Below are 57,671 nucleotides of genomic sequence, written 5' to 3'. Positions count from 1 at the left end.
TTCCTAAAGAAACGCCTTCACCGTGAGCAATCACCCCGTAACCAGCTGTATTTTCTAATGCGTGGCCAATCGTATGCCCAAAATTCAGAATCAAACGTAAGCCCAAATCTAATTCATCTTCTTCGACGACATCACGTTTAATCTTGCAACAGGCCGTGATAATTTCTTCTGCATGTGCCACTAAATCTTGTTCATTTTCCAAAGAGGATAAACGGTGCCACAATTCAACATCAGCGATAGCTGCTGATTTTACAATTTCTGAAATTCCTTCACGCACACGTCTAGGTTCTAATGTTTTAAGTGTATTAGGATCAATTAAAACCCCATCTGGTTGGGCAAAAGTACCGACAAGATTTTTGGCTTTTTTAGTATTAACCGCTGTTTTACCTCCAATGCTACTATCTACTTGTGCCAGTAAGGTTGTTGGTACTTGCAAAAAGTGAATGCCGCGCATATAGGTTGAAGCGATAAATCCAGCTAGATCTCCCACAACGCCTCCACCTAAAGCAATTAGACCATCACTTCGAGTCAATTGCTGTTCCGCTAAAAAATCATAAAGCAGTTGAGCTGTTTCGAGGCTCTTACTTTGTTCACCTGCCGCTACAGCAATCAATGATGTTTCAAAACCAGCAGCTTGCAATTCTTTCTCAACAGCTGCGCCATATAATTTATTCACCGTTTCATCGGTAATAATCGCTACCCGTTGTGGCTGCCACAGGCTACGTACCCAGGTGCCAATTTTATCTAAGGCACCTGTTTCGATGGTTAAATCATATGAATGTGTAGGTAACGTTACGGTTAATTTCATGTCCTCTACTCCTCTGTCTTTACTAATCTTCTAAAGCATTAATTTCTTTCATTGCTTTTTCGATGATATGAACTTCTTTCATCATACGTAGGTAAGTTTTTTCATTCAAGGATTGTGGCCCATCTGACCACGCATTCGCTGGATCTGGGTGAATTTCTACAATCAAGCCGTCCGCACCTGAAGCAACACCTGCTCGGGCCATTGGCGGTACTAAATCCCAGATACCAACACCATGACTCGGATCAACAATAATTGGAAAATGACTTAATTTTTTAATTAAAGGCACCGCACTTAAATCAAGTGTATTGCGCGTAGCGGTTTCGTACGTACGAATCCCACGTTCAATGAAGATCACATTGAAATTTCCTTGCGCAGCAATGTATTCAGCTGCGTTTAGCCATTCATCAATCGTACCGGCAATCCCGCGTTTTAAGCCAATAGGTTTTCCAGTTTTACCAACCGCTTGTAATAACTTGAAATTTTGCATGTTGCGCGCACCGATTTGTAAAATGTCACTGTATTTTGCGACAAGTTCTAAATTCGCTTCATCCATCACTTCTGTAATGACTTGCATATCTAATTCATCAGCCGCTTGGCGAATGTATTTCAGTCCTTCTTCTTCTAGCCCTTGGAAAGCGTATGGCGACGTTCTAGGTTTAAATGCACCACCTCGTAAAATTGTTGCACCGCCAGCTTTAGCAATTCGCGCACATTCACGAATCTGATCTAAGCTTTCGATTGAACAAGGACCCGCCATCATGGTCATACTGCCGTCACCGATTTTAACACCGTTCACATCAACCACTGTATTCTCTGGATGAAATAAACGACTCGTTAGTTTGTAAGACAACGAAATGCGGACACTTTTCTCCACGCCTTCTAATGCTGTTAACTCTGCTTCAACTAATTTTTCTGTATCACCAATCAAGCCTATCACTGTTTTTCCATTATCTTGACTTGTTTGAGTAGTTAAGCCTGCACCTGTTACTAAATCAATGACTTGTTTCATTTGCTTTTCGGTTGCATTTTCTTTCATAATTACGATCATTATATTCTCTCCTCATGCCTTTAAACGGCGCTCTTTTTATCTATTTTCAATTTTACGTTTTACGACTGATACAGGCATTTTTTGTCCTGTCCATTGTTCAAAAGCAGCAGCTCCTTGATAAAGTAGCATGTCCAAGCCGTTGCTTGTTTCTGCGCCACGTAAACGGGCTTCTTTTAATAACTGTGTTTCTCTGGGATTATAAATAGCATCATACACGAATAACTTCGGCTGAATCATTGCATAATTTTCTATAGGACTACTATGTGCATGTGGATGCATACCCACACTCGTTGCATTAACTAACAAGACGCTTTCAGCAACATCTTTTGCTAGTTTTTCAGTATCCGCTAAATCGTTTAAATGAATTACACAGTTGGTTCGTTCAGTGAAATTTGCCAGTTTTTTTTGACTGTCGTTAAACCCCGCGCTTTTCCTGTTGTAAACGGCGATTTCTTTCACGCCATCTAAAGCAGCTTGGGCAATGATTGATAAGGCTGCACCACCTGTTCCTAAGATGGTCATTTTATTCTGAAAAACGTCAACCTTTTTCTCTTTCAAACTCCACATAAAACCAGTACCATCCGTGCTGTCTCCGTAAAGTTTTCCATCTTTGTTGACAATCGTATTAATCGCGCCAACCAGTTGGGCGGTAGGACTTAGTTCATCCATATAACTTACAGCCGCCACTTTATTGGGCATTGATAAGTTGGCCCCTAACATATGAAACGTTCGAATCGCTTCAATTGCTTGTGGCAATGTCTCTTGTCCAACGTCAAACGCCAGATACCGAGCATCAACTCCTAAATTTTGAAATGCTGTATTATGAATCAACGGTGAAATACTGTGTTGGCTGGGTTTCGCGAATAACCCAGCTAAACGAGTAGATCCAGTTATTTCTTTCATCCTGTGTGCTCCTTTACGAAATTTTTTTAGTAAGTTTCTGAAATCCTAATTTTTGGCCAAACAAAAAGGATATTCACAGTAAATTTTAAGAAAAATCTACAGTGAATACCCTACAAAAAAGCAATATAAAAGCCACTATAGATTTTCTTAAATCTACATGGCTGAAAGTCATCTTAAATTTCCCTAGCCATTATAGATACAAACGTTTGTTGTCTGTACCCATAATGTTATGAATACAAACCTATCTAAAATAGCTAAAGTAAAAGTTATTCAGTTGTGTATGGTTTTTCTTCGTTGTTGTCATAAGAATCACTCCAAAACTGATTTAATTAAGAATTGTTAACAGTATACCGCTAGAAAAAACATGTGTCAACACTTATTCGCTTATTTTTTTGACTATTCCATTAAAAACAATGTTATTTTATTCGCCAAAAGACTAAAAAAGCCACAGGAACCAGTCATTTCACTGATTCCTGTGGGGCAAAAATTATTTTAATTCTTCAGCGTATACATCATCAACTGTTTGTGTTGGGTCGATAACAATGTATAAGTTTTTAGTTTTTTCGCTGACTTTTGTAGATTGATAGATGTTATCCAAGCCCTCATCTGTTTTATCTTTGTAAGGGAAATAAACTAAATCTGGTGTGCCATTTTTGTAAAGAATTTCCATACGTTCGATATCTTCATATTTTAAAGCACGAGAGAACATCCCTAATTCTAAGCCACCTAAGTTAATATCGTGGGTTTGAACATGATCTCCTTCTTGGAAAATTTCAATTTTGAACCCTTCACATGGATGAATTTCAACAAATTCACTACCATGGATACGGCCAAAACTTGTTGTAATATGTTTAATCCATAAATCACCAATAAAACGACGATCAATCGTCCAAGTTTCACCATTTCTGAAATAAAATTTAAGTCCTGTCATTTCTCTAGCCATAGCACAAATCTCCTTACTTAAAAATAATTTCTTACATTATTAGTTTACCATACTTTTGATAAACGGTCACAAACTTTCGCTGTAGATTCTTAATCTTTTGTTATTCTTTTTAAAAAAGAATCAATCTCAACTACTGCACGTTGGTGAGAACCTTTGGCAATTTGTCGTTCTCCTTCATAAGCAACAAATTCATAGCGTATTTTGTGTGCAGTCTGTTCAATGCTGGTCATCGTAACAACGATTGTCGCCCCTACCGCGGATGGATATAAGTGGCACAATTCTAACACCGTTCCGACAGTTGTTTCCCCAACTGATAATTGGTCCTTCACAGCTTCTTTGGCTGTTTGTTCAATCATGGCAGCTAAAGCAGGGGTTCCTAAAACTTCTAAGTCACCAGAACCGAGCATTTTAGCCGTTTGTGATTCTTTCACCAAAAATTCTTTTGTAAACATTTCTGTTGGCATTATGCTTTCTCTCCTTTTGAACGTTGTTTTTTGGCAAACGAAAGCAGAACTTCTTGTTTATTCTCTAAGCTACCTTCAACAACGTGTTGCTCGATTTCAGCAATCAGTTCCCCTAACCATTTGCCTGGTGTTTCTTCTAAGACGGCTAAAAGGTCTTTTCCTGTTATGGCCAATTCATGTCTTTGATGGATGGGTAATGCCTTAACTAACTCTTTTGTTACTTGTACTTGACTCTCTTGTTGGTAATAATATAAAAGCCTTTCAACAAGTACTGCTGATTCTTCGCCTAATTCATAAAGCATCATTGGCTGCCAGTCGTTATTCAAACGAAAACGCAGACCACGTACTAATTGTGAAACGTTTTGAATTAATTGATTTGAAAGTTTCCAAGCCTTTAAGAAGGAGCGGATTTCTGCTTCTGGTAAATTCAATGATTGGATAAGTAACGTCCACGCTTCTGCTTCTGTTTCAATTTGACGAGCAGGCAAGTCCATTAAACGAAAAAGTCCAGCCCCTTGTTCTCGTAATTTGGGACAGTATTGATAGCATTCTGTTTCAATAAACGGAGCTAAGCCACCTTGTCGATTAACCCCTAAAAGCATTTTTACAAATTCAATCGTAATGCGTTCTACTGAAATTTTTTCTAATAAAGGATGAAATTCAGCGATAGCGGCTAAGGTTTTTTCTTCAATTTTAAAATCTAATTGGCTAGCAAAGCGTAAGCCCCGCATCATCCGCAGAGCATCTTCATGAAACCGCTCATGGGGATTGCCGACTGCACGAATGGTTTGATTAGTTAAATCTTCGATACCATCAAATAAATCAATGATTTCGCCTGTGCTGTCAAGCGCCAAGGCATTAATCGTAAAATCTCGCCGTTTTAAATCTTCTTTCAAGGAGCGAACAAAGGTGACTTCATCTGGTCGGCGAAAGTCTTGATAAGTTGACTCGGTACGAAAGGTTGTTACTTCATACTGTTGATCTTCCATCAATACAAGGACTGTGCCATGTTCGATGCCCACATCAACGGTTCGTTTAAAAATTTGCTTAATTTCTTCTGGATAGGCACTTGTCGCAATATCGACATCATGGATTGGTTTATTTAATAAAGCATCACGGACACTGCCCCCGACAAAATACGCTTCAAAGCCCTGTGCATTGATTTCACGAATAACGGGAGCGGCTTCTTTAAATTCGTTTGGAATAGTTGTCAATTTCATAGCATCTGTTCCAATCCGTAAAGTAGTTCTGTTCTCTGTACCACTTGCCGACAAGCTAACGCCACTCCTGTCATGAATGAACGCCGATCATAAGAATCATGCCGAATAGTGAGCCCTTCACCTACACTGCCAAATTGGACTTGTTGGTGTGCCACTAAACCAGGTAAGCGGACACTATGGATTCGCAGACCCTCGAAATCAGCCCCGCGTGCCCCTGGTATTGATTCTACCTCTTGCGGATTCCCTTGTTTTTTTGCTGGCCGAACTTCTTGAATCATTTCTGCAGTTTTTATAGCCGTTCCACTTGGTGCATCTAATTTGTTATCATGATGTAATTCAATGATTTCCACATCCGGAAAATACTGTGCCGCTTTTTGGGCAAATTGCATCATTAAAACTGCCCCAATTGCAAAATTTGGCGCAATTAAGCCGCCGATGGCTTTTTCTCGAGATAGGTTTGTCAATTCGTTGATTTGTTCCTCCGTAAAGCCTGTCGTCCCAACAACTGGCGCCATACCGTGTTCCAACGCAAAACGCGTATTTGGATAGGCGGCTTCAGGAACCGTAAAATCAATCCAAACATCTGGTTTGACAGCTAGGACTTCTTCTAAGCGCTGAAAAACGGGAATTGCTGTTTCATCATTGAAAGAAACAGTTTCTTGTGCTTCATGAGGATCATACACACCTACTAATTCAAAGTCTGCGGTTTCTAAGACCATTTGTGTAGCAGTACTGCCCATCCGTCCTTTAAACCCAGCGACAATTATTTTAATCATGTGTTTTCCCATCCTTTCTTTCAAAGCGATAGCGATCCCGCTTGTTAAATTTGGCCATATTTTCTTCAAAAACTTCGGTTAAATCAATCTCTAAAGAATTTGCCATGCTAATCAATACAAAAAAGACATCTCCAAGTTCCTCTGATACTGTCTTTGGTTTTTCGTCTGCTTTTTTCTGTTTTTCACCATAATAATGATTGACTTCACGGGCTAATTCTCCGACCTCTTCCGTCAAACGAGCCATTTGTCCTAATGGTGAAAAATAGCCTGTTTTAAACTGTTGAATATAATCATCAACTTCTGTTTGCATCGATTGCAAACTACGTTGTTCTGATTCTGACATTTTACCCCAACCTTTCTTACTCTACCTCCTACATCTTATCAAAAACTCGGCTATCTGGAAAGGTTCTACTTGTTGTTTTATATAGAGAATGATACAGTTTATACTGTAAAAGGACGTGATTAAATGGAAGAACAAAGATTTTATTTTAAAGATGTGTTATTTATTGTATTAGGAAGCTGTATCTATGCCTTTGGTTTGGTTACTTTCAATATTGCCAATGACCTGGCCGAAGGTGGTGTCACAGGGATTACTTTGATTTTAAGAGCCTTATTTCATTTTAACCCAGCATATACGACATTATTAATCAATATTCCGCTCTTATTAATTGGTGGTAAAATTTTAGGCAAACGTTCCCTCTATTATACGCTAATTGGTACCGTGTCGTTATCGGTATTTTTGTGGTTTTGGCAAAAATTTCCTGTTGAAATTAATTTAGATCATGATTTATTGATTGCTGCTCTCTTAGCTGGTTTGGCCGCAGGATTCGGGAGTGGCCTTGTTTACCGCGTAGGCGGAACCACTGGTGGGACCGACGTCATTGCCCGCATTTTCGAAAAATACTTTGGGATTAGCATGGGCCGCTCGTTGTTACTTTTTGATGTTGCAGTCTTACTCCTCTCGTTGACCTATATTGATGTCAAACGAATGATGTATACTTTAATTGTGTCCTTTGTTTTCAGTCGTGTTGTCGATTCTGTACTCGACGGAGCCTATGCTGCGAAAGGAATTTTAATTGTTTCCAATCATTCCGAAGAAATCGGTCAAAGTTTAATGGCTTCTTTAGAACGTGGGGTAACATATTTAAATGGTGAAGGTGCTTATTCACAAGTGGAAAAACGGGTTCTCTACACGGTAGTCAGCCCTCGAGAAATAATGGAAGTCAAACGGATTGCTAATGAAATAGATGAAAAAGCCTTTGTGTCCATCATTAACGTACATGAAGCAATTGGCGAAGGCTTTACTTATGCAAAACCTAGCAAACAACGGCGCTTTAAATTAAAACAATAAATAAAACCCAGCATTTTCAATAAATGCTGGGTTTTATTTATTGTTGTTTCAAACGATTTAATTCATCGGATAATTCTAAAAACGCTTCTTTGTTGCCTGTTTCTAAAGCATCATCAATTTGTGCTTTAAGTAATGCCATTCGCTGCGTTTGTTCTTCTTGCTTAAAATATTGATCAATCGCTCTGGCAACTTCCTGATCCACTTGTTCATTCCATGGCGCAAACGGATTATCTTCTAAAACAGATAAATACTGGCTCGTTTGCCATGCCTCTGGAAATACACATTCTAAATAAAGAGCTTTCCGCCAATTCATTCGAATCTCATGAAAAATTTGTTCCGGATCTGTAAATTCTTGTGCTTGGATAAAAAGCAATAACGGCTCCTTACCTAAACCATCTGCTACCACGCGGATCCCTCGATCAGTCTTCTCTACGTTCTCAACAAAATGAACATTATTTAAAATCGCATCGTGCGTTAATAAGTAATTTAAAATCCACAGTACTTCTCTTCTTCCAAAAGGCACTGTATTCACTAACCAAGTTAAAAATTTTTTCTTTTCTGATAAACTAACAAACATCGTCGTTTCCTATCTTTCTTCCATATCTGCTAGCACAGATTGCATGTCGACATCACCAGGTTCATGTTCCAAATAATGGTGCAACAAGTGTTTTGCTTTTTCAAGTTCGCCTTCTTCTCGTAAGAACAATGCGTATTCTTTTAGAAATTCTGGTTCGTGAGACAATTCTTGCGCTGCTTGTTCGTAATGAACTTTAGCGACGGCAAAGTCTTCTAATTCGTTGTACGCTTTTGCTAAGTTCCATTCAGCATAAGGATGATCCGTTTCCTCTAAATCATTTAAGATAGTAATTACTTCCTCAAAACGCTCTTCCGTGATGTAGAGATTACTTAAGGTCAAACGACTTTCATCTGTTTTCTCACCTAATTCCAAAGCTTTTAACAACCAGTTTTCAGCACCAGCAATGTCGTGTAAGCGATAGGCATTTTCAGAGGCAAATTGGTATAACTCTACTTGGAATGGGTTTTCCGCAATTCCTTCTTCGATCACCGCTTTTGCTTCCTCTAATTGCTCTTCTTCTTGGAGCGCTTCCGCTAAATATAGATAAAGTGATTGATAATGTGGGTTTAGTGTTTTTAATTGCTGGAACAACGCAATGGCTTTTTGATTCTCATGTAACTGTAAATAAGTGAAAGCTAACTGGAATAAACGATCGTCTGTTTGTTCTTCTTTGACCGCGGCTTCCAAATAAGGAACTGCTTCTTCAAAATCACCTAACATGCTGTAACTACTTCCTAAGCGTTCGTTCAAGGAAATAGCAGAGATTTGCGCTGTCCCACTTTCTACAATGCTTTGATAACGAGTAATAGCCTCGACAAATTGACCATTTGTAAAATATAGTTCTCCCAAAGCAAATTGAATTAACGGCTCTTCTGGCATAAGATTGGCTGCTTCTTTTAATTTCGCTTCACTGACTTCTGGAATCCCTAAAACTTGGTACAAATCCGCAGTGACTAAGAGACTTTGGACATAACTGTCACTAGTTTCTGGAATTTTTTCTAAATAGATGAATGCGTCATCTATTTCATTATTTTCAATGGCGATTTCTGCTAATGGAATGTTTAAGCCATCTGCATCGGGAAATTGTTCCAACAATTGTTGGAAAATTTGTTTGGCTTCTTCTAGAAAACCTAAAGATAATAACGTTTCCCCTAAATCAGCTAAGGTATTTTCATCATCTTTCTTTAATGCTTCTTCAAACATTAACTGTGCTTCTGCTAAATTTTCAGCTTGTAATGCTTGAACCATTTTTTCACTATATGACATAATTTCCCCTCAAATCTCTTTTAAAATTTCTTGGTATCTTTCAATCGTTGTTAACAGTTGATCGGGCGTTGGCTTTAAAGCTGCTCCTAGTTGACCGATTTTTTCCAACATCATAGGAGGACCTAGTGTTTCTGTGTGAGTCAAGACTTGTTCTGCGTAATCAGCACTTAAAATTTCTTTTGGAAACGCCACCGGAAAACCTAAGCGAATAAACCAAACGATAAAATTTTTAAATTGAAAGTCAAAGTGATTGACTTGCTGGCTCCATAAAACTTGTAACAATAATCCCAATAATCGTTTCATGGGACCTGATAACAAATGGCCGTTTTCGGTTGTAGCAAAGGCTGCTTCAAAAACTCGGCCAAATTGATCCACTTTTTCCCCTGCTTGTTCATAAAAAGATAACAACTCGTCTAAAATACCATTAAATGACGTTTGATTCAACCGTTTTTTATCTGGATACGTTTGGTATAGCATTTGTAAATAAGCATAATCACAGACAAGACCCGCTCGAATAAAAACGAGCAAATCAATTAAAGGGGCAGCACCTTTTTTATTGGTCAAGGTACTATCAAACAAAATTTCTTCTGAATGATTTTCTATATGCATAGTTGCATGCTGTGCTTGCTGAATTGTGACACTTGGTAAAAGTCCTTGCCGTAACGCTTGAACAGACACAGGCATCAGCCAACATTTGGAGGAACACTTACTTACTTGGTGCAAAAATGCGGTTAATTGTAGTACCCCTTCATTACCCAAACCAATCAATAAAACATCCTGATTTTCTGGCCAATCAGCTAAGAAACGTAACACACTTTCTAATTCTGATAAGTCATTGCAATGAACATCATTGCGACAAATATACCAGTTTAATCCCAACTGTTCCCCAAAGGCATAATTAATCTTCTCAGAAAAAAGATCATAGTAACGCTGATTCGCCAAAACAACGATTGACTCCGTCGTTACTGGTCGTTTTTTTAGGACGGAAGCAAATGTTTCTCCATAAATAATAGCGACCTTGTTTTCCCCTCTAGAATAGTTGTATTTCATTGATTCACCACCTTAAGACTGTTTCCTCTTCCTTCACCCCAAGTCTAGCATAACCACTAAAAAACAGCTACTGGCAACAACTTATTTTTGTCCTTCATTCATAAATCTTTCTCTTTTTATCAAAAAAGCAAGGAGCGAGTGTCGAACCGTTCCCGCTTGATTCTCGGAGCGAAGCACGTTTTTCTCACCCAAGGTTCGTTACAATTTAGCCTTTTAGCGTACTGTTTCGACCACCTCTTAAAATAACATTTTTTATGTATGATTCAAAAAAGAACCCTTGGAAACCAAGGGTTCTAATTGTCTGTCTTATTTCACTGCATCTTTCAATGCTTTACCTGGTTTGAATGCAGGTACTTTGCTTGCAGCGATTTGAATTTCTTGTCCAGTTTGTGGGTTACGTCCTTTACGAGCTGCGCGTTCGCGAACTTCAAAGTTACCAAAACCGATTAATTGAACTTTTTCACCTTTAGCAAGAGTTTCTTGAATTGTTGAAAAGACAGCGTCTACTGCTGCAGTAGCATCTTTTTTAGTTAAACCAGTTGAAGATGCAACGTTTTCGATTAATTCTGCTTTATTTGCCATGGATCATTTCACCTCCTCTATAAGAGATACGATGTTTTTACACACCTAAAGTTCCGTCTATTTTTGAGTGGTCCAAAAACAGACAGCAAATATTGATCTGGTTCAATATTCTGTTAACAAGATAGCATAAGAAAGTTGTAATAGCAAGGTTTTTAGTATATTTTAACCAGTTTTTTCAAAAAATAATCATTTTTTCTCAAAGTTGATAAATTTATTTGAATATCTAAAAAAAGTATGGTAGAATGCACTATTTTCGGCGTCGCGGAATGATTTTAATCGGTGTACCTTCAAACGTAAATGCTTTTCTGATTTGATTCTCTAAAAACCGGGCATAAGAAAAGTGCATTAGTTCTTCTTCGTTGACAAAAATAACAAATGTAGGTGGTTTGACTGCCACTTGTGTTGCATAAAAAATCTTCAAACGTTTTCCTTTATCGGTTGGTGTCGGATTAATTGCTACAGCATCCATTATAACGTCATTTAACAACGCTGAAGGAATCCGTAAGTTTTGATTCATACTTACTGTTTCAATTAGTTCAGGCAGTTTGTTTAAACGTTGTTTGGTTAATGCAGACACAAAAATAATAGGTGCATAATCTAAATATTGGAATTCATCACGAATTTCCGCTTCAAAATCACGCATTGTATTTGTATCTTTTTTAACTGTATCCCATTTGTTGACCACGATAATAATACCGCGACCTGCTTCATGGGCATAGCCCGCCACACGCTTGTCTTGCTCACGAATACCTTCTTCTGCATTCAAGACCATTAAAACAATGTCTGAGCGTTCAATCGCCCGCATTGCGCGCATGACGCTATATTTTTCAGTTGATTCGTATACTTTCCCACGTTTACGCATACCAGCTGTATCAATCATTAAGAACTTTTGACCTTCTTCAGATTCAAAATACGTATCGATTGCATCTCGCGTTGTTCCTTCAATATCTGAAACAATCACACGATCTTCACCAAGAATAGCATTAATCAATGATGATTTACCGACATTTGGACGCCCGATTAAACTAAATTTAATTGTATCTTCGTCCTCTTCTTCTGAAGTGTTAGGAAAATGTTTAACTGCTTCGTCTAACACATCGCCAATGCCTAAACCGTGACTACCAGAAACTGGGAAAGGATCCCCTAGTCCTAAAGCATAAAATTCATAAATATCATTACGCATTTCAGGATTGTCAACTTTATTAACAGCTAAGATCACTGGTTTATTACTACGATATAAAATTTTTGCTACTAACTCATCTGCATCAGTAATTCCTTCACGGCCACTAGCAACAAAGATAATCACATCTGCTTCATCAATCGCAATTTCTGCTTGGTGTTTGATTTGGTCCATAAATGGTTCGTCACCTAAATCAATCCCACCTGTATCAATAATACTAAATTCACGCCCTAACCATTCTCCAGTTGTATAAATACGGTCGCGTGTTACGCCAGGAGTATCTTCTACAATCGAGATACGCTCACCGGCAATGCGGTTAAAAATAGTCGATTTACCGACATTCGGTCTACCGACAATCGCAATAGTTGGATTTGCCATTTGATTCCCTCCTTGAGAATTTCAATCCTTACTAGTTTACCTAATCAAACCTTAAAGTGCAAGAAAAGTTTTAGTTTCTGCTGATTTTCTAACCAATTCAAGAAAAAATGAGTTTGACATAGCCGATCTGTTTACGGCTATGTCAAACTCATAAATTTCAAGAAAGTAACGTGTTATTCCTCTTCTTTCGCATCAGATAAAGCGTCACCTAAAATATCGCCCATGGTAAAGCCAGTATTTTCTTCAGGCAATTCATATTCCTGTTCTTCTTTTGGTTCTTCTTGAGACTCAGGTTTTGGTTCTAACGCTTTGATACTTAAAGCAATACGATGTTCCTCTGGATTAACTTCTAAAACTTTCACTTGTACTTGATCCCCTTCATGAAGAACTTCATGAGGCGTTGCAATATGCTTGTGAGAAATTTGAGAAATATGCACTAATCCTTCCACACCAGGGAAAACTTCCACAAAGGCACCGAAGCTTGTTAGGCGTTTTACTGTTCCATCTAAAACAGTCCCAGCGGCTGCTTTTGTTTCGATATCTGTCCATGGTCCAGGCAATGTTTCTTTAATAGATAAAGAAATACGTCCTTCTTCTGGATTAATTGAAAGAATTTTTACTTGAACGTCTTCGCCAACAGTTAACGCATCACTTGGTTTGCCCACATGCTGATGAGCAATTTCAGAAACATGAACTAAACCATCCACGCCACCTAAATCAATGAATGCGCCGAAATCTGTTAAACGAGCTACTTTCCCTTCAACAACGTCTCCGTCATGTAAAGAAGAAAGTAATTCTTCTTTTTTCGATTCTTTTTCAGCTTCAACAACTGCTTTATGTGAAAGAATTAAGCGGTTTTCTGAAGGTTCGATTTCAATAATTTTAAATGCTAGTGTTTGACCTTTATATTCAGAAAAATCTGCAACAAAATGATCTTCAACCATTGAGGCAGGAACAAATCCGCGAACACCGACATCAACAACCAAACCACCTTTAACAACATTTGTAACAGGTGCTTCGATTACTTTGCCCGCTTGGAAATCTTGTTCAATTTCTTCCCAAACTTTTTTAGCATCTAAACGGCGTTTTGACAGTAAATAACTGCCGTTTTCTTTATCTTTGCCAATTGATGTGATAACAACTAAATCTAACACATCACCGACTTTCACAAGTTCGTGTACATCTTCAACTGGTAAAGTCGATAATTCCTTTGCAGGAACAACGCCTTCAACGCCCGCTCCTTCAATGCCGACAACAACTTGTTTGTCTTCGATGGCTAAAACTTCGCCTTTAACAATATCGCCAACACTGACTTCTTGAACGCTGTTCATTGCATCTTCCATTGTTTCGTTGTTTGCTACTTGTTTGTCTTCAAAATCTGTCATGCCTCTTATCCTCCTATGCCAACAAAAATTCCAAAACTTAGCTATATATACTTACATAGTACGAGATTTTTGTAAAAAAATAAAGCGATTTCTTCTATTTTTCTTAAAATTCTTTAAAAAAGTTCAAAACCTTTTTGTTTAATCACATTTTGTATGGCGGCGACGACTTCTTCAATCGTCAAGCCTGTTGTATCGATTTTCACAGCATCACTTGCTTGGACAAGGGGTGATACTTCTCTGGTTGAATCTAAATAATCCCGACGTTCAATCTCCGCCTTCAAGGTTTCAAAATCCGTCTCAATCCCTTTTTCTTGATTTTCTTTAAAACGACGTTCTGCACGTTCTTCAACGCTAGCCACCAAGAATATCTTTACTTCGGCCTTTGGTAAAACTGCAGTACCAATATCTCGACCATCCATGACAACTCCGCCGGCTTGACCAATTTTCTGTTGTAACGCCACCATTTCTTCTCTAACTTTTGCATGTTTTGAAACAGCTGAAACAGCATTCGTTACATCTGGCTGGCGAATCGCTTCGGTCACTTCATGACCATCGATAAAAACACGTTGGCCATTTTCTGCTTGCTGAAAAGAAATAGTGTGGTTGACACAAAGCGCTACTAATGGCTCTTCCGCTTGAATGTCGATTTGATTTTGCAAGGCCAAATACGTAATCGCTCGGTACATGGCCCCCGTGTCACAATACACATAATTCAATTGTTTTGCTAAAATTTTTGCAACTGTACTTTTGCCTGACGAAGCTGGTCCGTCAATAGCAATACTGATTTTCCCCATGAAAAAACTCCTTAACTGATATGCATCCTTTAAAATGCGCTTCTTCTTTTATATTAAAATCAGAAGAAAAGAACTTGGATTTAAACTGATGACGAGTTTCTAACGAAAAAGCAATAAGCCGAAATCCCTCGAAAGACGCAAAACATCTTTCGGAAATTTCTGCTTATTGGCATTCTCATGTAATCATCCGTCGCGGTTTAGCCCTTGAAAGTGCTGTCCAAACCTCTTTTTCTGGATTATTTAATACGTAATGGTTGTCCTGGATAAAACACAGATGTATCAATCCCAGGATTTAACGCTAAAATTTGTTCTAATGTCATTCCGTTACGTTCGGCAACTTGACGTGCCCCTTCGCCACTTTGAACGGTATCATAAACAGGTTGTTGGTTCTGCGCTTGTTGCTGTTGTTGATTTTGAGCTTCTTGTTGTTGTTGCTGCTCTTGTTGTTGCTGTTGCTGTTGTTGTGCTTGTTGATCCTGTTGTTGCTGTGCAGCAGCATCTGAACTTGAAGGTGTTGTATTTTCAGCTGGTTGGCTGCTTGCTGGTTCTGAGCTTTCCACTGATTTTGACGTACTTTCTTTTTTCTTCTCTTTTGATGATGATTGAACTAATGAAGAAGATGGCTGGCTATTTTTGCTAGCACTTTCGTTCGGTTTCTTGTCTTGCATCATCCATAAGAAAGTCCCAATTGGAATGGCAATAATTAATAATAGCAAAATAACTAAAACAGTTAGAAATAATGAATTTCCTCGTTGCTGTTGGCGTTTTGCTAAACGAGAACCACCACCATTTTGATCAGGTTCATAAATTGATTGTTCCCATGGCTCACGAGCTTGGTTTTTCTTTTTGTCCTTTTTACTCACTGCTAATTTCCTCCTAAACTTCTCTCGCTTGTTATTATATCATAGCTTTTGCCAACTGCCGACTAAAAAAATGAATTAATCACGTTCTTTAAATAATTTTAGAAATTTAGAACGCCAATCTTCTTCATTTTGATTGCTGGTCTTGTTCGATTTTACTATTGAATCTTGGTAAATGTCAAAGAATAACGCACAATTATCACAACAAGTTTCCGGTGATTGTTTGACAATCGATTCTTGAAAATAAGTTTGAATCAACGTTCTTCGACAGGTTGTGGTTTCAATATACGTTAGCATCCCTCTTAATTGTGCTTGACGATCTTTTTCTTTCTCCTCTAAACGATGCTCTAGCTCTTCAAAAGAATAATCCTTGGCTAAATAGCCTTGGACCCATTTTTGTTGTAACTCGGTGGCATTTTCTAACAAACCTATTTGTTCTTCTCCTTCAATCAGCGATTTTAAGGTCGCTCGATTCGCTCTTGTCTCTTCTAAGAAAAACCGATGAATAAATTCATCCCCTTTTTTATACAATAATAGCGCCCAACTTTTTTGACCATCACGTCCAGCTCGCCCGATTTCCTGTAGGTAATTTTCTAAGCTATCAGGCAAATCAAAATGAATCACTCCACGAACATCAGGTTTGTCGATTCCCATCCCAAAAGCATTCGTTGCACAAAGAATATCGATTTGATTATCAATAAATTGTTCTTGCAAGCGACTACGTTCACTAGCCTCCAAGCCCCCATGATAATAGGCCACCTTAAAACTGGTTTTCGCCTGAATAAGTTGACTAATTTGTTCTGTTTTGTTGCGCGTGGCGCAATAGATAATGATTTTTCCAGCCGTTTTAGATAAGTAATCTAGTAAGACTTCTTCTTTTTCTGACGTTTCCTTCACGAACAAGCCAATATTTTTTCGATTCACTGAAGAAAGAACTTCTTGATAGCTACCATGAGAAAATAATTGTTTTATAATTGCGTGCTGTACAACGGGTGTCGCTGTGGCAGTTAACGCCAAGGTCAAAGGAAAGTCTAGCTGTTTTTGGACCAGATCTAATTTACTATATTCAGGGCGAAAATCGATGCCCCACTGATAAACACAATGGGCTTCATCCACCACAAATAATGCAATTTTTTGTCGCTGTAACACACTAAGTACTTCTTGTTGCAAAAGCATTTCTGGGCTTAAAAACAGATAATCGTATTGGAACATTTTCGCTAAAATATAACGCTTTTCTGAATATTGTAACGTACTGTTTAAGGCAACCGCACCTTTAATTCCTTGTCTTTGTAATTGACGCACCTGATCTTCCATTAACGAAAGTAAAGGAGAAACAATTACCGTTAGTCCCTCTAACTTCTGGCCCACAAATTGATAACACAATGATTTGCCAGTGCCTGTTGGCAAAACAGCCAATGTATTCATACCGTCAAGTAAGTTTGTAATCACTTCTTTTTGACCAGGCTTAAACGCTGCATAACCAAATCGAGTGAATAATTCTTGTTCTAATGTCAACAACACTCACTCCTTTTCTTGCCAAATTTGTTGGATTTGATATAAGCGGAAATCTAAATAAGAAAGCGTCGCTTCTTGCGCTCGCCAATCCCGATACACCCACAACCGCGGATCTTGTTCTGTTTGAGCCAAGTTTTGGAGTATTGCCTCCTTTTCAAGATAAACAGACACCTGCAGCTGCCCTTGAATAGCCAACTCTAATAGATGATCATGAATGGTACTCAGTTTTATTTTTCGCTGCTCAGCAATTTCTTGAAGTGTCTTACCTTCCGTTAACAATCGTTGAGTTTCTTGCATACTTTGGTTTAGATTTTTTTCTAGATACGGCCATACAAGCGTTTGTAAAGCGGGATAGTTTCCTCCGTACATTATCAACTGCAGTAAATGATGAACCGCTTGCGTGTGCCACAAACGCTGTTCAAGAGCTGTCTTATGGCTTGTTAATTGCTGAGGAACTTTGCCAGTTTGCTGATAACCAGAAAGTTGCGCAACCAAATAGTCGCTTTCTGCTTCAGGTAGTAACTCAAACCCTCGCAACAGTTCTTCTTTGATTGATTGAATGCGCTGCTCTTTCTTGTCTTGTTGTAACCATCGTTTCAAATATAGTTGCGGAATCGGTGTTGATAAAAGTGGAATATACTGTTTTTCCTCAAATGATAAATACGAAGTCACTTGCACGGCAAATTGAATGAGTTGCCAACTTTCTCGATCACTTCTGCCAAAACGATAAAGATCAATTGCAGGATAATCCAGCAACGAAAAATGGTGCTCCTTTAAAAATAGTTGCCCTTCTTTTGTTAGTTGAATCTCATTTGTCTCTTTGTGATACTGAATTTGTTTCGCCTTCGAAAGTTTTTCAAGAAATTGAAAATAGGCTTGTTCGGAAATCGTTGGCCACCAGCCAATGAACCGTAAACAATCATATAAAAAACCATAAATCAAAACAGAGCTAGTCCGTTTGCCTTTTAAAAGATGATACAAAGTTGATGCACGTACCTTGTATCCGTGAGATAATAACGCTAAAATAAAAGTTGCTTCCATAGTAAACCTCTTTTAGATAGGATGTGTCACTGTTTATGCAATCACGTTTAGTTCCTGAAAAATGTATTGCTTGTGGACTTTGTCAAGTTTATGCGCCCAATATATTTGATTATGATGATCATGGGATTGTCCTTTTTAAAGACGAGCCGCATGCTCGACAACAATTTATTCCAGAAAACGAACGCGAGAATGTGTTAAAAGCGTACCGCAAATGTCCCACGCGTGCAATAGAAATAAGCAAAAATGAGTGCTAAATAATTTAGCACTCATTTTTGCTTAGAGTATTTTTTCGAGCCAAGCAAGTGTTTGTTCATCTATCGAAACAAACTGTAATTGTCCTTCTTTTAGCGGTTCTTTGACTAAATGAATTTGATCATTTAGGCCATTGATCCATTCATAACGAAGACCATTTTCTTTTGCTTTAGAATTTTTGGCTTCTAAATAATAATTGACATGGTAATTTTCTTTACCATCCAATTGTAGCGTATTAATGGTCACTTCAAAATCTGGTGAACCATCGGTCGATTTCTTTTCACGTAATCGTTCAAGTGCTTCTATAAAAGAAGGAAATTGAGGATTATTTTCCCCACCAACGAGATATTTTTCAGCAAATTCTGCACTATCCGTATGACTTTTCACTTGTTTGGCAAATGCTTGATAAAAGGTTTCTAGCGCTTTGCGGGCATCATAGTCGCTAGCTAACGGAAAATTCAATTGTAGCGTAGGATTATCGGAGAGCGCTTCGACAAAATCATTTTCACCAATCGTTTCTTTTGATGTTTGAATTTCTTCTCCATTAATCGTCTTTTTAAGTTGAATCGTCATCCCTTTGGACCAGAACAAAGGGCCAATCGTTTTGCTTCCATTCGTTAGCGTACCAACTTTCCGATCATTAATATAAATATCTGCGTCTGGCAGATTGCTCTCCACAACAAAATTCATTCGTTTAAAATCTAAAGGTATACTAGAAATATAATTCTCCTCTTCTAATAAACGATACTCTTCTGTGATAACAGGTTCGCCGGTGCTATCTTTCACTGTGGCTGTAAAGGTATATTGTCCTGGCGCTAAGGGTCCCAATTCCTTTTGATAAGTAGTTGAGTCGGAAGTGCCCACTTCCCGCCCGTTCATTGCCAGCGTCACACCGCGCTGATTCGTCGTTAACTGAACAGAAACAGGCGTTAAAATGAATTGATAACGGTGAAAGAAAAATGCTGTTTGACTCGTTTCACGAATAGTTAAACCATGTAGCTTTTTATCCTTTAATAGCGCTTTTTCTAATTTTTTTAGCTCAGTTGGATTTTTTTGATAATAAGTGATTAAAGGCTTAATGCTTTGCGGATTCACTTGAAATTCAGACTCGTTCGTCCTCATTTTTTTACTTAATTCTTGGGCATCACCATTCTCAATCGCTTCAATAAAATGAGAAATTTGTTGTTCCTTAGAAAAATAATGCGTCCCGAGAAAATAGCTACCCGTTCCAAGAACGATGAACACAAAAAGAAACACCCAGATCCAGCTTCTTTTTGATCTGAGAGGAGTAGATTCGTTCCCTTTATTCATTGATGGTTGTGCTTGGTTTTCCTCTTGATGCATTGATTCATTCATTAGCGGAGCGCCGCATTCTTCACAAAAGGACTCCGTATCACGATTCACGTGACGACAATTTTTACACTTTTTCACTCAGGAAAACTCCTCTTTCTTTGATGATTTCTATCATACCAAGGGAAAGTTAAAATTACAATGCAGATGGTTTAGTATTTTTTAACAGAATGATGACAGATTGTGACAACCTCTTTTCTTTTAGGCGTAAATTTTAAAAACCCACTGTCAAACATTGTTCAACAGCAGGTTTTTTTATCATTTATTTTGTTAACGGTGTTTTTTTCTGAATAGTATGTTGTTTTTTTGATAGCCATGGCAATAACTTCGCATGTAGTACTAGAAAAACACCACTGACTAAGAGGCCTTTAATAAGGTTGAATGGCACAATACCAATCGCCACATAGCTTGCTAAAGATGTTCCTAAAAATTGTTGTGTGGTCACACCATATAATTGTAAGTAAATGGGTGTAATAACAAAATAATTCGCAATACTCATGAAAATTGTCAAGGCTAAAATCCCACTTACTAAGCCCACTATCCGATTTGTACGGATATTTTTCTTTTTACCAAAGAAATAAAAAATTGGCAAGGTGAAGATACTACTTGCTAAAAAGCTAGCGAAATCTCCCACCATATTTTGCGGTGCTAGTCCGGTTAAGAACAGGTGTAGCAACGAACGAACAAAAGCAGTAATTACTCCTGCTAACGGTCCGTACAAGAACATTCCGAGTAGAATCGGAATATCACTAAAATCGATTTTCAAAAAACTAAACGCTGGCATAATCGGAAATGCCACAAATTGTAATACTGTACCGATTGCAGCCAACATTGCAATGCTGACCATTTTTTGTACCTTGTTGTTCATCTGAAATCCTCCAATTAAGGACCCATCTTCAACGAACTTTTTGATTCGCTTCTTTGTCATACAAAAAAACCCTATTTTTCTGCAGGGAAAAATAGAGTAGGATTATCTGATGAAAAAGCGTCTCAAATAAGCCCTATCTTCTTTATCCAGACTATACTGTCGGTATTGGAATTACACCAATTCAATCGTTAAAAACGAGTCGTGGACTATAACCACCGGTCGGGAATTACACCCTGCCCCTGAAGACGAACCTTGTATTATATTTTTTTACTTACTTAGTGTAACCGATTTGAACAATGAATGCAACTAACTAAGCTTTTTATTAAATTTCATTGATTGTTTCGTTTCTCAAAAAAAACAATCCCTCCGCCATAAGCGCGAAGAGATCGAGTCATTTTATCTTATTTGGCTTGATTTAATAATTGACTGATTTCTTTTTTAGTTAAATCACGATATTGCCCTGGTCGCAATCCTTGTAAGGTCAACTCACCGTAACGTTCACGTTTTAATTTTTGAACTGGGAAACCAACAGCTTGAAACATTTTCTTCACTTGATGATTACGTCCTTCATGAATCGTTAATTCCACGACGCTGCTACCTGTTTTAATGTCCGCTGAAAGAATTTGAAAATTGGCTGGTGCTGTGCGTTTGCCATCAATGCGAATGCCTTTGGCTAATGGCAATAGATCCCGTTTAGTTGGTACACCTTTAATTTTTGCTACGTAGACTTTATCTACTTCATGTTTAGGATGGGTTAATTTTTGTGAAAAACTTCCATCATTCGTTAAAAGTAACAACCCAGAAGTATCATAATCCAGACGACCGACTGGATAAATTCGCTCAGTAACATCTGTAAAATAATCCGTTACTACTTTACGGCCTTTGTCGTCAGATACTGCAGAAATAACCCCTCTTGGTTTATAGAATAAATAATAACCATATTCTTCTTGATAAATTGGTACACCATCAACCTCAACAGTATCTTGTTTACTTACTTGCGTTCCTAATTCTTTGACCACTTGGCCATTGACTTTTACGCGACCTTTGACAATCAATTCCTCTGCTTTGCGACGCGAAGTCACCCCAGCATGAGCAATTGCTTTTTGTAATCTTTCCATTGTTTAAGCTTCCTCGCCTTCTGTTGTTTCAGACATTGGGTTCGTTTCTTGATAACGATCAAAAAATAGATCCATTGGTAGTTCTTCTTCTAATTCATCTTCCATTTGTTGGATATCTGGTAATTCATCTAAACTTTTCAACCCAAAGTAATCCATAAAATACTTCGTTGTGCCATACAAAATCGCTCTACCAGGACCATCTACGCGGCCTTTTTCTTCTATTAACTGACGGGCAACTAACTTTTGGATAGAGCCAGAAGTCTGTACGCCACGAATTTCATCAATTTCAATACGCGAAATTGGTTGCTTATAAGCAATAATGGATAATGTTTCTAGCGCCGCTTGTGATAAGGCGTTCGACATAGGCGATTGCGCATATTTTTTTAGTAATGAGGCATATTTTTTCTTCGTTGTTAAGACAAAATGATTGCCGACTTCTAAAATATTCAACGCTGATTTATTGTCAGAAGCATAATGTTCTTTCAATTTCGTTAATTCTTCATAGGTTTTTGCTGTTGACTTCTCTAATAAGTACGCAAGCTCTTCCAAGCCAATTCCTTCTTCGCCAACCACAAATAAAATTGCTTCAATTTGACTAACTAATGTCACTGTGTTTCCTCCACCTCTGTTGTATCTTCCTGCTGGGTTTCTGTATTAAATAACAAAATTTCACTATAATTATTTTCTTGTTCAGCATAAATCACGCCCGTTTTCATTAATTCTAAAAGAGCCATGAACGTTGTCACAATTTCTTGTTTGGAATAAGAATCGAAGAAAGAGTCAAACGACACTGCCTTCCCTTTCTGTACTTGACGCATACGCTCTGAAATAGCGGAGATTTTTTCTTCGATGGAAACATCGTCACTGGCAACAGTTGTTTCAACAGGCTGGCGATTTTTTTTCTTTTCTAACATGGAATGAAAGGCTAGAAATAAATCAATTGTATTGATTTGATTAGGCGGTAGTGTTGTATCTTCCTCTTTATAATCATCCATATCCATTGGTTCTTTTGTATAATAGAGTTTACGTTCTTCTTCTTTTTCATGTAAAACAGTCGCTGCATATTTAAATTTCCGATACTCCAATAACTGAGCTACTAAAGCTTCCCGTGGGTCTTCCTCTTCAAAAAAATCTTCATCATCAATGATTTCAAGCTCTTGTTTTGGAAGCAACATCTGACTTTTAATAGCCATTAAGGTGGCAGCCATGACTAGATATTCTCCAGCGACTTCTAACTCTAAGGTTTGCATCGCATGAATATAAGACATGTATTGTTCAGTTACTGCTGTAATGGGAATGTCATAGATATCGATTTCTAATTTTTGAATTAAATGTAGTAGAAGATCCAGTGGTCCTTCAAAGACATCTAGTTTTAAATTAATTTCTTGCAAAAACGACACCTACTTTCTTTTCTCGACTTCCTAGTTTACCATAAATTTATTCGTTTGTGGGCATTCTCGCAAATTAAGCCCGAGGAAAATGTTCCTTATAAACATCTGCCATTCGTTGTTTGGTAATATGTGTATAAATTTGTGTCGTGGAGATATCTGCATGTCCTAATAATTCTTGCACGATTCTAAGATCTGCGCCATTTTCCAACAAATGTGTCGCAAAGCTATGCCGTAATGTATGCGGCGTAATATTTTTCTCTATCTGGGCTTCTCGAACAATCTGTTTTAAATTTTTCCAAATGCCCTGTCTAGATAACGGTTCACCATGATGGTTAACGAATAGGTGTGTTTCATTCGGATGATTTTTAATCAATTGAGGTCTGGCTTCGTTCATATAGCGCTCAATCCATTGAATCGCATAATCGCCTAAAGGAATAATTCGTTCTTTGTCCCCTTTTCCGATTGTTTGCAATAAACCAATGGATAAATGCAGATCCCCTAATTTTATTTCAATTAGCTCACTAACTCGCAGGCCCGTTGCATACATCACTTCTAAAATAGCACGATTCCGCATACCTAGTGGTTTACTTGTATCAGGCGTTTCAATTAATCGAGTCACTTCGTCAACAGATAATGTACTTGGCAATTTTTGAACTTTCTTGGGGGAGTCAATATGTTGCATCGGATTATGTTCGCTTAAGCGTTCTTGACGTAAAAATTGATGAAATCCTCTCAAACTAGAAATCATCCGAATCACACTTGCTGAAGCTTGCTGTTCTTCGTGAAGGGATTGCAAAAATTCTGTAATCATGTAACGGTCAACTTCGTCCCAAGAATGCAGGCCTTGTTCTTGTAAAAAGGCTACGTATTTTTTTAAATCTCGTTCGTAACTCCGTCGTGTGTTATTTGATAAGCCCCGCTCTATTTGTAAATAGTGTAAATAATCGACTAATTGTTCTTCCATTATCCTTCCCTCATTTCTAGTACTATCCTATCAGATTATGCCCTAGATTGCATGGGTAAATTCCAACTTATTAAAAAAAATCAACTGACAACAAAAGACTTGTTCACTAAGTCGTTAACTTAAGAACAAGTCTTTTGTTTTTGCTACTATTAGTAAAGAATAAATTTGTTATTTTATATATTTATCTAGAAAAGCAGCTACTGTTTCCTTATATTTTTCTGGGTTTTTATTATAAGCTTTCGCATGCTCTGCTCCAGGCACGACATATTTCTCTTTAGGTCCTTGGGTTGCATTATAAACTTCGTCTAACATACTAAACGGCACAAACGTATCATTTTCACCATGAATAAAGAGCATTGGTAAATGATTCTTTTGCAATTGCTTAACAGCGCTTGCTTCCCCAAAGAAATAGCCAGCTCTAAGTTTCGTAATCCCGCTAGTAACATTAACTAATGGGAAACTTGGTAAATTGAAAAGCTCTTTCAATTGATATTGCAACTCCTGATTGACTGTAGAATAGCCACAATCTTCCACAATGGCTTTCACGTTATCTGGTAATTTTTCCCCGCTCGTCATCATGACTGTAGCAGCACCCATACTGACACCGTATAAAGTGATTTGTTCTTGCTGACCATTTTCGGTTAAAACTTTCTCAATCCATTGGACATAATCTTTACGATCGGGCCAGCCGAACCCAATATAATCTCCTTGACTTTTCCCGTGACCACGCGCATCTGGCGCTAACACATTGTAGCCCCAATCATGATACATTTTCGCAAAGACAGACATCGTTTCTGCCGAACCCATATAACCATGCGCCATAATAACGGTACGATTACTTTTTTTGTCGGCTGGTAAATAAATAGCCTTTAGACGTAGCCCATCTTCCGAAGTAATTGACCATTCTTGTCGATTTTTGTCATCTTTAAACCACGCGCCTTCAGGTGTCTGGACCACTTTTGACCCTGGGGTATTCTCATTTATAAAGTCTTTCTTTCCTGGAACTACTGCATAATTATAAAAATATAAGCCTGCCGCAATTAAACCAATTGCAATTACTACAATAAGCGCAATCAAAATTTTTAACCATCGATTCATCTACGTACTCCTTTTATTTAAACTGTATGATTCATTATAAGTTGTCGCCCTTTTTTTGACAACTACCATTCAAAGATTTAGCCATCTTTCTTTACCACTAAAATGAGACAATTTTGTTGCGACAAAAAAGCATAGCACAAAAATGTTACCTTTTGCGCTATGCTCCACTTATCTATTTATAGGAAACTAAAAATTATTTATTTTCAATAAGTTTAAAACTTGACCATGGTTTCAAAAATTCTAATAAGAAACGTTCGTCATCAGAAATACGACCAACCACATTTACACGGCCATCATTTTTCATTTCTTTTAAAGCAATTTGTGTTTCCCCTTTGTATTGTCCATAGCCAACGTTGTCAATCAAGACATCGCCTCGAACAATATCTCTCGTTGTATGAGCTGGGAAAGGACGATCTTTATAGTAAACACGTGTCATTGTTGAACGCAAAACGTAATCAGAACGATCTCCACGATAACTGTGTAAGTTATCGAACAATGCAATTCTTTCATCTTCTGTGATTTCTGGTTCTGTATCCACTTTGATCGAAGGATACGGTGCATGAAAGGCTTCTGCCATTGCTGCTAATTCTGCTTCTGAGGCATAAGCATTTCCGACAGAAATATCATCGATTAACCCTGTTAAAACTAAATGCTTAACTTGCGTTGCAATTTCTAAATCGCGGTGGTCTTCCAAAGAACATAATCCATCTTGTGTCGGCCATGGTCCAAATGTAGCATCGTGTGAGTTCACAAACGCCATCGTATTTAAATTATATTTTCTAAATTTTTCTGAACAATAAACAAAATGCTCATAGCCTAAGCCTGTATAACGATGTGGATAGAAATTATGTGAGCCTAGTAAATTTTCTGTGTTTGGTGAGTAGGCCATAATATTATCTACATAGCTTGTCCCTGAACTCATATTAATTTCAATTTTAATGCCATAAGGGTTTCTTGTCATATTCGCCTCTTCTTGCCCAGTAAAACCAAGATCTAAACGAATACCGTAGGCGCCCATATCATGGAAAAATGATAAATCATCATAAGAGATGCCTAATTGTTCGAACAATGCAGGATTAATATCGACCATCACTTCCATACCTAATTGGTTGGCATAATCTACGACTTTTTTAAACTCTGCTAATACCTTTTCCCGATCATCATTGATTTGCAATAAACTAGTAAAGACACGCTTAAAGCCGTATTTATGAGCCAAATCCAAATATGCTTTGTCCTTTTCAAATGTTGAACGTTCTGGATAAATTGAAATACCTAATTTTCCCATGTGATTGCCTCCTAAATTGTAAAACATAATAATGTATCTGCTTACATTGTAACAAAAAAAACAAAAGTGGTCTACACCTTTCCTATAGGAAATCTTATAAAAATTCCACTGGTTTGTTATCTTCTCTTTTGTTATGATAAAAAAGAACCTAATTGTCAGTGTGAAAGGAAGAGGAAAACAGATGAAACATAAGAAAATGCTTGCTGTTGCTTCAGTTGCAGCATTCACCTTGCTTTTAGCAGGCTGTAACACAACCAATAATAAAGGCACGACCGCAACGAGTGATTCTGTCGCTAAATCCAGTGAAAGCAAAACAAAGGATTCGGTCGACTTAAATTCACTAGATTTACCACAACTAGATGACAAAGTTGCCGAAGATCAAGACTTAGTCCAAATGGTTACTTCAATGGGAAATATTGAAATCAAACTATTTCCTAAACAGGCTCCAAAAACTGTCGAGAACTTTATGAAACATGCCAAAGATGGCTATTATGATGGCTTGACTTTCCACCGCGTCATCAATAACTTTATGATCCAAGGTGGCGATCCTAGCGGTGATGGAACTGGCGGAAACAGCATCTGGAATAAACCATTTGAAGATGAATTTTCAAACCAGTTATATAACATTCGTGGCGCATTATCAATGGCGAATGCAGGACCTAATACTAACGGCAGTCAGTTCTTTATTGTCCAAAATACAGATGATCAATCTGATGGTCTTTTATATGATGATTATCCAAAAGCAATCATTGATGCTTACAAAAAAGGCGGCTATCCTTCTCTTGATAAAAAACATACTGTTTTCGGTCAAGTAACCAAAGGAATGGATATTGTCGATAAAATTGCCAAAGTCGAAGTTGGTGCCAACGATAAACCAAAAACTGATGTTAAAATTGAAAAAATCAATATTCTTCAAGAAGCAAAAAAATAACAAAAAGTCAGAACGTATCTTCAGCGTACGTTCTGACTTTTTGTTATTTTTGAATCGCTTGTAATGCCTTTTCTGGCACTTGGTCTTGATTGACCTCTTCATACGTATTGATGTGGGCCCCTTTATTTGAGACTTTTAGATAATGATCTGTTTTTAATTCATGGTCCGCTGTGAAAGTTATTTCTCGCGTTTTGCCTTCCTCATCTGCGGCTACTTGCGTATAACTAGCAATTCCATAGCCATTAACACTATCGGCTTTCTTTGTTTTAACATACACATTTCCTTCTTTAACCAATGGATTTAATTGATCTAACACACCAGCTAATTCGCCAGAGTTCTTCTCTGCGTAAAACTTGGCCCCAAATAAACCACCACCAATAACAATTGCTGTCACCACTAAAAATTTAATAAATTTCATCACATAAATCCTCCCGAGTAATTATTCTCTGTTACTTCTTCCAAAGTATAGCAAGTTTTAAACAATCCTTCCTCGGGCGCAACGACCAGTTTTTTCTCAGACTTATGTCGTATTTTTGTTATTTTGAATAAATAACAAAACACTACTCTTCTATCAATAATTGACTTAATAATTGAATTTCTTGATTCTTAGTTAAGTCAATTGTTTTCATTGTAACTGCTGTGGCTAAACCTAAATAGATTACCACCATTTTAGGAAATAATTCGACAAATTTTCCTTTGTCCATTTGTACATATTTTTTATCCAATAATAAACGCTCTTCAAAAAAAGTTTGAAGCATTTGCTGCAATTCTTCTTCATAACCATGTGCTTTCATAAATAACGCCGTATAGATTTTTTGATGTTTTTGGGCAAATAATATAAAGTTCAGACCCAATGCAATCACTGGGTCTGAGGCACCGACATCTGCTTTATAAAATAATTGCATACGATGAAATAACGATTTAATTAAGGTTCGTTTTAAATCGTCCATGTTGACAAATTCTAAATAAATTGGCTGCGTAGAAATCCTCATAGTATCTGCAATATTTCTAGCAGTTAAATTAGAAAAACCTTTATCTACTAAAATTTTTTCAGCTACGTTTAAGATTTTTTCCTTTGTATATACCTTCGTTCTAACCATTTTCATACCCCTTTTCTCTTTTAGTTAACAATAACTTTATTATGTTCACACAAAAGAAAACCATTTTCATTATATATATAATATTTTACACTTTTTTATGCGTTTCTTTTCTCAAAATTTTCTATACATTTCAAAAAAATTGAGAATTTTCATCACCTATAAACAAATAGGTCCAGAACAAAAGGTCATCACCTTTTGTTCTGGACACTAAACGGCTGCACTCTTTATTCTTCTATTTGTTTGCCTTGCTCTTTGGCAAGCTCATTTTTATCATAAGCTACAAAGAACGGATAGTAAATCAAGATGGCCACTAGAATTAAAACAATATTCAAAACAGCAGCACGCCAATCGCCACCTGTCGCCATAAAGGCGCCAATTGGTCCTGGTAAGGTCCAAGGTGCGGTAAAGACAACTTCACTAACTAAACCTAATTTAGCGGCAAACCAAGCAATCGTTGCTAAAACCATTGGTGCAAAGATAAAAGGAATCATTAAAATCGGATTTAAGACAATCGGTACACCGAAAATAACTGGCTCATTAATATTAAAAATAGACGGTGCTAAAATAGCTTTTCCTAGTTTTGAACCATATTCTGATTTTGCCCGAAAGGCTAATAATATAGCTAAGCCAATTGTGGCTCCAGCACCACCAATCCAAATGAACCATTGGTAAAATGGCTCTGCCGCAATCCGAGGCAATGCTTCGCCAGCTGCTTTAGCAGTCGTGTTTTCCTCTAATAGTTGTAGCCATAGAGGACGCGCCAACGATCCTACGATTGAAGCACCGTGAATCCCAAAGAACCAGAAAAATGTGGTTAAAAAGACTAACAGCAAGACACTCAATAAAGAATCTGCTGCTTGAACTAGTGGTCCTACTAAGTTCCCTACAAATGTGTGCCAATCAAAGCCTAAATAATAAGTGATTGAACCAATCAATAACATGACAATTAACGTCGGCGTCAATGATTCAAATGAACGAGCAACAGCAGGTGGAACGTTATCAGGCATTGTAATTTTGAACTTAGACTTATCTGTTACTCGATAGATTTCGACAGCAATAATTGACGTCACAATCCCGACAAACATCCCTGCACCACCCAAATTAGCCATTGGTAAAACAAACCCAGAAACGCCAGCTGCTTTACTGGCTTCTTCAGGAATCGCTACAGGTACTAATGTTAATAAAAAAGCAATCGTAGCCAAAATCCCTCCAGAGACTTGATCAAGATTATATGATTTCGCTAAACTAGCGCCAATGCCAAAAGTCGCATATAACGCCATAATGTACATTGTCATTCGGTAAGGCAGTAAGATTGTAGCAGCATTACTTGTTAAAAATTGAGTAATGCCCCAAGATTCTGGTAACGGCGGAAACGCAATAATTAGAAAAAAAGAACCGACAATAATTAAAGGTAATGTCGCAATAATTCCATCCCGCACCGCACGTAAATGGCGCTGATTGGCAATTTTAGCCATTGGTCCAGCTAGATGATTTTCAATCCAAACAGTCAGTTTATCTAACATAAATAACACTCTCCTCTGTTTTTCTCTTAAAAAATAACTCCTTTAATCAGCCATAAATAAGAGATAAGCTCTAATAAAATAAGAGAAATTAAAAACAACCAAATAAAACGCTTACAAAAACCTGTTTTCGTTTCAATAAAATAATGACTATACGCTAACGCAAAAGCAATCCCAACAGGCAAAAAAATCATGGCACCAATATTAAACGGCAGATTGAAAGTCCATAATAAAACACTCGGCAACAGGACACCACATAAGAGCCCCATACTAAAAAGAAAACCAGCACTTTTAACTGAAAACTTAGGAACAATTGCTTGATTGTTTTCCATTTCAATTTCGCTCCTTTCGTTTGTTATTTTGTTACATTTAAAATTATAAGCTATTAAAAATATTATTTCAATCTATTCGCTGATTTAATACTAATTTTAAAATAAAAAACCAGTTCACTGAGTGAACTGGTTTTATGCTTATTCGACAAATTCAAATTCAAAATTACCAATCCGAACAATGTCGCCATCTTTCGCGCCACGTGCTCGTAATGCCTCATCGACACCCATACCACGTAATTGACGTGCAAAACGCATTACTGTTTCATCATGATCGAAATTCGTCATTTCAAATAATTTTTCTAATTTTTCACCAGATAAAACCCATGAAGCATCTGGTTCACGATCAATCGTAAATTCTGGACCTTCTGGTTGGAAGCCATAACGAACGGTTTCTTCCTCTACTACTTCATCTTCATATAATGGGAATTCAGGCGTTACTTCCAACAAGTCAGCTGTTGCATTTAATAAAGGTTCAATACCTTTACGAGTAACCCCAGAGATTGGGAAAATAGGTAGCTCATCAGCATACTCATCTGTGCGTTCCTTCGCAAGTTGCTCTTTAAATTTCGCTAAATTCTCTTCTGCTTCAGGCATGTCCATTTTATTGGCAACAATAATTTGAGGTCGCTCCATCAAACGTAAATTGTGTGAAGCCAATTCTTTATTGATTGCCAAATAATCTTCATAAGGATCGCGTCCTTCCATACCACTCATATCAATGACATGTAAAATAACACGCGTCCGTTCAATGTGGCGTAAAAACTGTGTTCCTAAGCCGACACCTTGAGAAGCTCCTTCAATTAAGCCTGGCAAATCTGCTGCAGCGAAGCTTCGACCGTCACTAGTAGTCACCATCCCTAAGTTTGGAACTAACGTCGTAAAATGATAGGCACCAATTTTCGGACGAGCGGACGAGATAACAGAGAGTAACGTTGATTTCCCTACAGAAGGAAACCCAACTAAGCCAACATCTGCTAAAACTTTTAATTCTAATTCGATTTTACGTTCTTGGCCCGGTTCGCCGTTTTCGGCAATTTCTGGTGCAGGGTTTCTTGGGGAAGCAAAGCGAATATTCCCGCGACCACCGCGTCCGCCTTTTGCTACTACTAAGGTCTGACCATTCTCAATTAAATCCCCAATTAAAGCTCCAGTTTCTGCATCACGAACTGTTGTACCTGGTGGAACTTTGACAAGTAAATCTTCTGAACCACGACCGTGCATTCCTTTACTCATACCATTTTCTCCAGGTGTCGCCTTAAAATGACGATTAAACCGGAAATCCATTAATGTGCGTAATCCTTCTTCAACAACTAAAACAACGTCGCCACCGCGACCGCCATCACCACCAGCGGGACCCCCGTCTGGTACATATTTTTCTCTACGGAAAGCAACCATTCCGTCGCCGCCTTTACCAGCTTTGACATCAATCGTCACTTGATCTAAAAACATGGACATATAATTTGTCCTCCTATTCTACTTCTACTATCTTTAATCACCTCAAAAAGCATGATTCGAAAGTCTTTATTATTGTATCGGGAAAACAACCGTTTGTCTAGCAATTCTAGTTAGTTATCGTTGGAAAAAGCAAAATTTCTCATGAATCTTTCGCTTTCTTTTTGTCGCTTCGCTATCAGTCTTTTGACAAAAAAATTTTAGAGGTTCATACTATAGATAGTTGAAGAAAATCACTTTTTCAGCAAGGGTCCAAAGAAACACAAACATCTAAAGGAGGAATTTTTGTTATGACAGTCAAAGTAGGAATTAACGGTTTTGGAAGAATTGGTCGTTTAGCCTTTCGCCGAATAAAAGAAGTTTCTGATGATATTGAAGTTGTGGCAATCAATGATTTGACTAGCCCAACAATGTTGGCTCACTTATTACAATTTGACTCTACGCATGGCACCTATCCTGGCACCGTGACAGCCACTGAAAATGGCATTGTGGTTGACGGCGAAGAAACCCGTGTCTACGCAGAACCAGATGCAAGTAAAATCCCTTGGGTTAAAGAAAACGGAGTAGACATTGTCCTTGAATGTACAGGTTTTTATACCTCTGAAGAAAAAGCACAAGCTCATTTAGATGCAGGTGTGAAACGTGTGGTTATCTCTGCTCCTGCAGGCGCAATGAAAACAATCGTTTACAACGTCAATGATGATACACTTGATGCCAACGATAAAATCATTTCTGCTGGTTCATGTACGACAAACTGTCTAGCACCGATGGCTTACTTCTTAAATAATGAATTCGGTATTGAAGTTGGTACCATGACAACTGTCCATGCCTACACATCAACACAAATGCTATTAGATGGCCCTGTTCGTGGCGGAAATCTTCGTGCGGCACGCTCTGCTGCAGACAATACTATTCCCCATTCAACTGGTGCTGCTAAAGCAATTGGCTTAGTTATTCCAGAACTTAATGGAAAATTACAAGGCCATGCCCAACGTGTTCCCGTTGTGGATGGATCCTTAACAGAATTAGTTAGCATTTTAAAAACAAAAGTAACAGCTGATCAAGTAAATGAAGCAATGAAAAAACACACCATTGATAACCCTTCTTTCGGTTATGATGATCGTGAAATTGTTTCTGGAGACATAATCGGCACGACAGAAGGTTCGATTTTTGACCCAACGCAAACAGAAGTAACGACAGCTGGCGATTTCCAATTAGTGAAAACTGTGGCTTGGTATGACAATGAATATGGTTTTACTTGCCAAATGATTCGCTTATTGGAAAAATTCGCTAATTTATAATTCCAATGAATAAAAAACTGCCTTGCATAAATTAATGCAAGGCAGTTTTTTTAATGTTTACTTTGACAACTTTGACAAATACCATGAAAAGTTAAGCGATGATCTTTGACTAAAAAATGATACCGACTTTCAACAATTTGCTCTACTTCACCAAGCAAGTCTTCTTCCACTTCCTCAATTGTGCCACATTCTAAGCATAACAAATGGTGGTGAAAGTGTTTGGCGCCTTCTTTTCTTAAATCATAGCGAGCTAAACCATCGTTAAAGCTCACTTTATCAACGACTTTTAAGTCTGTTAAAATTTCTAGCGTTCGATAGACTGTTGCTAGACCAATTTCCGGACTTTTTTGTTTTACCAAGAAGTAAATTTCTTCTGCTGATAAATGATCTTTTTCATTTTCCAATAATACAAGTACGGTTGCTTCCCGTTGTGGTGTTAATTTAAAGCCTGATTCATGTAATTGTTTTTTTGTCTTTTTTAAAGCAGCAGTCGAATCCATTATTACAGCTCCTTGTTTAGAATGATTACAAATTAAGAAACTTAATTTATCAATCAAATTAAAATAATTATAAAAGAAATAACTGTAATTTGCAAGATATTCTCAATTAGCTACCTTAATTTTTTTCTTTTGATTGTTCCAACGAGCCAATTAGAATTGTTTTACCATCTTCTTGTTTAATTAATTTTTGTTTCATTAAATGACCTAAGGCGCGTTTAAATTGAGCTTTACTAATGCCAAAGGTTTGTTTAATTTCATCAGGGCTTGATTTATCGGTGAAAGGAATTTGGTGATCGTTTGCTCTTTCTAAGAAAGTTAGAATCATTAACGCATCATCGCTGATTACTTCATGACTTCTTGGTTTTAATGAAAGATTCAATACGCCGTCCGGCCGCACGCCAATCACACGTCCCACTACTTTTTCACCTAAACGTGGTTCTTGGAAACGTTCAGAAGGATGGATAAATCCAATGTATAAATCATCAGTTAAAATATACGTTCCTGCAAGTTTCAGACGATACACATGCCCAGTTAAGTTTTGGTTTTGCATTTCAGCATTCCCGCGTTTTGCCATTGCTTTAAAGACTTTTTCATCTGCTAATTCGCCCCAAATGCGGTCTTTACTGTCCACTTTTAAAGTAACCATTACTCGGTCTTCTTTTTTAGGCCAAAGTTCCCGCATAGTTGGTAATTCATCCAACGAAATAACGACATCTTTATCTGGTAAGCCAACATCCACAAAGACACCTAAATCACGTCTCGTTCCTGTGACAGTACCAAAGCCATAGCTACCAATGCGCACAGTAGGAATTGTAGTTGTCAGTGCTGGCTCTTGTTTTTGATTTAAATAACCAAATCCTTCTACAGCCTCTCCTATGGCATGCGTACCTTCTTCTTTTTTTAAACGGAATGTGATGCCATTTTTTTGAACAAAATAAAATTGTTCATTTTCATCGACCACAATGCCGGTAAATGTTGTTGCTAGTAATTCTCTCATTTATCATTAACTCCTCAAGGAAAATCAATCGAACAAAAGATTTCCGCTTTTGTTCGATTGTTTCTATTTTCTTTTATTGCCCTGCATTACGAGAAGCGTTCCCTTTGAACCAACCTGTTTTAGCATTGATTGTAACTAAATACATGTGAACATTTTTCTCTGTAGTGCCTTCTAATAATTTTGATTGATTGTTTGTTGCATAAAGATTGTAGTAACCTTCGCCATTCACAATTTTGGCAGGTTCTAAAGAATATCCGCCAGGAACCACATAGCCACGAGCAATCACTGTATCTAAGACTTTTTCTTTCACACCTGGTGCCCATGTCCACGCTGGATTGCTACTATCAGCGATATCGGCAGCATCTGGCGCATAAAGCGGACTAGTGTAAACCCCGTCACTATTCGGCGCCGTGTAGCCATTCTCTTCTGTTTTTGCTGTTTCTTCCTTCTTAGCGTTCTCTTTTTTCGCGGCAGCAGCTTGTTTCGCTTGTTCTTCTGCTTGTTTTGCTTGCTCTGCGGCAGCTTGTTCTTCTGCAATTCTTTTCTGTTCTTCTTCAACCTTGGTTAACGCTTGGTCAGCTGTCGTGACTTGTTTGATCAGTTCTTTTTTCAGCTTATCACTTGTTACTTTATCTACTTCTGCCTTAGCAGCTTGATACGTGTCTCGATTCAGCTGATTGGTAGTTTTTCCATCTTTATAAATGACCTCAACCGCTTTTTTAGCTTTTTGTAATTGGTTGTATTGTTGGTTCGCTTGATCGATTGCTTGGTTCATCAATTGGTCAAACGGATCATTTCCTGTTAATTTCTTTACGGAAATTGGTTGATCAGCAGCTAGAATCGCCGGTTTCAACTCATTGCCATTGACAATCGGGGCCTCAAATAATTGGTTGATTTGTTGAATGGTTTGTTGTTTCTCTTTCAATGTTTGAATTTGTTTATTTAATTGAGAATACTCTTCTGAATCTTTAATTTCCGCGACTTGTTTTGAGAGTTTTTCTGGACTAACAGTCACCATATCGGGTTTAATAAAAACTTGCTCCTTTGTGGTATAAAAGGCTGCTAGTTCATCTTTCAGCGTATCTGTTTTCTTGGATAGTGCCGCCGCCTCTTGCGCGGCAGCTTTTTGCGTTTGATCATGATACGCCCAAGCACTACCTCCAGCTAATAAAACAACCGCAAGCGCAACGAAAGCCACTTTTTTTGATGGTTTCTTTGGAGCAGGCGCTGGTTGAGCATTCCCAGTTTCATTCATCGGTGGTATCACACCTGAATCTGAAACTTTTTCCTCGGTTGTATCAGCTTCGCTCGGTTCCTCTAGCGACGCTGCACTTGTTAACCCTTCTTCAGAATCTGAAATGGATTCAGTTGGTGTTTCGGCTTGGGTTAATACTGCCTCACCGCTGTTTTCTAACTCTTGGGTCTCTGCTGTTTCTTCTGATGGATTTTCAGACATTTCTGTATCTGCTCGATGCGCTTGAATATAAGCTTGCAAAGTTTCGTTTGGTGTTACATCTTGATCTTCTATCGGTGGTTGTGAAAAAATTTCTTCTTCAGAAGTGGTAGAGATAACTTCAGTTCCTGAAATCTCTGTTAAAGCTTCCTCTTCTGACTTCACTGTCTCAGATACCTCAGCTGTTTCTGCTTCAACAGTAGTTGTTTCTTCTGTTGTTTCCTCTAAATTAACTGCTTCGTCCGTTGCTAGTTTTTCTTCTGTTGAATGAGTAGGCATCGCTTCTGTCGCTGGTATCGTTTCCTCCACCGAATCATGAGTCTCCTCACTAGCCCCTTCTTGAAGCACTGCTTCTGAATCAGAAACATCCTCTGAATCAGAGACTATTAAGTTATCTTCTATCGACTCTTCTTTTTTGTCATCATTACTTTCTTCTTCAGGTGATTCGCCAAACAGTTCCATCACATGGCCTAAGCTCATATCTTTTAACTCAGACCATTCAATATTCTCATTTAATTGATCTTCATGTTGTTCATTTTCCTGTGTTTTAAAATCTATATTTGTTGAAGTCGTTTCCGCTTCTTTTTTATCAACTGTTGTGTCAGTTAGTGAATAGCCACATGTTGGGCAGGTCGTTAATTCTGCATCGAATTCGTTCCCGCACTTCGGACATTTCTTTGTCATTCTTCCGCCTCACATTCTGCTAATATTCCATTACTTCTAATTTACCACAACTTGCGCCTTCTTCCAATAACTAGCAATGACATTTAGAGACTTTTTAAAAATCAAAAGCGGCTCTTCTCGCATGCACGAAAAGAGCCGCTAAACGGTATGTTTATTCTAAAAAGTCTTTTAATTGTTTTGAACGAGAAGGATGTCTTAGTTTTCTTAACGCTTTTGCTTCAATTTGACGAATACGTTCGCGAGTGACACCGAAAACTTTTCCGACTTCTTCTAGCGTACGTGTCCGACCATCATCTAAACCAAAACGTAAACGTAAAACATTTTCTTCACGGTCTGTTAAAGTATCCAGAACATCTTCTAGTTGTTCTTTTAACAATTCGTAAGCTGCATGTTCAGCAGGACTTGTAGCATCTTGGTCTTCAATGAAATCACCTAAATGTGAATCATCTTCTTCACCAATTGGTGTTTCTAAAGAGACTGGCTCTTGTGCGATTTTTAGGATTTCACGAACTTTTTCTGTTGGTAAATCCATTTCCGCACCAATTTCTTCTGGCGTTGGTTCTCTACCTAAATCTTGCAATAGTTGGCGTTGAATCCGAATCAATTTATTGATTGTTTCAACCATGTGAACAGGAATTCGAATTGTTCTAGCTTGGTCCGCAATTGCCCGTGTAATCGCTTGACGAATCCACCAAGTAGCATACGTAGAGAATTTGAACCCTTTACGGTAGTCAAATTTTTCAACAGCTTTCATTAAGCCCATATTACCTTCTTGAATTAAATCCAAGAATTGCATACCACGACCTACATATCGTTTGGCAATTGAAACAACCAAACGTAAGTTAGCTTCTGCTAAACGTTGTTTTGCTTCTTGATCGCCTTCTTCAATTTTAAGTGCCAATTCAACTTCTTCTGCAGCAGTTAATAATTGAACGCGCCCAATTTCTTTTAGGTACATACGCACGGGATCATTAATTTTAACACCTGTTGGCGCAGATAAGTCTTCTGCTTGGGCCTTTTCCGCTTCTTTTTCATCTTTTTTCAAGCTATGTTCACTTGGGTCTCCATTTTCATCGACTACGCTGATACCAGCATCTTCAACTTTTTGGATTAATTTTTCCATAGCTTCTGCATCCAAAGTATACGGTGTGGCTAATTGATTCGCTAAATCATCATAAACCACTGTTCCTTTAGGCTTGTTTTCTTTGATAAATGCTGCCACTGCAGCTTCATATTTTTTACTTGTTTCTTTTTCCATGAAAGAAGGCCCCCTTCATTTTTCGGTTCACGCTTGAAATAACTGATAAATCACTGGGACTTATCAAAATAAAATGAACAAAACGCTTAGTTCTATTCATTATATTGCTTAAGTAAATGTTCGTTGAGCTTTAAGCTGTCGAGCCAATTGGATAATCTCCATTGTTAATTCGGCTTCAAGCTGTTGGTTGCCCACTCGTTTTGCTTCTTGCTGTTGAATCTTTTTCTGCTCAATTGCCTCTGCAATACTTGATAAGGCAATTACATGTAATAAATCGGCAACTTCTCGCTCAGAGCTTTCTTCCGATAAATTCTGATACGCAATTTCAATTGCTAATTGTTTGGTTTGATTATCTTGCAAAAAATTAATAAAATCGGCAATGTCGAAACTTTGATGCAATGTCGCATAACTTTCTAGCAAGAAATATAATTCTTGGTATTCATCATGAGCGAACGAAAAATCTGGCAATTGTTGAACGGTTTGCCGTACTCCTTGTTCATTCATTAAACGAAATAATAAAGAACGTTCTGCTTTTTGAACTTGTGTTAACGGTAACTTGTTCTGGACGTGATTCTCTTCAAAAACAGGTTCTTCCATTGGTGGTGGCATCATTTCATCTTGATAAAATTGTTGCCTTTCTTGCCGTTGGACTGAACGTTGCTCTTGCTTCAATTGATTGAATTGTTCTTCTAAACTATGAACAGAAAGTTGAAATTCCTGAGCAATTTGGTTTAAATAACGATCACGTTCCAAGGGAGATTGAACATTGGTTAACTCTCGTAACAATTCGTTCACATAATCCAATTGTTCTTTTTCGTTATTCATGTTTCTAGTTAACCGATGATAGTTCATTTTAAAACTAAAAACTGTTTCTCGGCCATGATTGGCTAAATTTTGAAAAGCTTCTGCGCCATATTTCCGCACATATTCATCAGGATCCAGCTTTTCAGGGATGCTGACAATACTCAAGTCAAAATGACTGTTTTCTTGCAATAATTGAATCGCACGGTTTGTGGCTTGAACACCGGCATTATCGCCATCGTAACAAATAACTACTTCCTTAGCGACCCGTTCCAAACGCCGAATTTGTTCATTGGTCAAACTAGTCCCCATTGAAGCCACACCACTTTTTACGCCTGATTGCCAAGCAGCGATAACATCCATGAATCCTTCAAAAAGCAAGACTGTATTTTCTTTACGAATTTCTTTTCTGGCTTTATCAAAGTTAAACAGCGTTTCTCGCTTATTAAAAAGTGTTGTTTCAGGACTATTCAAGTATTTAGGCATCTCATCCCCTGGAAAATCAGCTGTTTTTAACAAGCGACCAGAAAAGGCGATGACATTGCCTTGGGGATCATTAATTGGAAACATGATTCGTTGATAGAAACGATCCAAAAACGTACCGTTATCTCTTTGGACAAACAGCCCAGAAGGCTCAAAAAGCGTTTCATCCAGTTGTTCATTTTTAAAAACTTGACTTAAGAAATCACGTTTTTGCGGCGCAAATCCAATTTGAAAGGTCTCAATTAGTTCTTGTGTTAACCCCCGCTCTAATAAATAGTTTAATGCGGGTTCGCCAATTTTAGTATTCACTAAAATATGATGGTAAAGTTCTGCGGCTTTACTATGCAGTTGTAACAAACTCCGTCTTTGTTGGTTTTCTGGGGTATCCGCTACTTCACGCGGCTCTGACCAATCAAAGTCCACAGATAAATGTTCCAAATCTGCAACACGTTTCACGGATTCTGGAAAACTAATGCCTTCAATTTCTTGCAAGAAATTAAAAACAGTTCCACCTTTCCCGCAGCCAAAACAGTGAAAAATTTGTTTGTCTTCTGCTACTGAAAATGAAGGGGAACGTTCTTCGTGAAACGGACATAAACCCATATAATTTTTACCGGATTTTTTTAACTGGACATACTGCCCAATAATATCTACTATATTCGTTCGGTGACGAACTTCCTCAATGACTTCCTGAGGAATGCGTTGTGCCATTGTCCTCACCTCCTAAGAATAGCATTGTGCTAACTCATGTGATTGACCGTTTAAAAAACGCACTGTCATTTCAGTGCGAATTCCAATGGACACATTTACACATGATTTATTGTATCACATAATCTCTGTTTTTCAAGTATCTTGTTTCAACTCACCAAAAAAAGAAAGTATCTAGGACAAAAGTCATCCTGACTCCTGCCCCAGACACTAACTCTTAAAATAATCAATTAAACATCAAACTTGCTCCGACTCCCTTCAAGATTTAAAGAAGAACTGCATTTCTGGAGACGAATGCTTTTAACTCAACCTCTGTTTTTTATAAATCTTTAATTGTTTTTCCAGCACGTTTCATTTGTACGAAACCAATTGCTACACGCACCACAATATTAATGGCCATCATAATAAAGAAGAGACCCATTGTTTGCGAAGTTAAGAAACCAATTTCTAAAATGTTGTGGAATAACATAGCTGCTACATAAATACCAATAATGGTACTGAAAACCAAGAAAATGCGTAATGGATTTAAAGGCAGACATGCTCGAACAACAGCCATACAGCTAATTCCAACTAATAAATAATACATTAACGTCGTGGTGTCTAAAGAAGAAAATCCTTGATTTTGTCCAATCAGATAAACAGCAATGATATTCACTACAACTAAAAGCGCATTAACAGACGCATTTTTCAAAGCCGTTGGTAAAAACTTCCCGACAACTTTTCGTTTGTCCCCTTCGAAAGATAAGAAGAAAGCAGGATACCCTTCAATTGCTAAATCAATCAAGGTCACTTGAATCGGAATGAACGGGAACGCAATGGCCGTTAAGGCACAAATGATTGAGAGAATAAACGAATAAATCGTTTTAATGAAGAAAACGCTGGAAACTCGAGTTACATTATTTACCACACGCCGTCCTTCAAACAAGACATCTGGTAACGTTGTAAAATCAGAATCTAGCAAAACTAGATTAGAAATTTGCCGAGTAGCGCCATCTCCTTCTGCCATAGCGATACTACAATCCGCTTCTCGTAACGCTAAAACATCGTTGACCCCATCGCCGGTCATCGCCACCACATGCTCTGTGTCTTTCAACTCACGTACAATGGTTCGTTTTTGCTGAGGCGATACACGTCCGAACACTGTGTATTGCTGAACCGCTTCACGCACTTCTGCTTCTGTCGTTTTGGTCGACAAATCAATATAAGACTCATAACCGGGTAGCCCAGCACGACGAGCAATATTTGAAACAGTCACCGGATTATCACCAGAAATTACTTTTAAGTCGATTCCTTCTTTTTTTAGATAAGCCAGTGTTTCTTTGGCATTTTGGCGAATTGGATCATCAATTTCTAGAATTGCTAATGGCTCTAAATAAGGCATTTTGGTTTCGTTTAACGGTTGTTGCTCCGCAATAGCTAACATCAAGACGCGATAACCATTCTCTTGTGCTGTAAAAACAGCTTCTGGCAACCGACTATCGTCTACCAAACGCTCAGGAGCTCCTAAATAAACTGTCCCAATTTCTGGAAATTCAATAGCCCCCCATTTTCGTTCAGAAGAAAAAGCCAAGACTTCTTTTGCGCCAAATCGATTGGATACTTCATAATGATCACGAATTGCTTGCATTGTAATATTATTATCCGTACTTTCAGATAGGTAGCTTCCGATAATCTGCGGGAAAAGTTCTTCATATTTGTCATGCAAGATAATCGCCTTTTGCACTTTCATTTTACCTTCTGTAATCGTTCCAGTTTTATCTAAACACAAAGTGTCCACATGGGCCAATGTTTCAATTGAGTACATATCTTGTACTAGAATACGTTTTTTGGCTAACTTAATGACACCTGTTGTCAGCGCAATACTAATTAATAGTACTAATCCTTTTGGTAACATCCCTAACAAAGCAGCTGCAGAAGCAACAACAGATGTTTTAATGCCAGCATCTCTTAACCAAAAAGCTTCAACAAATAAAATAATCCCCAGAGGAATAATCACCCAACTTGTAAATTTAGAGACTTTACGAATCGAATTGACTAACTCTGATTGAATTGGTTTATGCACTTTGGCTTCTTGGGTGATTTTCACAGCATAGTTTTCGGCACCAACGTGGATAACACGGGCATAGGCTTGTCCGCTAACAATGAAACTTCCAGAAAGCAAGGTATCGCCGATTTCCTTTTCAATTAAATCTGATTCACCTGTTAACAACGCTTCATTCGCTTCGACTTTACCGTCAATAACTTCCATATCAGAAGGAACTTGTTCCCCTGCAGAGATAATAACAATATCTTCCATAACTAGTTCTTTTGTATCAATTTCTTGTTGTACGCCATTTCGAACAACATGAACATTTTCTTTTGCCACAATAGATAATTTTTGAACTAAATTACGGGCATGAATTTCTTGGAAAATCCCGATTGACATGTTCACAATAATAATCGCTAAGAAAGCCAGATTGGAATACGCTCCGACAAATAGTAAACAAACAGCGATTGCAAAGTTTAAAAAGTTGAATAACGTCATGACGTTATCAAAAATAATATCTTTTGTAGATTTTGCTACATTTTCCTCATAATTATTTTGAAGGCCTAACTCTTTCTGCTTGGCAACTTCTTCTGTACTTAACCCTTTTTTCAGGTCGACTTTATTCAACATCCAGCTCTTTCCCTACCTTTTCAATTAATCAGTTACATCCCTTCTAGTTTACTTGCATTTTCATGAAACTGCAAGAAAAGCCTAAAAAATTCCTGTAAGTTGAAAGAATTCTTTAGACTTTTCTCGTTTTAATTTAACTTTTCAATAAACCAACGATTCATTTTGACAATTTCTGCATAGAACATATTGCCACCATTTTGATAAAGGTAACCACCATTGTAAACTAACGCTTGCCAACGATAATACCGATATTTCGTATTTTGGTCATTCCCTAGCAACGGTGAAAGGACTTCTCTTGAATATTCTTCTGCTAACTCTGTCGTGTGTTTCCCGCCACGTTCTTTAACAAACTGAATATAATCCAGTCCATAATTATATGCTTGTACGCCTGTCCACTCATCGCAGCCAGCTTCTTTTGCTTTCGCTAACGCTTCCGCAAGAAATTTGACGCCATGTGCGATGCTTTCCTCTGGTGTTTCAATCACTTCTTGTTGTCCATAAACACTTTCACTGCTCTGCATAATATCGCCAGATTTCCCTTTAGACTCTGTATAAATAATCGCTAAAGCTAATGTTTTGTATTCAGGTATTTTATTTTTTTTGACTTCTGCTTCTACTTGTTTTTCAAAGGTCATTACCGTTTCAACATTTTGATGTATTTTATAGCCAAGATAGCCAAGACCAGCAACTAAACCAACAAACAAAAGTAGCATGATTTTATAAATTATTTTTCTTACTCTACGCATCGAATCATCCAAACTTTTTCTTTTAAGATACGTTCTATGTTACTTGAAATAACTGAAAAAAGCGAAGTTTTTGTTACTTCTTTAGTTTTATTTAATAAAAGTAACTTTTTTGTGAACAAACCGTAACTTCGCAAGATTGAACGTTTTCACCTAGAATAGAATAACAAGTAATTTTGTTCTATTGGCGCTTATTTATTGCATCAAAAAAGCCCAGATAAGAATGAACAAAATTCTTTTCTAGGCTTGACTTTATACAACTTATCTATTCTTTTAACAAACAGTCAAATGTTTTATGGAATTTTTTTCCCAGTCATTTCTTCATAGTCTCTACTCATCATTCTCCAAGCTTTTTCAATATCTTCGTTCAATCCAAACAATCCGCTTCTACCAACAATATAAATATCAGGTCCTGCAGCATCAATTCGCTTAAATGAATTTCTATTCGATGAGCCGTCCATTTCAATTACATAACGATACCCTTTTTCTTCACGTAAATTACGAAGAGCAACAATTTTATCAAGTGTTCCTTCAATAAATCGTTGGCCAGCAAAGCCTGGATCAACGGTCATGATTGTGATTTTATCCAACAATTCAATATATGGAAAGATTGATTCAATAGGCGTTTCGGGATTAAGGACGATCCCTGCTTTAAGATTAGCATTGTGAATTTGGTCAATTAGGCGAAATGCTAGACCATCTAAAACCTCTGCATGCATACAAATCCATTCACATTTGATATCTACTAGTTGTTGTACCCAAAAGCTTGGATTCGTAACCATTAAATGGGCAGATACTGGGAGCTTCGAAATTTTTCTTAACTCCTCAATAAACCACGGAGATAATGTAATGTTTGGCACATAGTGACCATCCATAATGTCTATGTGATACGAAGCAACATGATCATTCAAAAAGGTGATTTGTTGTTTAAACTTGTCCAAATCCATCGTCATTAGTGACGGAGAAAATTCAACTTTGTTCATTCTAATTTTCAACTCTTTCTATCTGATTATTTGGTTGATGTTTTTGAAAATTTTTCTAACTCGTTATATTCAGACGTTGACACATCTCTGACGGGCAATATAAATTGCATTAATTTTGTTGCGCTTTTTCATTTTGTTTAGAAAATCTGAATATCTTCCAAGTTTATCTCCTCTTCTTCTTTTTCTACTAAAGCTTCCATATCTTTCTCAGTTACATCTTTCTTAATAATAGCTAAAACTAAACCGGTAACCACAGCGTTTACAACAATTGCAATAATGCCAGCCAGCGGTTTACTCATTGTTGGAATCATTAAAACACCGCCAAATGGAACTGTCGCATCTGCCCCTAAGATCATTGTTGTTGCGCCACCCACGAAGCCGCCAATCGCTGTAGCAATGACTCCTCGGACAATATCATTCATAACTAAAGGAATAACACCTTCAACAATGTTAATCACGCCCATTGGTACGGCAGACTTTAACGTTTCAACTTCTAGTTTTGTATAAATATTTTTTCTAAATAATTTAGCAAAGAAGAAAGCTAATCCAAAGCCTATTGGCGTTGCTGTATTTACTAATTGCAATGCTGTAATTGGTCCATTAAGTCCTTCCGCTTGCATTGTCAAAACAAAGGCAAAAACAGTTTTGTTAATGGGTCCGCCATAGTCTATACCACTTAATAAACCAATTACACCACCAAAAATTAATAATGACGAGTTACCTAAGCTATCTAAAAAGTTCGTTAATAATGAAGTAAATGCCGTTATTGGGGTCCCGATAATATATACCATGATTAATCCACCAGTAATTGAGGTTAAAAATGGAATAATTAATGTTGGCATTAACCCTCTCGCCCAGTTTGGTAATTTCACATATTTTAAAATAGCTAATACAAGATATCCTGCCAAGTAACCACCTAAGATACCACCAATAAAGCCAGCGCCAACTGCATTCGCAGTTAAACCAATAATAAAGCCCGGAGCAATTCCAGGTTTACCGGCGATTGAAAAGGAAATGCCAGTAGATATAACAACCGGCAGTAAGCCTAAGCCAGCGCCACCCATAGTAGCTAAAGCATCCCAAAGCGAAAATTCACCTGGTACCAAGGTTCCTTGACTTGAGCCACCAAACCCCATACCAATTGCAATTAAAAAGCCAGCGCCACAGACAATTGGAATTAAATATGAGATTGCTGTTAATAAATGACCTTTAAGATTTAACTCTTTTAGTTTTTTCATTTTTATCCTCCTAAACATTGTTCTTTTCATTTTATTTTCTATTTAAAAAAATTACTTTTGTGGATTCTTCTGTAGAAAATATCCACAATATGCTGTCTTAGTAATTTCATTAAGAGAATGCCTTTACTACATCCTCTGGCGATTTTGATTGAAGGAATTCTCTCACTACTTCATCATTTCCGAGTTTTCTGGCAAACAATGATAATAGTTTAAGATGGCTAGTTGTTTCTTTATGATCATTACCCACAGCAAAAAGAATGATTCCTTTTACGCCATTATCATCTAAAGATTCCCAAGGAATTTCTGTACCATTAATACCAATGGCCACGCCTATTTTTTTTACATACGCACTTTTGCCATGTGGAATGGCTAGATAGTTTCCGATGCCCGTTTGGCCTTCCGCCTCTCTATCATAGATATCTTTTATAAAGCCTTTTTCATCTGAAATATTGCCATTTTCAAGCAAAAGATTGGCTAATTCTTTTAACGCTTCCTCTTTTGTATTTACATTCATATTCGTTTTAACGGTTTTTAAGTCAATGATATCCTTTACTTCCATTACAATTCCTCCTAGAAGGTTACTTTTCTTGTGTCATAACTTCTTCTGCTTTTTCAATTAGTTTAGTGGGTGATTTTACAGCAACTTCTGTAGGTACTTGAATGATTCGTTTCCCATCAAAACGCTCTCTTCCAGAAATTTTCACATCAATGGCTAATATAACAATATCCGCTTCCTTAATTTGTTCATCCGTTAGTTTGTTTTCAATCCCAATGGTCCCTTGAGTTTCTACATGGATCTCAACTCCTGCTTTTTTTGCAGCGTTCTCCAATTTTTCTTGTGCGATATATGTGTGAGCAATTCCTACTGTGCAGGCTGCTACGCCGACTATCTTCATTATTTTTCCTCCTCAAATTTTTCTATAATTTTATAAAAATCTGTTTCTGTTTTTAAACACAACAACTTTTCTAAGAAGTCTTCATTTGCTAATTTTCTAGTAAATCGACTGATTTCTTTTTTTACTTTTAACCGTTCATTTTCTTTTAGTAAGATGACAATAATTAATTTCACTTGCTTAATGTCTGCCGTCCATTCTTGGATTTCTGTTTTTAAGCCAATCAGATATATTTCACTTTTTTTCAAGAGTGCATTTTCTAAATGTGGCAAGACAATTTGCTCTGCAATCTGATTACTTCCCATCTTCTCACGATTTACCAAAGATTCCTCAATCTGCTTTTTTTCTTCGAGCGTTAACAAAGGTGCTGCTGTTTCTGCAATGAATTGATATACTTGCTGTTTTGAAAGAAGTTCTTGGTTTAGGAAAACTTGGTATAAAGGATTAACGTTCATGATAGATTTCCTCAACTTTTCTTTGTAATCGATACTGATCATCCATTGTAAACATGGCACTTACCAACAATGATTTAATAGGAACCTTTTCCTGTAAATGAATCGTTGTAAGAATCAATTCAATATCAGAATAATCTTTTAATGATTTCTTTATATTTCGTGTGGCAATAATTTCAACAATTTGTAATTCAGGGAATTTCTTTTCAACTTTTACTCTCAATAGTTCTGAAGTTCCAATTCCAGTGGTACACATAATCAAAGTACGAATAGGTAACTGATTGGTTTCAATCATTCGCGCAAAATACAATGTAATAAACCCATTCTCGTCTTCGTTTATAGCCGGTAGTTGATAGTTTTTACTTACTTGCTTAGAAACTTGCACAATTTTTCTGAAAATTGTTTCATACGTCATTTTTATTTGATCCAATAAACTATTCTTAACATGTATGCCGTTTTCAAGACGATTTATCATTGGTTTTATATGACTAGCCAATTCAAGAAGTAGCTGATCATTATCAGTTAAAATTTTTAGTTGTGCACTCATTTCCTCTAAATAAAATTGAGTAATTTGCATTACTTTGAAAGAAAAATTAGTTACTTTACTAAATGAACCTTGCATCCTAGAAGAAACTAAATATTGATATAAGTAATAAATTTCAACGTTAGGCAGTCTCTTATTTAAATAAGTTTCAATCTGTTGAATCGTTGTTTGCGCGACCTTTTTGAGTACTAAGTCCTTTGTTAATTCTTGTTCTTCTTCGTCAGATAATTGGTATTTTTCAGAAATGGCTACTTTTCGTGAACGACTAATTAAGATATAAAGATGCGAAAAGATGTTTACATTATATGGATGTGGAATAGTAATATCTAGTTTCTTTTCAATGTTCCTGACTTGATCTAACGTAAAAAGGACATCATAATTATTAAAATTTAATGCTTTGTTGTTTCGAAGATCCTCAATATCGATAATGTTCAACAGTTGTATTCTATCGGAAATGGCTTTCCTGATAGCTCTTTCCTCCCCGATAATTGCCAACGTTCGATTTTTCCGTTTGAGTGTTAAATCATATTTCTTTAAATCTTCGGCTAATTGTTGTTCATCGCTAAATATCACAGAATCGCCAACATAATATCTTGCAAATAATTCATAAACATTTTTAGCTTGTGGAGAAGCTAACAACAATTCCTCCAGAATTCGATTGCGTCTTTCCCTTGGCGAAAAATCACTTTCTTTTTCGACTAAATGTCGATTCTGTTCCATAAATCGTTCATAGTCTAGCTTGTATCCTCGTCCTTTCTCAGATAATATGAGTGAACCTTCTGAAAATTCATCGTTAATTTTTTTATCAAACGATAAACTGTCTTAGGAGAAGTACTTAGGCAGTTTGCCAATTCTTCTGCAGTCATATAATCTTGTTTTTTTGAGAGAAGTAACAACAATTTTTGTCCACGTTCTTTTTTCGAACTCATAGCAACCCCTCCTTGATATATTTATTATAATCCATACAAAAGAAAACGCTTCCTTGTTTTCTGTCCGTTACATTGGCCATTTTTGTGAGTGGTTAAAGTGTTCAATTATGCGAAACTTTCTAAGGCTATTTATAAATAAAAATCTGTAGAGCAAGCGATTTTGAATTACTGGCTCTACAGACACTAATATTTTCAAAGAATACAAAAAAGGGCTGCCTTACGGCTAGCCCTTTTTTACTTTTATTTTACGGTAACATTTCCGATTACATCATTTATTGAAGTCGTTTGACCTGCTTTTTGTAAATCGTATTGAGCAACGATATCTTGATTTGTGAAAACAACAATTAAATCTGATTTTTTGCCAGCTTGTTCTAATGCGGCTAAATCAATGGTTGCAATTTTATCGCCTTGTTTTACAACTTGGCCTTCTTCAACATGTAATGTAAATGGTCCACCTTGTAACTCAACAGTATCTAGACCCATGTGTAATAATACTTCAATGCCTGAATCTGTTTGGATACCTAACGCATGTTTTGTTGGGAAAATGCTAGTAATTTTACCAGCAACAGGTGTTGAAACTTCGCCGTCTGTTGGTACGACAGCAAAACCGTCACCCATCATTTTTGCTGAGAAAACATCATCTGGTACTTCAGAAATAGGAATAACTTTCCCATTCGCTACAGAATATAATTCAGTTTCTTTCGTTGAAACTGATGCTTTTTTTTCAACAACTGGTTTAGAAACAGGTGTTTCTTTGACTGGTGTTGCTGGCGCTTGGTGGTTATATAATCGTTGCATTTCGTCAGCAACAAATTGTACTTCCGTACCAACAATCACTTGGATATTGGTGTCATCAATGACTTTCACACCAGGAACCCCAGTTGCTTTAATTTTTGCTTGATCCACTCTGCCTGTATCTTTCACTGTTAAGCGTAAACGAGTTGTACAGTTATCAATAGAAGTTACATTAGCATCAGCGCCTAAACCATCATAAATACGACGAGCTAGAGAAGCAAATTTGTTGTCACCTTCTGCAACATCTGGCGTTTCTTCGCCATCGCCTTCTTCACGTCCTGGTGTCATTAAGTTAAACTTAGTGATTGCAAAACGGAAACCGAAGTAGTAAATTGCCGCAAAGATAAGTCCTTGAACCACCAACATTATTGGATGATTCGCGACTGGGTTTTTCAAACTTAAGAAAAAGTCTACAAAACCTGCACTAAAGGCAAAGCCAGCTGTCCAATGCATAAACGCAGCGAATGCTAAAGAAATACCTGTAAAGACTGCATGTAAAACATATAAAGGCCAAGCAACGAACATAAATGAGAATTCTAAAGGTTCAGTAACGCCTGTAAAGAAAGCCGCAAAACCAGCAGCTAACATTAATGAAGCTGTAACTTTTTTCTTCTCAGGACGCGCACATTGATAAATAGCAAACGCGCCTGCTGGTAAACCAAACATCATTACTGGGAAGAAACCAGCTTGGTACATCCCTGTTTGTCCTACAATTGCTTTACCAGTATCTAACGCTTGTTGACCAGCTAAAAAGTTCCCAATATCATTGATACCAGCAACATCAAACCAGAAAACAGAATTCAAGGCATGGTGTAAGCCTGTTGGAATTAATAGTCGGTTAAAGAAACCATACAAGCCAGCTCCTACGAAACCTAAGCTAGAGATTCCTTTACCAAAAGCAACTAATCCGTTATAAACAACTGGCCAGAAGAAGAATAAGACAGCTGAGATTGCTAACATCGAAATAGCTGACATAATAGGAACTAAACGTTTTCCACTAAAGAATGATAAAGCCATTGGCAATTTCACACCAGAGAAACGATTATACATTGCCGCAGCAACTAAACCAGCGACAATCCCGACAAAGACATTGTTGTCCATGCTGTTGAAGGCTGGGTTTACTTCAGCAATATCCTTGAAGCCTTTAATGGCTTGGATAGAAGCAGGCGCTAAAACAGTTTTTGGCACTAAATAAGCGACTAAACCAGCTAATGCTGCCGATCCATCTTTATCTTTTGACATTCCTAACGCTAAACCAACCGCAAATAATAATGCTAAGTTGTTTAAGATAGCCAAACCACCATTCATTAGAAAAGTTGTGGCTGGACTAGCGCCGATTGTTCCCACGATCCAGTTAGCAATACCGACTAATAAAGAAGCCGCCGGTAATACAGCAACTGGTAACATTAACGAACGTCCCATTCTTTGCATATACGCTTTCATTATACGTAACTCCTCACATAAACTATTTAATTTTTATTATTTGGTCATTCTTAATCGTTCAATGTGAATCGATAAATAACCAAGTTCTTCATTTGGTACTTGATAATGAAAATTTCTCATTAATAAGACTTGTACTTTTTTTGAGATTTCATAGCTTTCAGCATACTTTTTCTTTACGACTTCCAAAATTTCTTCATCTAAAACAGCATATTGATTTTGTTGGAAGCGATGAATAAACAAACGTAAATGATTCACCAAACGTGAATAACTGAGACTATTTTTATCATCATGAATATCAATAGCCAATTCCTGCTCGATTAAATGAATAATTTCAGAAACGATTGTAACTTCACGGATACTTTTACTATTATCAGTACGCCCGCTGCGAGCACTATGGATATGAATTGCAATATATCCCGCTTCATCATAACTAAATGGAATTTCTAAGGTTTGTGTTAAATATTCTACAGCCCATTGAGCAATAGCAAATTCTTCACTATATAAAATCTCAATTTCACTTAAAAGCTTGTTCCGAACAATAATATTATTTTGAATATTTTCAGCTGCAAAAGCAATGTGATCACTCAACCCAATATTAATATGTTCATTCAACTTTTCACCCAATACCGTTTCAGCATGTTGGATAATTTCTTCACTCGCTAAAAAGTATTTGTCTTCAATTTGTGATAGCAGTACTTGAAGTTTTTTCAGTCCTTCTGGCTCCATCACAAACATCCGCTCCACCAATTGTCGAGATAAGACATCATTTTTAGTCTTATTAAACCCGACGCCTTTACCGACAGCTACTTTCTCCTGTCCTTCGTCAAGAACAAGTACAGCATTTTGATTTAGCACCTTTTTAATTTTCATAAATGACCCTCTTCTGCAGAAGTAATTCTAACATCTTCAGTGAAAACAACAAAAAAAGCATAGAACAATCCCGTTAAACATGTTGCGTAACCATTGTACACCACATTGTATTACGAAATTCTTCCATGCCTAGTATTATCTAGTCACATGAAAACGCTATTCATTTGTTAACAGTGCTTATTCTAACGAGTATCATTATTTTTGTCAACCTTTTTCAATTATTTTTTTATTAATTGTTGACTATTAACAAAAAAGAAGCTCTTATCGGGAAGAGGTCGGGACAGAAGTGTTTAACTCCGAGAACCAAGTAGGTACTGTTCAACATCTATTTGCTTTGCAAATAGTGTTTCTCAGCAATAAGAAGAAATTTCCGAAAATTGTCATAAAACACAACGAGGAACGAGTTGATGTTGCATGATACACTACACTCCGTTTCGTTCGCATCAATTTCTACGCATGGAACATGCTAGAATTGAAGGACCCGGTGTTCTTTAATTTTTGGAGACCAAGTCCTTCAATTCTTAGTGATTTATCACTTAGAGATTGATGAGATCGGAGCTCTGCGAAGTAGGTATTGTTCATCATCGAATCACTACGTTCTTCGTGATTCTCAACACTTGGAAGGATTAAGATACGCCGAACACTTGTGTGAGAAAGTCAATTTCGGCTTATTGTTTTCTCGCCAAAGGCTCGTCACAGTTTTATACTTGTAAGTTCCGAAGGACCTTCACCAAGTAGGTACGATGATTTCATCTGTTCATGCTTCACAGTGAAACATCGTAACTCTTAGAGCTGTAGCTCTTTTGAAGGCTGTACTGTGACGAGACGCATGTCGAGAAAACACCTTAGAAGTTATTGAGATCGGAGCAACGCGTAGTGTTGCTTCTGTTCCCGCCGTTTATCAGTTTTTGAGCGTGGAGCAAAAATCCAAAGTGATTTTTGTCCCACGCTCGTTCACTAATTTATTCTTTATAGGCATACTTATATGTGCTCGTTGCACCGAAGTTATGATACTGAATACCTTTGACACCTGGTCGTACAAGCTGACTACGGGCCTCTTGGTATAAAGGAATTAAAGCGGCATCTTCTTCCACCAATACTTTTTCAGCTTTAATTAATGTTTGCCAACGAGTTTCAGGATCATTTGCGTATTTAGTTGTTGACTCTTCAATTAGTTGATCAAACGTTGGGCTAGAATAGTTCATACGGTTACCACTAACTGAGCTTTCTAAGAAAGTCATTGGATCCTGATAATCGGGTCCCCACATGCCAACAGACAATTCATAATCCCCTTTTCTCATTAATTCAATCGCATTATTTAAAGGAACTGTTTTGACATTAATAGTGAGACCTGGCAATGTTTCTTGTAACTGGCCTTGGATAAATTCAGCAACTTTTCGGTCACTATCACCATCTCTTGAAAGAAGTTCAATGGCTACATCTCCGTTTAGCTCTGCTTTTGCTTTATCTAAATACTCTTTGGCTTTTTTGGCGTCTGTTTTGACAAGGGCGCCTGCTTCTTGACGAAAATCTTCATTCGTTTCTGGGTTATATACAAATTTTTCTGGAATGTACCCATAAATTTCTTTTGAACCATCTGCTAAAATATTATCGACTAAACTTTTTTTATCCAAAGCATAAGCTAAAGCTTTGCGGACATTCTCATTTGCAAAAATGGATGGTTTTTCGTTTCTTTTTTGGTTTAAACGTAAGGAATAGACTTTTGACCGTTCGATTGCTTCATAGTCTGGGTTGTCTCGATTTTGTTTAGCAAAATCTCCTGTTAAGACAGCCACATCTAATTCACCTGATTCGTACAAATTATAAACGGTATTGGTTTCTTTAAGAACTTCAAAATGAATCGTTTCTGATTTTACTTTTTCTTTATCGTAATAGTCGGGATTACGCACAAAGTCCCATGACATCGCTGACTGATCCCAATTTTTCATTAAAAATGGACCATTAGATACAATCATTTCACTAGAAGTGCCATAGGCTTGTCCTTTTTCTTTCACGAATGCTTCGTTTTGTGGGAAAAATGGAGAAAATGCCAATAAGGACGTAAAATATGGTACAGGCTTTTCTAAAGTAACCTCCAAAGTATAATCATCAAGCGCTTTGACACCCAATTCCTCTGGTGCTTTTTCCTCTTTTGTAATAGCTGTTCCGTTCAGAATCGTTCCTTCTAACAAGAAAAAGTAATTGGCTTGGTTTTTGGGATTCGCTAATTTACGCCAAGCAAAAACAAAATCATTGGCTGTTACAGCATCACCATTGGACCACTTGCCATCTTCTCTTAGTTTAATGGTATATCGTTTGCCATCTTCAGAAATTTCAGGCATCTCTTTAGCGGCAGCTGGTATTAGTTGATCTTTTTCATCCAATTGATATAACCCTTCAAAGACATTGGACTGTGCGTTAATACTGGCTTCATCTTGTGTAAAAATAGAATCCATTGAACCGATTTCCGAGTTCTCCATTAAATTTAAAACTTTTTTCGAGACACTGGTTTTCTCAGTTACTTTCTCGTCTATTTTTGTTTCTGCTGTTGTGCCACAACCTACCAAGACCGTACTAACAAATAACATAATCCCCATCATTTTTAACTTTTTCATACTATTCCCCCTATGTGTCAATCAAAAGGCAACTCTTCCATGGAAAGCCGTTCTTGCGAAACTATCAAGCATGCGTAGGGCAAGCCCTCATTTTCGTACTCAAATTCTCCCCGCTGGTTGTCAATTGGGTCTGCACGCAATTGCATTTTTGCCGGCTGAAAGTCTGCCTGGATTTCACTATTTGCGACCATTCTAAAAACATCTAAATTGCCGAAATAATGATTCCACCGCTGTCTATCCCCGTCTCGGTAAGCACCACCACCAAAAGATAAATCCGCAAAGAGCCAGCCGTACGGTTCTATATAAAATTGTGCCCAATCATGACAGCCTGTATAATGTGTAGAAACATATAATCCCGATTGCCATTTGGCTGGTATCCCTGTAATCCGACAAAGCGTGATAAACAAAATCGCTTGCACGCCGCAGTCACCTTTTAAATTAGTTGCAGCATACTCTGAAATATTGGAAATTGTAAAATATTCACGCATGAATGAATAATGAATCTTTGTCGTCACAAAGTCATAAATCAAGCGTGCCTTTTTTAAGGGATTACTTTCATCGCCCACAATCTCATCTGCTAAATTTCTTAAATAAGGCGTGAATCGAATATGCGGTAACTGTTCCTCTAAATCAAAGCTTGGTTGCATTTTGTCTACGTTACTTTCTTCTAACTGTTGGTAAACCATCCGATTAACATAACAATATTCAACTGTAAACGTTTGATTTTCTTTTAAGATTGTTTCAAAACACAGTGTTCGTTGAGGCGCATCTTCTGCCGCAATATAGGTTGCCTCAGGTGACGTAGCTAGGATTTCAATTTCTGATTGTTGTTGACACGCTTTGGGTAGCGGCAAATGGACACGAACACGTTCACCTGGACGCTCAAATTCTTTTTTCACCTGAATGGTGGCTTTAATTGTTGTTCTCACTTTTCTACCACCGTTTTTTTGCATTTGTTCGATGTTCTCTTTTAGTTCTTTTTTGCGGAGAATTTCTAATTGATTGCTTTCTGCTTCCCGCAAACGTGCAACATATGCCGCATTTGTTTTAATTAAATTGGCCAAAAATCGAAGTTGGAAATACGGTTCACCTTCAATATAAACCCAGTCCACTAAACCCGTTTCTTTTAAACGAATTAATTCCTCTGTTTGATAATCCTGAAAAGTATCTCTCATCATTTGATCAGCTTTTGCAAAGCTATGAGGATACTCATTCATACGCATCATTTTAATGACATCTTTTTCAATTATCAAACGTTCTTTTAATGCCTGCGGAAGTTCTTTTGTCAACCAAAAATCAATGGCAGTATCCGCACTTGCAAAATCGCCAAATTCTTTCACCCTTTGAATTTCCTCAGGCAAAGGGACACTAAGATACTTTAAATCATACTTCATTAGCTTTACTCCTTTTTTAATGAGAAATGCCTAATCCAGCTACTTCTCCTAATTCCAATAATGGTTTTGCTTCTAAGGATACACCCCCAGTTACGGGCGCAGTTTCTAAACCGAATGTCGCATCTAAATCTGCTCGTGTGATATTCTTTTGAGCAGCAGCTAAATGGGCAGCAGCCGTGATGCCAATGGTTGTTTCTTCTGCCATACACCCAATCATGCATTCGATACCTGCTGTTTCACAAATCTGATTAATCTTCAGCGCTTCATGAATGCCGCCACACTTCATTAATTTTATATTGATAACATCGACTGTGCCTTTTTTAACCAATTCCAACGCATCTTGGGCATCAAAACAGCTTTCATCAGCCATAATTGTCGTATTGACTTGTGAGGTAACGTATTTTAGACCTTCTAAATTGCGCCTTTTAACTGGCTGTTCCACTAATTCAATTTGATAGTCTGCCAATTCTTGAATTGCTTTAACAGCATCTTTGGGCGTCCAAGCCTGATTTGCATCTAAGCGGAGCTTGATATCAAAGCCAACTGCTTCACGAATCGCTTTTACTCTTGCAATATCAGCTTCAATTCCTGTTCCGACTTTAATTTTTAACGTATCAAAACCTAGTTTGACTTTTTCGACGGCTTTTTGTGCCATCACATTTGGTTCATCAATGCCTAGTGTAATATCCGTTATTACTTGGTTATCATAGCCACCTAACAATTGATAAAGAGGCAGTTGGGCTTTCTGACCCATCAAATCATAACAAGCAATATCGATAGCTGCTTTTGCCGCTGGAGCGAAAGCAGATATTTTATTCATCACTTCATGAATTTTCTCAATATTAAAAGGGTTTAAGCCAATGATTGCTTGGCCAAATAATTCGATCGTTTCAAGCGTGCCAGCTAACGTTTCACCGGTAATAAAAATGCCTGGGCCTCCTTCCCCATATCCAATAAGGCCCTCTTCTGTTTCAATTTCCACAATTGCACTATCCGCGGATTCAATCGTCCCCAAAGCGATTGTAAATGTTTCTTTCAGCTTGATTTTCGATGCCCTAACATGTACCTGCTTAATTTTCATAAAATCCTCCCTTTGATATTTTCAATTGATTGAAAATTCAGTTTTTTAAAAATATCCAAAAATTAAATTTAGATTGTTATCGATCATTCTAAACTCATTGTTTTCTAATGTCAACAAAATAATGAGATTTCGATTAAAATAAAATGAATTTCCAATTTTACGAGCTTTTTTATAAATCAGTAAATTCCATGACATGTGAGATACTTCTCATTTACAAACATTCTTAAAAAAGGTATGATAGTAAAGAGGCAACTTGCAAAGGAGTAGAAGACGAATGAGTGAACAACCTCAACAACGCTCAACCGAAGAAGTTGAAGCAATTAAAGAAGATATTTTAACTGCATTAGAAACAGTGATTGACCCTGAATTAGGCATCGATATTGTAAATTTAGGACTAATTTATGAAGTTGAATTTGCAGAAGAAACTGGTGATACTGTCATCAAAATGACCTTAACCACAATGGGTTGTCCGTTAGCAGATGTTTTAACAGAACAAATCCATGGTGTTTTAAAAGATATTCCTGAAGTGAATAATATCGAAGTAAAATTAGTCTGGTACCCTGCTTGGACAACGGACAAAATGAGCCGTTACGCACGAATTGCTTTGGGTATTCGCTAGTTATTTCGAGACTAATGATAAAAACCGCCTGAAAGAACTGACTGATTAGTTTTTTTATGTGGTTTTTTGTTTAGCTAATAGTTTGCTAGTCCAACTTTTATTATTTTTCTTTTTAAGCACTTAAATTTAGCTAAACGAGTCAGACAAAAAAAGACATGGAATCATGAAAATCCATGTCTTTTTTAGTCGGATGTTGTTTTTATCGCAGGACAGTTTTCTTCCAAAAATTCAAAAATACTACTGTAATAATTTTCAGGTTCGTAGACACTTGAAGATAAATGTGGTGCTTTAGCAACAATGAGACCTTTTTTTATCCCCTGAGTTGCCGCTAAATTTTCTTCAAACATTGTCATTGGAACAAAGCGATCACCTGTACCGTGAATAAAAAATGTCGGCAACGTATTTTTGTGTAATTGTCTCACGGAAGAA

Annotated in this window: 54 protein-coding genes, 1 pseudogene and 1 riboswitch (2 of these 56 cut by a window edge); of the genes and pseudogenes, 5 read left to right on the top strand and 50 right to left on the bottom strand. The window is 37.4% G+C overall.

Translation table 11 applies throughout. The features are described from left to right. The 8 genes from aroB to MKZ30_RS06535 form a co-directional block, all read right to left on the bottom strand. On the bottom strand, positions 1–808 hold the 5' portion of the coding sequence (gene aroB / locus MKZ30_RS06570; RefSeq protein WP_010816522.1) for a 3-dehydroquinate synthase. The gene continues 269 nt to the left of window position 1, outside the view; the window shows 808 of its 1,077 coding nt (coding positions 1–808); it begins with the start codon at positions 806–808; its stop codon lies off the left edge, out of view. 22 nt (positions 809–830) lie between these two features. After that, positions 831–1,856: a 3-deoxy-7-phosphoheptulonate synthase gene (gene aroF, locus MKZ30_RS06565; RefSeq protein WP_002363948.1), complete on the bottom strand. Its 1,026-nt coding sequence runs from the start codon at positions 1,854–1,856 to the stop codon at positions 831–833. A gap of 36 nt (positions 1,857–1,892) precedes the next feature. After that, positions 1,893–2,759: a shikimate dehydrogenase gene (aroE, locus tag MKZ30_RS06560; protein ID WP_002377421.1), complete on the bottom strand. Its 867-nt coding sequence runs from the start codon at positions 2,757–2,759 to the stop codon at positions 1,893–1,895. A gap of 487 nt (positions 2,760–3,246) precedes the next feature. After that, entirely contained in the window at positions 3,247–3,702 is a 456-nt protein-coding gene (locus MKZ30_RS06555; protein ID WP_002357586.1) for a hypothetical protein, read from the bottom strand. 89 nt (positions 3,703–3,791) lie between these two features. Then, the gene (locus MKZ30_RS06550; protein WP_010816520.1) at positions 3,792–4,166 is read right to left on the bottom strand and encodes a thioesterase family protein; all 375 of its coding nucleotides are present in this window, start codon (positions 4,164–4,166) and stop codon (positions 3,792–3,794) included. Next, on the bottom strand, positions 4,166–5,386 hold the full coding sequence (locus MKZ30_RS06545) for a CCA tRNA nucleotidyltransferase (protein ID WP_025189204.1): 1,221 nt from the start codon (positions 5,384–5,386) through the stop codon (positions 4,166–4,168). The genes MKZ30_RS06550 and MKZ30_RS06545 overlap by 1 nt, the downstream gene beginning before the upstream one ends. Next, positions 5,383–6,162: a 4-hydroxy-tetrahydrodipicolinate reductase gene (dapB, locus tag MKZ30_RS06540; protein ID WP_002357591.1), complete on the bottom strand. Its 780-nt coding sequence runs from the start codon at positions 6,160–6,162 to the stop codon at positions 5,383–5,385. Before dapB ends, MKZ30_RS06545 begins: the two co-directional genes overlap by 4 nt. Continuing rightward, entirely contained in the window at positions 6,155–6,505 is a 351-nt protein-coding gene (locus tag MKZ30_RS06535) for a nucleotide pyrophosphohydrolase (protein WP_002363944.1), read from the bottom strand. The genes dapB and MKZ30_RS06535 overlap by 8 nt, the downstream gene beginning before the upstream one ends. A 123-nt stretch (positions 6,506–6,628) precedes the next feature. Here MKZ30_RS06535 and MKZ30_RS06530 point away from each other — a divergent pair, with 123 nt between their 5' ends. Beyond that, positions 6,629–7,513 (top strand): YitT family protein, encoded by an 885-nt coding sequence (locus MKZ30_RS06530; RefSeq protein ID WP_002357595.1) that lies wholly within the window; start codon positions 6,629–6,631, stop codon positions 7,511–7,513. 37 nt (positions 7,514–7,550) lie between these two features. Here the strand turns inward: MKZ30_RS06530 and MKZ30_RS06525 are convergent, their stop codons facing one another. From MKZ30_RS06525 to MKZ30_RS06480, 10 genes are all read right to left on the bottom strand, one after another. Beyond that, positions 7,551–8,090, bottom strand: a complete 540-nt coding sequence (locus MKZ30_RS06525; RefSeq protein ID WP_002360333.1) for a ReoY family proteolytic degradation factor — start codon at positions 8,088–8,090, stop codon at positions 7,551–7,553. 9 nt (positions 8,091–8,099) lie between these two features. After that, the gene (locus MKZ30_RS06520) at positions 8,100–9,356 is read right to left on the bottom strand and encodes a tetratricopeptide repeat protein (protein ID WP_002377424.1); all 1,257 of its coding nucleotides are present in this window, start codon (positions 9,354–9,356) and stop codon (positions 8,100–8,102) included. Between the two features lie 9 nt (positions 9,357–9,365). After that, positions 9,366–10,406: a hypothetical protein gene (locus MKZ30_RS06515; protein WP_033600988.1), complete on the bottom strand. Its 1,041-nt coding sequence runs from the start codon at positions 10,404–10,406 to the stop codon at positions 9,366–9,368. Between the two features lie 306 nt (positions 10,407–10,712). Continuing rightward, entirely contained in the window at positions 10,713–10,988 is a 276-nt protein-coding gene (gene hbs / locus MKZ30_RS06510; RefSeq protein WP_002357604.1) for a non-specific DNA-binding protein Hbs, read from the bottom strand. A 247-nt stretch (positions 10,989–11,235) separates the two neighbouring features. After that, entirely contained in the window at positions 11,236–12,546 is a 1,311-nt protein-coding gene (der, locus tag MKZ30_RS06505) for a ribosome biogenesis GTPase Der (protein ID WP_002360340.1), read from the bottom strand. A gap of 173 nt (positions 12,547–12,719) precedes the next feature. Further along, complete coding sequence (rpsA, locus tag MKZ30_RS06500; RefSeq protein ID WP_002360341.1) at positions 12,720–13,931, bottom strand: 30S ribosomal protein S1; 1,212 nt, start codon at positions 13,929–13,931, stop codon at positions 12,720–12,722. A 113-nt stretch (positions 13,932–14,044) separates the two neighbouring features. After that, a complete protein-coding gene (cmk, locus tag MKZ30_RS06495; RefSeq protein WP_002357612.1) occupies positions 14,045–14,725 on the bottom strand; it encodes a (d)CMP kinase in 681 nt (226 codons plus the stop codon). A 236-nt stretch (positions 14,726–14,961) separates the two neighbouring features. Continuing rightward, positions 14,962–15,588, bottom strand: a complete 627-nt coding sequence (locus tag MKZ30_RS06490) for a LysM peptidoglycan-binding domain-containing protein (protein ID WP_002360346.1) — start codon at positions 15,586–15,588, stop codon at positions 14,962–14,964. A gap of 75 nt (positions 15,589–15,663) precedes the next feature. Beyond that, complete coding sequence (locus MKZ30_RS06485; RefSeq protein ID WP_050444150.1) at positions 15,664–17,106, bottom strand: RecQ family ATP-dependent DNA helicase; 1,443 nt, start codon at positions 17,104–17,106, stop codon at positions 15,664–15,666. Continuing rightward, entirely contained in the window at positions 17,107–18,141 is a 1,035-nt protein-coding gene (locus tag MKZ30_RS06480; protein ID WP_010822812.1) for a YpbB family protein, read from the bottom strand. It abuts the gene before it with no gap. A gap of 35 nt (positions 18,142–18,176) precedes the next feature. Here MKZ30_RS06480 and MKZ30_RS06475 point away from each other — a divergent pair, with 35 nt between their 5' ends. After that, positions 18,177–18,395, top strand: a complete 219-nt coding sequence (locus MKZ30_RS06475) for a ferredoxin (protein WP_002357617.1) — start codon at positions 18,177–18,179, stop codon at positions 18,393–18,395. Positions 18,396–18,417: 22 nt separating this feature from the next. Here the strand turns inward: MKZ30_RS06475 and MKZ30_RS06470 are convergent, their stop codons facing one another. From MKZ30_RS06470 to MKZ30_RS06435, 8 genes are all read right to left on the bottom strand, one after another. Continuing rightward, complete coding sequence (locus MKZ30_RS06470; protein ID WP_002420209.1) at positions 18,418–19,749, bottom strand: zinc ribbon domain-containing protein; 1,332 nt, start codon at positions 19,747–19,749, stop codon at positions 18,418–18,420. Positions 19,750–20,005: 256 nt separating this feature from the next. Continuing rightward, complete coding sequence (locus MKZ30_RS06465; RefSeq protein WP_002382314.1) at positions 20,006–20,671, bottom strand: ECF transporter S component; 666 nt, start codon at positions 20,669–20,671, stop codon at positions 20,006–20,008. A 71-nt stretch (positions 20,672–20,742) separates the two neighbouring features. Then, a riboswitch (FMN riboswitch) is annotated at positions 20,743–20,862 on the bottom strand. Between the two features lie 150 nt (positions 20,863–21,012). After that, positions 21,013–21,729 (bottom strand): pseudouridine synthase, encoded by a 717-nt coding sequence (locus MKZ30_RS06460; RefSeq protein WP_002357624.1) that lies wholly within the window; start codon positions 21,727–21,729, stop codon positions 21,013–21,015. 3 nt (positions 21,730–21,732) lie between these two features. Next, complete coding sequence (scpB, locus tag MKZ30_RS06455) at positions 21,733–22,338, bottom strand: SMC-Scp complex subunit ScpB (RefSeq protein WP_002357625.1); 606 nt, start codon at positions 22,336–22,338, stop codon at positions 21,733–21,735. Then, positions 22,335–23,120, bottom strand: coding sequence for a segregation/condensation protein A (locus MKZ30_RS06450; RefSeq protein ID WP_010774119.1), 786 nt, complete (start codon positions 23,118–23,120; stop codon positions 22,335–22,337). Before MKZ30_RS06450 ends, scpB begins: the two co-directional genes overlap by 4 nt. A 73-nt stretch (positions 23,121–23,193) precedes the next feature. After that, positions 23,194–24,084 carry a site-specific tyrosine recombinase XerD gene (gene xerD, locus MKZ30_RS06445; protein ID WP_002360354.1) on the bottom strand — a complete coding sequence of 297 codons (891 nt, stop codon included), beginning with the start codon at positions 24,082–24,084 and terminating at the stop codon, positions 23,194–23,196. Between the two features lie 168 nt (positions 24,085–24,252). After that, complete coding sequence (locus tag MKZ30_RS06440) at positions 24,253–25,182, bottom strand: alpha/beta hydrolase (protein WP_002357629.1); 930 nt, start codon at positions 25,180–25,182, stop codon at positions 24,253–24,255. A 193-nt stretch (positions 25,183–25,375) separates the two neighbouring features. Further along, positions 25,376–26,467, bottom strand: coding sequence for a DUF871 domain-containing protein (locus tag MKZ30_RS06435; RefSeq protein ID WP_002360357.1), 1,092 nt, complete (start codon positions 26,465–26,467; stop codon positions 25,376–25,378). A gap of 181 nt (positions 26,468–26,648) precedes the next feature. On the opposite strand from MKZ30_RS06435, the gene MKZ30_RS06430 reads away from it, so the two are divergent. Beyond that, positions 26,649–27,398, top strand: a complete 750-nt coding sequence (locus MKZ30_RS06430) for a peptidylprolyl isomerase (RefSeq protein ID WP_002374887.1) — start codon at positions 26,649–26,651, stop codon at positions 27,396–27,398. Between the two features lie 43 nt (positions 27,399–27,441). Here the strand turns inward: MKZ30_RS06430 and MKZ30_RS06425 are convergent, their stop codons facing one another. From MKZ30_RS06425 to obgE, 5 genes are all read right to left on the bottom strand, one after another. Further along, positions 27,442–27,816, bottom strand: a complete 375-nt coding sequence (locus tag MKZ30_RS06425; protein WP_002357632.1) for a YxeA family protein — start codon at positions 27,814–27,816, stop codon at positions 27,442–27,444. A gap of 142 nt (positions 27,817–27,958) precedes the next feature. Then, positions 27,959–28,504, bottom strand: a complete 546-nt coding sequence (locus MKZ30_RS06420) for a TetR/AcrR family transcriptional regulator (protein WP_349645166.1) — start codon at positions 28,502–28,504, stop codon at positions 27,959–27,961. A 218-nt stretch (positions 28,505–28,722) separates the two neighbouring features. Continuing rightward, positions 28,723–30,021: a PTS sugar transporter subunit IIC gene (locus MKZ30_RS06415; RefSeq protein ID WP_033600984.1), complete on the bottom strand. Its 1,299-nt coding sequence runs from the start codon at positions 30,019–30,021 to the stop codon at positions 28,723–28,725. Positions 30,022–30,047: 26 nt separating this feature from the next. Next, complete coding sequence (locus MKZ30_RS06410) at positions 30,048–30,350, bottom strand: hypothetical protein (RefSeq protein WP_010817272.1); 303 nt, start codon at positions 30,348–30,350, stop codon at positions 30,048–30,050. Between the two features lie 138 nt (positions 30,351–30,488). Further along, complete coding sequence (gene obgE / locus MKZ30_RS06405) at positions 30,489–31,805, bottom strand: GTPase ObgE (RefSeq protein WP_002384537.1); 1,317 nt, start codon at positions 31,803–31,805, stop codon at positions 30,489–30,491. Between the two features lie 287 nt (positions 31,806–32,092). Here obgE and gap point away from each other — a divergent pair, with 287 nt between their 5' ends. Next, a complete protein-coding gene (gene gap / locus MKZ30_RS06400) occupies positions 32,093–33,103 on the top strand; it encodes a type I glyceraldehyde-3-phosphate dehydrogenase (protein WP_002357638.1) in 1,011 nt (336 codons plus the stop codon). Positions 33,104–33,153: 50 nt separating this feature from the next. On the opposite strand, the gene fur is transcribed toward gap, so the two are convergent. The 18 genes and pseudogenes from fur to MKZ30_RS06310 all read right to left on the bottom strand — a co-directional run bounded on the left by fur (position 33,154) and on the right by MKZ30_RS06310 (position 56,623). Next, on the bottom strand, positions 33,154–33,603 hold the full coding sequence (gene fur / locus MKZ30_RS06395; RefSeq protein WP_002357640.1) for a ferric iron uptake transcriptional regulator: 450 nt from the start codon (positions 33,601–33,603) through the stop codon (positions 33,154–33,156). A 115-nt stretch (positions 33,604–33,718) separates the two neighbouring features. After that, positions 33,719–34,600: a CvfB family protein gene (locus MKZ30_RS06390; RefSeq protein WP_002361792.1), complete on the bottom strand. Its 882-nt coding sequence runs from the start codon at positions 34,598–34,600 to the stop codon at positions 33,719–33,721. A gap of 73 nt (positions 34,601–34,673) precedes the next feature. After that, positions 34,674–36,737, bottom strand: coding sequence for a cell division site-positioning protein MapZ family protein (locus MKZ30_RS06385; protein WP_033600982.1), 2,064 nt, complete (start codon positions 36,735–36,737; stop codon positions 34,674–34,676). A 151-nt stretch (positions 36,738–36,888) separates the two neighbouring features. Beyond that, positions 36,889–37,995 (bottom strand): RNA polymerase sigma factor RpoD, encoded by a 1,107-nt coding sequence (gene rpoD / locus MKZ30_RS06380; protein WP_002360364.1) that lies wholly within the window; start codon positions 37,993–37,995, stop codon positions 36,889–36,891. A gap of 108 nt (positions 37,996–38,103) precedes the next feature. Beyond that, complete coding sequence (gene dnaG, locus MKZ30_RS06375) at positions 38,104–39,990, bottom strand: DNA primase (RefSeq protein ID WP_002380276.1); 1,887 nt, start codon at positions 39,988–39,990, stop codon at positions 38,104–38,106. Between the two features lie 316 nt (positions 39,991–40,306). Continuing rightward, positions 40,307–42,643, bottom strand: coding sequence for a cation-translocating P-type ATPase (locus MKZ30_RS06370; RefSeq protein WP_023895093.1), 2,337 nt, complete (start codon positions 42,641–42,643; stop codon positions 40,307–40,309). 128 nt (positions 42,644–42,771) lie between these two features. Further along, the gene (locus tag MKZ30_RS06365) at positions 42,772–43,389 is read right to left on the bottom strand and encodes a lysozyme family protein (RefSeq protein WP_002357646.1); all 618 of its coding nucleotides are present in this window, start codon (positions 43,387–43,389) and stop codon (positions 42,772–42,774) included. A gap of 290 nt (positions 43,390–43,679) precedes the next feature. Further along, positions 43,680–44,369 carry a D-allulose 6-phosphate 3-epimerase gene (gene alsE / locus MKZ30_RS06360; RefSeq protein ID WP_002369425.1) on the bottom strand — a complete coding sequence of 230 codons (690 nt, stop codon included), beginning with the start codon at positions 44,367–44,369 and terminating at the stop codon, positions 43,680–43,682. 137 nt (positions 44,370–44,506) lie between these two features. Continuing rightward, positions 44,507–45,607, bottom strand: a complete 1,101-nt coding sequence (locus tag MKZ30_RS06355) for a PTS fructose transporter subunit IIC (protein ID WP_002369426.1) — start codon at positions 45,605–45,607, stop codon at positions 44,507–44,509. A 109-nt stretch (positions 45,608–45,716) separates the two neighbouring features. Then, complete coding sequence (locus tag MKZ30_RS06350) at positions 45,717–46,166, bottom strand: PTS sugar transporter subunit IIA (RefSeq protein ID WP_033600980.1); 450 nt, start codon at positions 46,164–46,166, stop codon at positions 45,717–45,719. Between the two features lie 19 nt (positions 46,167–46,185). Beyond that, positions 46,186–46,503, bottom strand: coding sequence for a PTS fructose transporter subunit IIB (locus MKZ30_RS06345; RefSeq protein WP_002357651.1), 318 nt, complete (start codon positions 46,501–46,503; stop codon positions 46,186–46,188). Then, positions 46,503–46,955 carry a PTS sugar transporter subunit IIA gene (locus MKZ30_RS06340; RefSeq protein WP_033600978.1) on the bottom strand — a complete coding sequence of 151 codons (453 nt, stop codon included), beginning with the start codon at positions 46,953–46,955 and terminating at the stop codon, positions 46,503–46,505. The genes MKZ30_RS06345 and MKZ30_RS06340 overlap by 1 nt, the downstream gene beginning before the upstream one ends. After that, a pseudogene (locus tag MKZ30_RS06335) lies at positions 46,945–48,425 on the bottom strand (BglG family transcription antiterminator). The gene MKZ30_RS06340 and the pseudogene MKZ30_RS06335 overlap by 11 nt, the downstream one beginning before the upstream one ends. Before the next feature lie 240 nt (positions 48,426–48,665). Beyond that, positions 48,666–50,663: an N-acetylglucosamine-specific PTS transporter subunit IIBC gene (gene nagE / locus MKZ30_RS06330; protein WP_249958802.1), complete on the bottom strand. Its 1,998-nt coding sequence runs from the start codon at positions 50,661–50,663 to the stop codon at positions 48,666–48,668. 36 nt (positions 50,664–50,699) lie between these two features. Beyond that, positions 50,700–51,533 carry a PRD domain-containing protein gene (locus MKZ30_RS06325; RefSeq protein WP_002357655.1) on the bottom strand — a complete coding sequence of 278 codons (834 nt, stop codon included), beginning with the start codon at positions 51,531–51,533 and terminating at the stop codon, positions 50,700–50,702. Between the two features lie 962 nt (positions 51,534–52,495). Further along, positions 52,496–54,148 (bottom strand): peptide ABC transporter substrate-binding protein, encoded by a 1,653-nt coding sequence (locus MKZ30_RS06320; RefSeq protein ID WP_033600692.1) that lies wholly within the window; start codon positions 54,146–54,148, stop codon positions 52,496–52,498. Between the two features lie 17 nt (positions 54,149–54,165). Further along, a complete protein-coding gene (locus tag MKZ30_RS06315; protein ID WP_033600693.1) occupies positions 54,166–55,542 on the bottom strand; it encodes a transglutaminase-like domain-containing protein in 1,377 nt (458 codons plus the stop codon). 16 nt (positions 55,543–55,558) lie between these two features. Beyond that, complete coding sequence (locus MKZ30_RS06310) at positions 55,559–56,623, bottom strand: dipeptide epimerase (RefSeq protein ID WP_033600694.1); 1,065 nt, start codon at positions 56,621–56,623, stop codon at positions 55,559–55,561. A 274-nt stretch (positions 56,624–56,897) separates the two neighbouring features. On the opposite strand from MKZ30_RS06310, the gene MKZ30_RS06305 reads away from it, so the two are divergent. Next, positions 56,898–57,242, top strand: coding sequence for a metal-sulfur cluster assembly factor (locus MKZ30_RS06305; RefSeq protein WP_002357660.1), 345 nt, complete (start codon positions 56,898–56,900; stop codon positions 57,240–57,242). Positions 57,243–57,424: 182 nt separating this feature from the next. On the opposite strand, the gene MKZ30_RS06300 is transcribed toward MKZ30_RS06305, so the two are convergent. Beyond that, positions 57,425–57,671 carry the final stretch of an alpha/beta hydrolase gene (locus MKZ30_RS06300; protein ID WP_033600698.1) on the bottom strand. The gene runs 746 nt beyond the window's last position, so 247 of the gene's 993 nt are visible here — the last part of the coding sequence; the start codon falls outside the window, past its right edge — the gene reads right to left on this strand; the stop codon is at positions 57,425–57,427.

The sequence above is a fragment of the Enterococcus sp. LX10 genome (assembly GCF_023539285.1).
In the GTDB taxonomy this organism is placed as follows: Bacteria; Bacillota; Bacilli; order Lactobacillales; family Enterococcaceae; genus Enterococcus; species Enterococcus faecalis.
This window is presented reverse-complemented; position numbering and strand designations above follow the sequence as displayed.

Bases quoted from the DNA above. Each gene is read 5' to 3' on its own strand.
- der (WP_002360340.1), bottom strand. From the start codon at position 12,546: ATGGCAAATCCAACTATTGCGATTGTCGGTAGACCGAATGTCGGTAAA.
- MKZ30_RS06440 (WP_002357629.1), bottom strand. From the start codon at position 25,182: ATGAATCGATGGTTAAAAATTTTGATTGCGCTTATTGTAGTAATTGCA.
- MKZ30_RS06340 (WP_033600978.1), bottom strand. From the start codon at position 46,955: ATGAACGTTAATCCTTTATACCAAGTTTTCCTAAACCAAGAACTTCTT.
- rpsA (WP_002360341.1), bottom strand. From the start codon at position 13,931: ATGACAGATTTTGAAGACAAACAAGTAGCAAACAACGAAACAATGGAA.
- MKZ30_RS06535 (WP_002363944.1), bottom strand. From the start codon at position 6,505: ATGTCAGAATCAGAACAACGTAGTTTGCAATCGATGCAAACAGAAGTT.
- MKZ30_RS06370 (WP_023895093.1), bottom strand. From the start codon at position 42,643: ATGTTGAATAAAGTCGACCTGAAAAAAGGGTTAAGTACAGAAGAAGTT.
- MKZ30_RS06425 (WP_002357632.1), bottom strand. From the start codon at position 27,816: ATGAAATTTATTAAATTTTTAGTGGTGACAGCAATTGTTATTGGTGGT.
- hbs (WP_002357604.1), bottom strand. From the start codon at position 10,988: ATGGCAAATAAAGCAGAATTAATCGAAAACGTTGCATCTTCAACTGGT.
- MKZ30_RS06470 (WP_002420209.1), bottom strand. From the start codon at position 19,749: ATGAATGAATCAATGCATCAAGAGGAAAACCAAGCACAACCATCAATG.
- MKZ30_RS06320 (WP_033600692.1), bottom strand. From the start codon at position 54,148: ATGAAAAAGTTAAAAATGATGGGGATTATGTTATTTGTTAGTACGGTC.
- MKZ30_RS06355 (WP_002369426.1), bottom strand. From the start codon at position 45,607: ATGAAAAAACTAAAAGAGTTAAATCTTAAAGGTCATTTATTAACAGCA.
- MKZ30_RS06345 (WP_002357651.1), bottom strand. From the start codon at position 46,503: ATGAAGATAGTCGGCGTAGCAGCCTGCACAGTAGGAATTGCTCACACA.
- cmk (WP_002357612.1), bottom strand. From the start codon at position 14,725: ATGGGGAAAATCAGTATTGCTATTGACGGACCAGCTTCGTCAGGCAAA.
- MKZ30_RS06390 (WP_002361792.1), bottom strand. From the start codon at position 34,600: ATGAGAGAATTACTAGCAACAACATTTACCGGCATTGTGGTCGATGAA.
- MKZ30_RS06315 (WP_033600693.1), bottom strand. From the start codon at position 55,542: ATGAAGTATGATTTAAAGTATCTTAGTGTCCCTTTGCCTGAGGAAATT.
- MKZ30_RS06480 (WP_010822812.1), bottom strand. From the start codon at position 18,141: ATGGAAGCAACTTTTATTTTAGCGTTATTATCTCACGGATACAAGGTA.
- MKZ30_RS06465 (WP_002382314.1), bottom strand. From the start codon at position 20,671: ATGACAAAGAAGCGAATCAAAAAGTTCGTTGAAGATGGGTCCTTAATT.
- MKZ30_RS06545 (WP_025189204.1), bottom strand. From the start codon at position 5,386: ATGAAATTGACAACTATTCCAAACGAATTTAAAGAAGCCGCTCCCGTT.
- MKZ30_RS06325 (WP_002357655.1), bottom strand. From the start codon at position 51,533: ATGAAAATTAAAAAGGTGCTAAATCAAAATGCTGTACTTGTTCTTGAC.
- aroE (WP_002377421.1), bottom strand. From the start codon at position 2,759: ATGAAAGAAATAACTGGATCTACTCGTTTAGCTGGGTTATTCGCGAAA.
- MKZ30_RS06365 (WP_002357646.1), bottom strand. From the start codon at position 43,389: ATGCGTAGAGTAAGAAAAATAATTTATAAAATCATGCTACTTTTGTTT.
- dnaG (WP_002380276.1), bottom strand. From the start codon at position 39,990: ATGGCACAACGCATTCCTCAGGAAGTCATTGAGGAAGTTCGTCACCGA.
- MKZ30_RS06555 (WP_002357586.1), bottom strand. From the start codon at position 3,702: ATGGCTAGAGAAATGACAGGACTTAAATTTTATTTCAGAAATGGTGAA.
- MKZ30_RS06310 (WP_033600694.1), bottom strand. From the start codon at position 56,623: ATGAAAATTAAGCAGGTACATGTTAGGGCATCGAAAATCAAGCTGAAA.
- aroF (WP_002363948.1), bottom strand. From the start codon at position 1,856: ATGATCGTAATTATGAAAGAAAATGCAACCGAAAAGCAAATGAAACAA.
- fur (WP_002357640.1), bottom strand. From the start codon at position 33,603: ATGGATTCGACTGCTGCTTTAAAAAAGACAAAAAAACAATTACATGAA.
- MKZ30_RS06410 (WP_010817272.1), bottom strand. From the start codon at position 30,350: ATGGAAAACAATCAAGCAATTGTTCCTAAGTTTTCAGTTAAAAGTGCT.
- MKZ30_RS06430 (WP_002374887.1), top strand. From the start codon at position 26,649: ATGAAACATAAGAAAATGCTTGCTGTTGCTTCAGTTGCAGCATTCACC.
- gap (WP_002357638.1), top strand. From the start codon at position 32,093: ATGACAGTCAAAGTAGGAATTAACGGTTTTGGAAGAATTGGTCGTTTA.
- nagE (WP_249958802.1), bottom strand. From the start codon at position 50,663: ATGAAAGCGTATATGCAAAGAATGGGACGTTCGTTAATGTTACCAGTT.
- MKZ30_RS06520 (WP_002377424.1), bottom strand. From the start codon at position 9,356: ATGTCATATAGTGAAAAAATGGTTCAAGCATTACAAGCTGAAAATTTA.
- MKZ30_RS06515 (WP_033600988.1), bottom strand. From the start codon at position 10,406: ATGAAATACAACTATTCTAGAGGGGAAAACAAGGTCGCTATTATTTAT.
- dapB (WP_002357591.1), bottom strand. From the start codon at position 6,162: ATGATTAAAATAATTGTCGCTGGGTTTAAAGGACGGATGGGCAGTACT.
- MKZ30_RS06305 (WP_002357660.1), top strand. From the start codon at position 56,898: ATGAGTGAACAACCTCAACAACGCTCAACCGAAGAAGTTGAAGCAATT.
- MKZ30_RS06385 (WP_033600982.1), bottom strand. From the start codon at position 36,737: ATGACAAAGAAATGTCCGAAGTGCGGGAACGAATTCGATGCAGAATTA.
- obgE (WP_002384537.1), bottom strand. From the start codon at position 31,805: ATGTCCATGTTTTTAGATCAAGTGACGATTGATGTCAAAGCTGGTAAA.
- MKZ30_RS06550 (WP_010816520.1), bottom strand. From the start codon at position 4,166: ATGCCAACAGAAATGTTTACAAAAGAATTTTTGGTGAAAGAATCACAA.
- MKZ30_RS06460 (WP_002357624.1), bottom strand. From the start codon at position 21,729: ATGGAAAGATTACAAAAAGCAATTGCTCATGCTGGGGTGACTTCGCGT.
- rpoD (WP_002360364.1), bottom strand. From the start codon at position 37,995: ATGGAAAAAGAAACAAGTAAAAAATATGAAGCTGCAGTGGCAGCATTT.
- MKZ30_RS06435 (WP_002360357.1), bottom strand. From the start codon at position 26,467: ATGGGAAAATTAGGTATTTCAATTTATCCAGAACGTTCAACATTTGAA.
- MKZ30_RS06530 (WP_002357595.1), top strand. From the start codon at position 6,629: ATGGAAGAACAAAGATTTTATTTTAAAGATGTGTTATTTATTGTATTA.
- xerD (WP_002360354.1), bottom strand. From the start codon at position 24,084: ATGGAAGAACAATTAGTCGATTATTTACACTATTTACAAATAGAGCGG.
- MKZ30_RS06415 (WP_033600984.1), bottom strand. From the start codon at position 30,021: ATGTTAGATAAACTGACTGTTTGGATTGAAAATCATCTAGCTGGACCA.
- MKZ30_RS06475 (WP_002357617.1), top strand. From the start codon at position 18,177: ATGCAATCACGTTTAGTTCCTGAAAAATGTATTGCTTGTGGACTTTGT.
- MKZ30_RS06420 (WP_349645166.1), bottom strand. From the start codon at position 28,504: ATGAAAATGGTTAGAACGAAGGTATATACAAAGGAAAAAATCTTAAAC.
- alsE (WP_002369425.1), bottom strand. From the start codon at position 44,369: ATGAACAAAGTTGAATTTTCTCCGTCACTAATGACGATGGATTTGGAC.
- MKZ30_RS06525 (WP_002360333.1), bottom strand. From the start codon at position 8,090: ATGTTTGTTAGTTTATCAGAAAAGAAAAAATTTTTAACTTGGTTAGTG.
- MKZ30_RS06350 (WP_033600980.1), bottom strand. From the start codon at position 46,166: ATGGAAGTAAAGGATATCATTGACTTAAAAACCGTTAAAACGAATATG.